At 40.8% G+C, this 48,188-nt stretch carries 40 protein-coding genes, 1 tRNA gene, 1 CRISPR repeat array and 2 riboswitches; of the genes, 13 read left to right on the forward strand and 28 right to left on the reverse strand.

Features of this window, described 5'->3' with window-relative positions:
- The first annotated feature begins 382 nt into the window (after positions 1 to 382).
- Positions 383 to 937: a DUF4126 domain-containing protein gene (locus RM049_RS31755; protein WP_322707010.1), complete on the forward strand. Its 555-nt coding sequence runs from the start codon at positions 383 to 385 to the stop codon at positions 935 to 937.
- Positions 938 to 1,056: 119 nt separating this feature from the next.
- On the opposite strand, the gene hemH is transcribed toward RM049_RS31755, so the two are convergent.
- On the reverse strand, positions 1,057 to 2,223 hold the full coding sequence (hemH, locus tag RM049_RS31760; RefSeq protein ID WP_322672716.1) for a ferrochelatase: 1,167 nt from the start codon (positions 2,221 to 2,223) through the stop codon (positions 1,057 to 1,059).
- Positions 2,224 to 2,316: 93 nt separating this feature from the next.
- On the opposite strand from hemH, the gene RM049_RS31765 reads away from it, so the two are divergent.
- The 3 genes from RM049_RS31765 (at position 2,317) to RM049_RS31775 (ending at position 5,182) form a co-directional block, all read left to right on the forward strand.
- Entirely contained in the window at positions 2,317 to 2,940 is a 624-nt protein-coding gene (locus tag RM049_RS31765; RefSeq protein WP_322707011.1) for a class I SAM-dependent methyltransferase, read from the forward strand.
- A gap of 95 nt (positions 2,941 to 3,035) precedes the next feature.
- Positions 3,036 to 3,557 carry a DUF29 family protein gene (locus RM049_RS31770; protein ID WP_322707012.1) on the forward strand — a complete coding sequence of 174 codons (522 nt, stop codon included), beginning with the start codon at positions 3,036 to 3,038 and terminating at the stop codon, positions 3,555 to 3,557.
- A 14-nt stretch (positions 3,558 to 3,571) separates the two neighbouring features.
- Positions 3,572 to 4,045: a CRISPR direct-repeat array (repeat unit 37 nt; unit sequence GTTTCAATCCCTAATAGGGATTTTGAGAAATTGCAAT).
- A 306-nt stretch (positions 4,046 to 4,351) separates the two neighbouring features.
- On the forward strand, positions 4,352 to 5,182 hold the full coding sequence (locus tag RM049_RS31775) for a dienelactone hydrolase family protein (RefSeq protein ID WP_322707032.1): 831 nt from the start codon (positions 4,352 to 4,354) through the stop codon (positions 5,180 to 5,182).
- 12 nt (positions 5,183 to 5,194) lie between these two features.
- On the opposite strand, the gene RM049_RS31780 is transcribed toward RM049_RS31775, so the two are convergent.
- From RM049_RS31780 to RM049_RS31795, 4 genes are all read right to left on the reverse strand, one after another.
- A complete protein-coding gene (locus RM049_RS31780; RefSeq protein ID WP_322707013.1) occupies positions 5,195 to 6,136 on the reverse strand; it encodes an alpha/beta hydrolase family esterase in 942 nt (313 codons plus the stop codon).
- 113 nt (positions 6,137 to 6,249) lie between these two features.
- A complete protein-coding gene (locus tag RM049_RS31785) occupies positions 6,250 to 6,492 on the reverse strand; it encodes a hypothetical protein (RefSeq protein ID WP_322672720.1) in 243 nt (80 codons plus the stop codon).
- Between the two features lie 278 nt (positions 6,493 to 6,770).
- A complete protein-coding gene (locus RM049_RS31790; RefSeq protein ID WP_322672721.1) occupies positions 6,771 to 7,043 on the reverse strand; it encodes a hypothetical protein in 273 nt (90 codons plus the stop codon).
- A 290-nt stretch (positions 7,044 to 7,333) separates the two neighbouring features.
- Complete coding sequence (locus tag RM049_RS31795; protein WP_322707014.1) at positions 7,334 to 10,453, reverse strand: MFS transporter; 3,120 nt, start codon at positions 10,451 to 10,453, stop codon at positions 7,334 to 7,336.
- A 724-nt stretch (positions 10,454 to 11,177) separates the two neighbouring features.
- Between RM049_RS31795 and RM049_RS31805 the strand changes: the two genes are divergently transcribed.
- A complete protein-coding gene (locus RM049_RS31805; protein ID WP_322672723.1) occupies positions 11,178 to 11,381 on the forward strand; it encodes a high light inducible protein in 204 nt (67 codons plus the stop codon).
- A 41-nt stretch (positions 11,382 to 11,422) separates the two neighbouring features.
- Positions 11,423 to 11,635: a high light inducible protein gene (locus RM049_RS31810; RefSeq protein ID WP_322672725.1), complete on the forward strand. Its 213-nt coding sequence runs from the start codon at positions 11,423 to 11,425 to the stop codon at positions 11,633 to 11,635.
- A 335-nt stretch (positions 11,636 to 11,970) separates the two neighbouring features.
- On the opposite strand, the gene RM049_RS31815 is transcribed toward RM049_RS31810, so the two are convergent.
- The 4 genes from RM049_RS31815 to ntrB form a co-directional block, all read right to left on the reverse strand.
- On the reverse strand, positions 11,971 to 12,591 hold the full coding sequence (locus RM049_RS31815; RefSeq protein WP_322672769.1) for a universal stress protein: 621 nt from the start codon (positions 12,589 to 12,591) through the stop codon (positions 11,971 to 11,973).
- A gap of 203 nt (positions 12,592 to 12,794) precedes the next feature.
- A riboswitch (cyclic di-AMP (ydaO/yuaA leader) is annotated at positions 12,795 to 12,983 on the reverse strand.
- A 37-nt stretch (positions 12,984 to 13,020) separates the two neighbouring features.
- A complete protein-coding gene (locus RM049_RS31820; RefSeq protein WP_322672770.1) occupies positions 13,021 to 13,857 on the reverse strand; it encodes an ABC transporter ATP-binding protein in 837 nt (278 codons plus the stop codon).
- A 50-nt stretch (positions 13,858 to 13,907) separates the two neighbouring features.
- Positions 13,908 to 15,350, reverse strand: coding sequence for an ABC transporter substrate-binding protein (locus tag RM049_RS31825; protein ID WP_322707015.1), 1,443 nt, complete (start codon positions 15,348 to 15,350; stop codon positions 13,908 to 13,910).
- Positions 15,351 to 15,437: 87 nt separating this feature from the next.
- Positions 15,438 to 16,289: a nitrate ABC transporter permease gene (gene ntrB, locus RM049_RS31830; RefSeq protein ID WP_322707016.1), complete on the reverse strand. Its 852-nt coding sequence runs from the start codon at positions 16,287 to 16,289 to the stop codon at positions 15,438 to 15,440.
- Between the two features lie 97 nt (positions 16,290 to 16,386).
- A riboswitch (cyclic di-AMP (ydaO/yuaA leader) is annotated at positions 16,387 to 16,616 on the reverse strand.
- 416 nt (positions 16,617 to 17,032) lie between these two features.
- On the opposite strand from ntrB, the gene RM049_RS31835 reads away from it, so the two are divergent.
- The gene (locus RM049_RS31835) at positions 17,033 to 18,223 is read left to right on the forward strand and encodes a HAMP domain-containing sensor histidine kinase (RefSeq protein ID WP_322707017.1); all 1,191 of its coding nucleotides are present in this window, start codon (positions 17,033 to 17,035) and stop codon (positions 18,221 to 18,223) included.
- A 123-nt stretch (positions 18,224 to 18,346) separates the two neighbouring features.
- Here RM049_RS31835 and RM049_RS31840 read toward each other — a convergent pair whose 3' ends face one another.
- Positions 18,347 to 19,657: an aminopeptidase P N-terminal domain-containing protein gene (locus tag RM049_RS31840; RefSeq protein ID WP_322707033.1), complete on the reverse strand. Its 1,311-nt coding sequence runs from the start codon at positions 19,655 to 19,657 to the stop codon at positions 18,347 to 18,349.
- A 734-nt stretch (positions 19,658 to 20,391) separates the two neighbouring features.
- Here RM049_RS31840 and RM049_RS31845 point away from each other — a divergent pair.
- Positions 20,392 to 21,633, forward strand: coding sequence for a VCBS repeat-containing protein (locus tag RM049_RS31845; RefSeq protein ID WP_322707018.1), 1,242 nt, complete (start codon positions 20,392 to 20,394; stop codon positions 21,631 to 21,633).
- A 125-nt stretch (positions 21,634 to 21,758) separates the two neighbouring features.
- On the opposite strand, the gene RM049_RS31850 is transcribed toward RM049_RS31845, so the two are convergent.
- From RM049_RS31850 to RM049_RS31885, 8 genes are all read right to left on the reverse strand, one after another.
- Positions 21,759 to 22,526 (reverse strand): MBL fold metallo-hydrolase, encoded by a 768-nt coding sequence (locus tag RM049_RS31850; protein ID WP_322707020.1) that lies wholly within the window; start codon positions 22,524 to 22,526, stop codon positions 21,759 to 21,761.
- A gap of 3 nt (positions 22,527 to 22,529) precedes the next feature.
- On the reverse strand, positions 22,530 to 23,129 hold the full coding sequence (locus tag RM049_RS31855; RefSeq protein WP_322686002.1) for an aminodeoxychorismate/anthranilate synthase component II: 600 nt from the start codon (positions 23,127 to 23,129) through the stop codon (positions 22,530 to 22,532).
- Between the two features lie 294 nt (positions 23,130 to 23,423).
- Positions 23,424 to 23,879: a diacylglycerol kinase family protein gene (locus RM049_RS31860; protein ID WP_322686003.1), complete on the reverse strand. Its 456-nt coding sequence runs from the start codon at positions 23,877 to 23,879 to the stop codon at positions 23,424 to 23,426.
- A gap of 153 nt (positions 23,880 to 24,032) precedes the next feature.
- Positions 24,033 to 24,560 (reverse strand): rRNA maturation RNase YbeY, encoded by a 528-nt coding sequence (gene ybeY, locus RM049_RS31865; protein ID WP_322707034.1) that lies wholly within the window; start codon positions 24,558 to 24,560, stop codon positions 24,033 to 24,035.
- A gap of 124 nt (positions 24,561 to 24,684) precedes the next feature.
- A complete protein-coding gene (locus RM049_RS31870) occupies positions 24,685 to 24,840 on the reverse strand; it encodes a DUF3285 domain-containing protein (protein ID WP_094350437.1) in 156 nt (51 codons plus the stop codon).
- 130 nt (positions 24,841 to 24,970) lie between these two features.
- A protein-coding gene (gene prfB / locus RM049_RS31875) for a peptide chain release factor 2 (RefSeq protein WP_322707021.1) occupies positions 24,971 to 26,093 on the reverse strand; the annotation gives its coding sequence in 2 pieces (ribosomal slippage) (positions 24,971 to 26,020 and positions 26,022 to 26,093; 1,122 coding nt in all).
- 116 nt (positions 26,094 to 26,209) lie between these two features.
- Positions 26,210 to 27,350, reverse strand: a protein-coding gene (locus tag RM049_RS31880) for a PCRF domain-containing protein (RefSeq protein ID WP_322707022.1) whose coding sequence is annotated in 2 segments (ribosomal slippage) — positions 26,210 to 27,274 and positions 27,276 to 27,350 — 1,140 coding nt in all. Because the reading frame shifts where the segments join, the coding sequence is not laid out codon by codon here.
- A 131-nt stretch (positions 27,351 to 27,481) separates the two neighbouring features.
- On the reverse strand, positions 27,482 to 28,210 hold the full coding sequence (locus RM049_RS31885) for a Bax inhibitor-1 family protein (protein ID WP_322688006.1): 729 nt from the start codon (positions 28,208 to 28,210) through the stop codon (positions 27,482 to 27,484).
- A gap of 656 nt (positions 28,211 to 28,866) precedes the next feature.
- Here RM049_RS31885 and RM049_RS31890 point away from each other — a divergent pair.
- A complete protein-coding gene (locus RM049_RS31890) occupies positions 28,867 to 29,652 on the forward strand; it encodes an RNA polymerase sigma factor SigF (RefSeq protein ID WP_229498888.1) in 786 nt (261 codons plus the stop codon).
- A 51-nt stretch (positions 29,653 to 29,703) separates the two neighbouring features.
- Here RM049_RS31890 and bchD read toward each other — a convergent pair whose 3' ends face one another.
- On the reverse strand, positions 29,704 to 31,734 hold the full coding sequence (gene bchD, locus RM049_RS31895) for a magnesium chelatase ATPase subunit D (RefSeq protein ID WP_322707023.1): 2,031 nt from the start codon (positions 31,732 to 31,734) through the stop codon (positions 29,704 to 29,706).
- 121 nt (positions 31,735 to 31,855) lie between these two features.
- Between bchD and RM049_RS31900 the strand changes: the two genes are divergently transcribed.
- The 4 genes from RM049_RS31900 to rnc all read left to right on the forward strand — a co-directional run bounded on the left by RM049_RS31900 (position 31,856) and on the right by rnc (position 35,384).
- A complete protein-coding gene (locus tag RM049_RS31900) occupies positions 31,856 to 32,443 on the forward strand; it encodes a Uma2 family endonuclease (protein ID WP_322707024.1) in 588 nt (195 codons plus the stop codon).
- A 219-nt stretch (positions 32,444 to 32,662) separates the two neighbouring features.
- Entirely contained in the window at positions 32,663 to 33,271 is a 609-nt protein-coding gene (locus RM049_RS31905) for a hypothetical protein (protein ID WP_322707025.1), read from the forward strand.
- A 546-nt stretch (positions 33,272 to 33,817) separates the two neighbouring features.
- Positions 33,818 to 34,561, forward strand: coding sequence for an NYN domain-containing protein (locus RM049_RS31910; protein WP_322707026.1), 744 nt, complete (start codon positions 33,818 to 33,820; stop codon positions 34,559 to 34,561).
- 136 nt (positions 34,562 to 34,697) lie between these two features.
- Positions 34,698 to 35,384 (forward strand): ribonuclease III, encoded by a 687-nt coding sequence (rnc, locus tag RM049_RS31915; RefSeq protein WP_322707027.1) that lies wholly within the window; start codon positions 34,698 to 34,700, stop codon positions 35,382 to 35,384.
- Positions 35,385 to 35,536: 152 nt separating this feature from the next.
- On the opposite strand, the gene ftsH2 is transcribed toward rnc, so the two are convergent.
- The 9 genes from ftsH2 to RM049_RS31960 form a co-directional block, all read right to left on the reverse strand.
- Positions 35,537 to 37,423, reverse strand: coding sequence for an ATP-dependent zinc metalloprotease FtsH2 (gene ftsH2 / locus RM049_RS31920; RefSeq protein ID WP_322707028.1), 1,887 nt, complete (start codon positions 37,421 to 37,423; stop codon positions 35,537 to 35,539).
- Positions 37,424 to 37,884: 461 nt separating this feature from the next.
- Entirely contained in the window at positions 37,885 to 38,379 is a 495-nt protein-coding gene (locus tag RM049_RS31925; RefSeq protein ID WP_322672743.1) for a hypothetical protein, read from the reverse strand.
- A gap of 223 nt (positions 38,380 to 38,602) precedes the next feature.
- Positions 38,603 to 40,048 carry a glutamate--tRNA ligase gene (gltX, locus tag RM049_RS31930; protein WP_322672744.1) on the reverse strand — a complete coding sequence of 482 codons (1,446 nt, stop codon included), beginning with the start codon at positions 40,046 to 40,048 and terminating at the stop codon, positions 38,603 to 38,605.
- Between the two features lie 133 nt (positions 40,049 to 40,181).
- Positions 40,182 to 40,255: transfer RNA gene (locus tag RM049_RS31935), tRNA-Asp, on the reverse strand.
- A gap of 110 nt (positions 40,256 to 40,365) precedes the next feature.
- The gene (locus RM049_RS31940) at positions 40,366 to 41,880 is read right to left on the reverse strand and encodes a serine/threonine-protein kinase (protein ID WP_322707029.1); all 1,515 of its coding nucleotides are present in this window, start codon (positions 41,878 to 41,880) and stop codon (positions 40,366 to 40,368) included.
- Positions 41,881 to 41,981: 101 nt separating this feature from the next.
- Positions 41,982 to 43,604 (reverse strand): serine/threonine-protein kinase, encoded by a 1,623-nt coding sequence (locus RM049_RS31945; protein WP_322707030.1) that lies wholly within the window; start codon positions 43,602 to 43,604, stop codon positions 41,982 to 41,984.
- A 325-nt stretch (positions 43,605 to 43,929) separates the two neighbouring features.
- On the reverse strand, positions 43,930 to 45,114 hold the full coding sequence (locus RM049_RS31950; RefSeq protein WP_322707035.1) for an esterase-like activity of phytase family protein: 1,185 nt from the start codon (positions 45,112 to 45,114) through the stop codon (positions 43,930 to 43,932).
- Between the two features lie 299 nt (positions 45,115 to 45,413).
- Entirely contained in the window at positions 45,414 to 46,874 is a 1,461-nt protein-coding gene (locus RM049_RS31955) for a TM0106 family RecB-like putative nuclease (RefSeq protein ID WP_322707031.1), read from the reverse strand.
- 801 nt (positions 46,875 to 47,675) lie between these two features.
- On the reverse strand, positions 47,676 to 48,029 hold the full coding sequence (locus RM049_RS31960) for a hypothetical protein (RefSeq protein WP_322688016.1): 354 nt from the start codon (positions 48,027 to 48,029) through the stop codon (positions 47,676 to 47,678).
- Between the last annotated feature and the right edge of the window lie 159 nt (positions 48,030 to 48,188).

A 48,188-nucleotide genomic window follows, 5' to 3' on the forward strand; every position in this document is an offset into this window, starting at 1 on the left:
GAGTTTTTTCTTTTAATCCTTTTATTCAGAATACTCGGAAAGTGACAGAAGAGGGTTAACATGAGTCCTTTTTCCCGCAAGAGTGCAAAAGTTACTTTTGCAAGAGACTCTATGAGTGGAACTCACAAGGAACTATAAAAATATCTCTTCCCCAGTTCCCAGTTCCCAGTTCCCAGTCCCCAGTCCCCAGTCCCCAGTCCCTATTTTTAAGGCAGGTCTAATGTTTAGGATGAGCCTGTTAAAAAAACTGCGCTTAAATTTTGCTGTATAAAGGTACCAACAATATTTAATATTGCAATCTGTTGGATGCTCGAATTACTGCTATTACTGGGTAGTATACATTACAAATACTTACTTATTTATTAATATTACGAGTGCTTTGATGATTGAAATCCTAGCCACACTTTCTGCCTCTGCGGCAGCAGGAATCAGAATAGGCATACCTTTGCTAATTATTGGCTTATTGCAGGGTAGCAACTTGTGGTCACAAGTTCCAATCTTATCTCACATTTCTCCACCAATATTATTATGTTGCCTCACCAGTTGGTCATTAATTGAATTATTAGCTTCAAAAAAGCTCTGGGGGCAAAGATTGCTCCAAGTGGTTCAGTTATTCATGTCTCCCCTTGTAGGGGCGATTATGGGGTTAGGAGTAGCTACAGCAACAGCAACCCCAAACTGGCTGATTGCCATAATTGGAGGTTTATTAGCTTTGGTACTCCAGCTCGTCCAAATTGGTTGGTTCTATCGGTTACGTGGCTTACCGTTGTGGGCAGTCTTTCTTCAAGATACCTTGTGCATTGCTCTAGTACTATTTGCCTTTGATGCTCCTTGGCAAGGAGGAGTAATTGCTTTAATACTGCTCTGGTTCGCAGTTCGTAGTGCTAAACAGTGGTATGACTGGTATAACAAAGGCAGAAAAGGGCATGGGGCATAGGAAATGGGGCATGGCAGACAAGTGAGATGAGGAAGTATGGGAAGTAGGAAGACTAAGGGGAGATTTGCACTAAGCTTTTCGCCTCTGCCCAATGCCCAATGCCCAATGCCCCATTCCCTTTATCGCAAAAGCCCAATCATGTGCAAGAAGCCATGACCAGTAATCAGTTCTACGATTAAGGCAATAAAACCCAGCATCGCAATCCGACCATTCCATACTTCAGCACTAGTCGTCAGACCCCATTCCCAACGCTCTTGAGGGTACATCTTGACCATTTTTTTCATTTGAGCAGCTTGCGAAAGCTTGAAACTGGGGTTTCTCAGTGCATCAATCACTAATTCGGCTAGTGCATTAATAAATACTGGATGAGTATTAGGAGCAGGTACGCGGCGGAAGTTGTGAATTCCTGATTCTTCGGCTACTTCTCGATACTCAATATCAATTTCTTGTAGTGTCTCGATATGCTCTGAGACAAAACTGATTGGCACCACAACCAAATCTTTCACGCCTTCTGCGCCTAGTTCTTTGAGGGCATCTTCAGTATAGGGTTGGAGCCATTCTACTGGGCCGACACGACTTTGGTAAGCTAAGGTGTGAGCATTGGGTCGATTGAGAGTCTGCATAATCAACGCAGTACATTCTTCAATTTCCACTTGGTAAGGGTCGCCTGCTTCTTCAACGTAGCTTTTCGGAACGCCATGAGCGCTGAAGAATATATGAACGTCATTCGGGTTGGGGAATTGCTCAAGTTCTTGGGCTATGAGTTGCGCCATTGCTTGAAGATAGCCTGGTTGTTTATACCAAGAAGGAATGACGGTGTAATCAATAGGTTGGAGTTTTGGATCTTCTTGCCAAAGCTTGTCTAAAAGCCGGAAGCTGGAACCACTGGTACTGATAGAAAACTGGGGATATAGTGGTAATATTACCAGGTGTTCTACCTTGTCTTGGGTAATTTGTGCGATCGCCTCTTCTGTATAAGGATGCCAATAACGCATTCCCACGTAAATATTAACTTCTTGCCCTAAAAAACCTAACTGTTCTTTTAAAGCTTCCCCTTGAGCTTCTGTGATCTGCCGCAACGGGGAACCACCACCGATTTGCTTATAATTTTCTTGAGATGTTCTGGTTCGCCGTGTGGCAATAAACCAGGCTAGGGGCTTTTGCAACCAGCGAAATGGTAGGCGAATAATTTCCGGATCGGAAAATAGATTGTACAAAAACGGCCCAACATCTTCTAGCTTATCAGGGCCACCGAGATTGAGTAATAAGACGCCTACACGACCCATAGCAGTTACTTTCCCCCAATCTTTTCAGGTTTTTTACTAATGTTAACAATATATCTTTATTAAATATAAAGCTTAATAGCAAGGAAATATGCAATGGCAACAATTTTAAGAGATTGGAGTTACCGTTATCAGTGGTTATATGATGGTATCTCTCGTTTAGCAGCCTTAAGTGTAGGTGGTGAAGCCCGTTTTCGGCAACTTGCTTTGCAAGGCTTAACAATTCGCTCAGATTCTCAGGTTTTAGATTTATGTTGTGGAAGTGGCCAAACGACTGAGTTTTTAGTAAAAACTTCACAAAACGTAACAGGTTTGGATGCTTCACCTAAGTCTTTGCAACGGGCGCGGCTAAATGTACCGGAAGCTTCATACATAGAAGCTTTTGCTGAAGAGATGCCATTTGCAGATAATCTGTTTGATGTGGTGCATACCAGCGTTGCATTACACGAGATGCAGCCTCAGCAATTACGAAAAATTATTAATGAAGTTTATCGGGTGTTGAAGCCAGGAGGAGTATTTACGCTGGTGGATTTTCACGCTCCGACAAATCCGATATTTTGGCCTGGGATATCGGTGTTTTTGTTGTTGTTTGAGACGGAAACAGCTTGGAAATTACTGAAAACTGATTTAGCTGAGTTGTTAGCTAAGACTGGCTTTAAAGTGAGTAAGTCTACTTTATATGCAGGTGGGAGTTTGCAAGTGATACAGGCGAATAAATGAACAATACTACTTTATTAATAGCAGCTAAGAGACTCTGCTATTAATAAAGTATGGGTGATTTTTATATAGTACTTAAGCAGGTAAGCGGTGAAAAAATGACGCAGGAACTAATAGACCTCAAAAAGAGTATTTTGGAAGGACGTTATGCAGATGCCTTAGCAATTGTAGACGAATTAGAAGGCATGAGTAAACAAGCTATTCTGCGGAATATCCAAGCTTATTTAAGGATTTTGCTGATTCATTTGATTAAGAACCAAGTAGAACAACGATTAACTGGTTCATGGGCAAATTCTATTCGTAATTCAATCCGAGAAATTAAAAGTCTTAATATCAAAGATAATAAAAAATCTCACTATATTAATTTATGTGAATGGGAGAGTTTAATAGAAGAGGAAGTGATTGAAGATGCGATCGCTGATGCCAGCGATGAAGTAATGAATGGAGTATATAATCAATTCCAACTGTCTGAAATAGTGGATAGAAACCAAATTATTCAGACTGCGTTGAAGTTTTTGGCGCTAACTTATTCTTATTCAGCTAAGGAATTAACCGCAGTTGTGGCTGAAAATTTAATTCAGTTATCCGGTGGAGAAGATTGGAAAGCGGGTAGGCGGTAAAATGTTTGAATCCCGTTTCAATCCCTAATAGGGATTTTGAGAAATTGCAATCTTTTTGGGGCTTTTATGATTGCCGTCGCCCTGTTGTTTCAATCCCTAATAGGGATTTTGAGAAATTGCAATGCAATTCTCATGATGTACCGCCACGGTTTGCGCGTGTTTCAATCCCTAATAGGGATTTTGAGAAATTGCAATTTTTTAGGACGACCATGTTTGTTTTGAACAGTCATATATAGTTTCAATCCCTAATAGGGATTTTGAGAAATTGCAATAATAGCATAAGAATCAATTGCTGCACGAATTGAAGTTTCAATCCCTAATAGGGATTTTGAGAAATTGCAATCTGTGTGGTGAATTAGTGGAACAGTACTCCCATGATGTTTCAATCCCTAATAGGGATTTTGAGAAATTGCAATGCGCGGATCTTCGTTTTGTCTTTTTCCTGCCATTGGTTTCAATCCCTAATAGGGATTTTGAGAAATTGCAATAGCGGGAGCCTGAAAGCCAAGCTATATTTAGTTTTCAAGGTGCGGTTGCGCGGTTCTAGAGCAATCATAGCATTAGAGAATTTCTTTGGAAAGAGTGTCGGGAAAGGTTGAAAGCTGAAACTCAATTTTTGTAAGCATTTCAGAGATTGTGCGGATGAATTTAGACAATTAGTGGGGTGAAATGCTTGCTGGTGTTGAGATAGAAGCACTTTTTTTCGGGTGTGAAATTTGTACACCTACCCTTGCGCGCATTTGACCATACAGTAACCTAAATATAAGGGAACTTAGTAATTCAACGTAGAGATGATGAAAGAAATAACGCGCCGCAAATTTATTGCAACAGCGACAGTGGCGACAGGTTTTGCCCTTGCAGTACAACCCATTTCTGCCGGAGTCATCACTACTGATGCCAAGGGGTTAGTAGCTGGTGCAGTGAAAATTCCTGTCAAGGATGGCGAAATTCCTGCCTATAGAGCAGCACCAGCTACTGGTGATAATTTCCCAATTGTTCTAGTAATCCAGGAAATTTTTGGCGTACACGAGCATATCCAGGATATCACTCGTCGCTTTGCTCGGTTGGGATATTTAGCGATCGCACCCGAATTATTTGTGCGTCAAGGCGATGTCTCGAAGTTAAGCAATATAGACGAAATTCGTCCAATTGTCGCCAAAGTACCAGATGCCCAGGTGTTATCCGATCTTGATGCTACTGTAAACTGGGCAAAGAAATCAGCTAAGGGTAATGGTGAGAAGTTGGGAATTACAGGCTTCTGTTGGGGCGGTCGTATTACCTGGTTATATGCAGCACATAATCCCCAGGTAAAGGCTGGTGTAGCTTGGTATGGGCGACTTGTGGGCGATGCTACCGAACTTCAGCCCAAGTATCCGGTCGATATTGCATCAAAACTGACAGTCCCGATTCTCGGACTCTATGGTGGCAAGGATACAGGTATTACTCTTGATACAGTAGAGCAGATGCGCGATCGCTTAAAGTCCAGCAGTAGCAAATCTGAAATTATCGTCTATCCCAATGCACCCCACGCATTTTTTGCCGATTATCGCCCCTCCTACCGCCAGCAAGAAGCTCAAGATGGTTGGAAACGCCTCTTGGCATGGTTTAAGGAAAATGGTGTTTAAAAAATTAGCTACTTATGAACTGTGACGCTGAAAAAAGTCCCAAATTGTTTCACTGGCGTTCAGCCCCAGCTTGGCATTGAATTTGTTTAGGTTCTCGTCAGTTGAAGAACCACCAGGCCAGAAATGTCCACCGTTGACTACCGCTAGCTGCCAGACTTCGGAGTTGCCATTACAACCTGTGTAGATAGCGGTTTTCACTTTATCTTCAGAAAAATTCAAAGATGCATTTGATAAGGTGCATCGATCGTGCGATCGCCAAAACTGTACCATGTCTGAGATCGAAACCAGCGCTCCTCGTTGAGTGCGATCGTCACCTTCATAAAGTACATCGCGATCGTTTGTACCGTTGATCGTTAACATCGATATGGGAGTTTGAGGCTGGCAACTAGGTTTGAGTCTAACTGGGAGCGAACCAGCTACTGATGCAAAACCAGCAATTTTATCAGGTAACTTACAAGCTAGTGCTTGAGTAAGTATGCCACCTCTAGAAAAACCAGTGGCATAAACTTTATGACTATCAATATTAAGTTGCTGCTGAAGATGATTAATCAAAGCACTGACAAATAAGACATCATCTACCTTTCCTTGAGCGTTACCTCTAAGACTCCATTTTTGGTCAATTCCATCTGGATAAACAACAATAAATCCTTTTTGGTCTGCTAATTCATTAAAGCGAGTCACATTACTGATAGACCGACCATTACCATCATCTCCATGAAACACTAAAACTAATGGTATCGGGCGGTGTAGGTTATAAGATTTTGGAGTGTAAAAATAGTAAGTCCGTAACTTTCCTTGATCGTATATTTCTCCATAATTATCACCAATCAAGATTTTTTCTTTAGTTATATTTTTTTCGTCAGCCTGAATGGAATCGCAGGCTGTTATGAAACTAATTCCTAGTATAAATATTAAAATTTTTTTTAAAATATGAGAATTTTTAGATATATTCATGTTGATTAAATTGATTTATCTTAACTACTTGTCTTTAATTATAAGTCTTCTTCAGCAACAAAGTTTTAACTAATAGAGGCTAACAACTTTAGTTGTTAGCCTCTATTTAGATATTAAACTCTGACATTTACATAACGAGCAGGAACTCTAACTTTAACCCACCTGTGACCGCGTCGTACTGTTTCCCAATGTGCAGGAATTAACTTCCGTTGATATCGGGCAACAACAGGTCTACGCACAATAGCAGCTCTATGAACATTGGGTCTGACAATGATTTCTGCTGCTGATGCTTGTGACGGTAAGGAGGAAATTGCAAATGGGAGAGCAAGTAATGTACCTAATAAAATACGTTTCATATCCAAATCTCCATCAATTAATTTGCTTGAGTTTTATACAGCATTTATCAATAATTCGCGAACAAATATTCTTACTCATTAGCTTTACAGTAAGCTTTGTTTGTTACACGAATTAATTGATTTGCTGTATTGCTCTCAGTTTAAAATGCTGAATAAGAAAACACAGTGTAGTAAAGTCATAATGTCAGTATGACTTTATTCACATTTTAAACTTTGGACAAAAAAAAAGGAGTTTAGAATTCTCCCTTGAGTCTTATTTATTACTTAATAAAGTATAATTACTGAATTCTGTATGCAATCATTCCAATCAATACGGCAAGACCTAGCGCTCTGCGAAAATAATTAACGCCTTGAAATAGCTCCATCCACGCCCAAGTAAACAATGCGCCATTTGCCACAAAGTCTAACACTGTATTGATTTTACCACTTGTAAAAACTAGAGTGAGTAAACTAGCTACTATCCAAAGAATAAGTGGTGGGTTTGGCATTTGAGCCACAACAATTTTGCCACTGCTGTCACGGAAGGTTTTATCAACTAACGTGTTTTCCATTGTTTGAAATTACTACTTAGGTAAAATTATTAACTTGCAAAAATTACGCAGTAATTTATTGATAATAGGCTGAGATTTAATTGCAAGTTATTTAAAAAAATTAAAACATTAAACCAATTCTATTTTCACCCATCTAATTGCTGAGATTAGAGCAGTAAAGGATATTCATATATGACTATATTGAAAGACATAATTACACAAATGCCAATGCGTATTTCTTTATTCTCGACGTACTTAAAATAGAAAAGCCTCCCATAATGGGAGGCTGAAAAGTTAGCGGAGACAACTTGTTAAACTACAGCGATCGCTCCTCCTAATGCAGAGAAAATGGCGGAGACGAATGCTGTGGCAAACAGCCACCACGCTGCTGTAGCTGCGGCTTTGCGGGTTTCTTCTGCTTGCCGCTGTGCTTGATGCTTTACCTGTTCTAGACGGCGTTGGGCTTCCTGCTGTATGCGTTCTGCACGCTGTAATACTGTGTTGCGTGCCCGTTCAATTTGGTCGATGATTCGGTTGGCATCTTCTTCGGAGATGTCCTCACGAGAACTCATGATTGCCACTAGGGTATCACGGTCAAAAGAGGACAAGCGATCGCGCAGGGCATCAAAACCTGCTTGGGGATCGTCAAAAACTGTGCGAAGATCGCGCTTAATACTATCATAGTTAAGTTCTGGGCGATCCAGGGAGTTGAGATAGTTACGAATGCGGGCGAAAACCCCGTCAATTGCATCTTGAATGCCCCGTTGAATGCTGCGTACTTGTTCGACAAATTGATCCCTTACGGACACCATATTATCGGCAATCCGCGCCGCTTCTTCATCAGAAATATCTTCCCGAATTTTCAGCAAGGCGATGATGGTATCACGGTCAAACTGGGAAAGGCGATCGCCAAAACTTTCTACTCCAACTCGCGGATCGTGCAACAATAATTGCAAGTCGCGTTTGATACCTTCTGGGTTGAGTTCTTCTTTACCCGTTTGACGCAGATACTCTTCCAAATAACCTTTGAATGATTCTACTCTTTGTTGTGTACGGCTAGCTAGACGACGAGGCGCACGCACAAAGTTACGAATCGAAGTTTGGGTGGAATCAATGATTTCATTGACTTGTTCTTCACTCAAGTCTTGGCGTTGACTGAGCAATTTCACCAATGTATCTCTGTCTACCCGCGACAACCGACGGCGCAATGCGACGGCTCCTTCTTTGGGATTTTCAAACAATTTGGTCAAATCTCGCTGAATACCTTCAGGACTGAGTTCTTGTTTGCCAGTATTTCGGAGATAATCTGCGATCGTTGTTGTCACAGAGTCGTATTGCTCTTTAGCTTTATCGACTACAATTTGAGGTGTGTGGCGAATATTGTACCATGACTCTTCAGTAGTATTGATGATTTGATTAACTTGATCTTGACTCAAATCTTCCCGTTGACTCAACAATTGGACTAAGGTATCGCGGTCAAAGCGAGACAAGCGTGCCCGAATTGAGCTAATTCCAGCTTGGGGATCTTCCAGTAGCTTTTTGAAGTCGGCGCGGATGGCATCAGGATTCAATTCTGATTTTCCGGTGTTACGCAGATATGATTCTACATTCAGCCACAGGGTTTCTGCTTGATATTGTGCCTGTTCTGCTAGTCCTTTGGATTCTACCAAAACGCGATCGCGTTGTTTTTCCAACTCATCGACAATGCTATCTACTTCATATAACTGGACATCGTTACGTTGTAGCAATATCTGCCGAATTTCTTGGCGGTCAAGGTGCGCTAGCCGCAATGTCAGGGTTTCATAATCTGCCTCTGAGTCTTCCAACAGTGGTTTAAAATTCTGCTCGATGCCTTCGGGTGTCAAATCTGCCTTGGGAGTAACGAGCAGATAACTTTCTACTGCGCGTTGCAAGTCTTGAACTATATCTCTTTCTTCAATAGCTCTGACTGTTACTAGCACTTCTTGGCGGACTGTTTCTAGCTGATTGGCAATGCGCTGAATTTGGGCTTGGGTAAGCAATCCCCGTTGTTGCAGAATATTGGCAAAATCATTACGGGATAGTCGTTCTAGTTCCCGGCGGACGATTCCAGGGTCGGCTGCTGGATCGTAGATGACATCATGAAATTCCTGGGCAATTCTTTCTGGACTTAGTTGCCAAGCATAAGTATTGTGCAGGTAGTTTTCGACATCAGCCCGAATTGGGCTATAGGGTTGTGATGGTGTTGGCAAACCTAGCTTATCTGCTTGTTGAGAGACTTTATCTTTGGCGGTGGTGAGACTACGCAAGATTTTTTCCACATCCAAATCAGGCAAATCTGCCCGTCCCAGCACAGTGGCGGTTAAGGCGGATAGTGCTTGCTGGATTGTACTTTGCATTGGGCCAGAGCCTGCCTTTTGGTTTTGGTCAGTTTCTTTGGAACCACCCTGTTCTGCTAATAACCGATCCAGTTTGGCGTTGAGTTCATCTGTTTTGGTTTGTCCTGGTGGGAGTGATTTCAAATAATCCATTAACTCACCCAGCCGATCTGCGGTGGGTGCTTGCTGACTTACCACTTGCTGCCAAACCTTATATAAGGTATCAGAAATCCGGCTAACGTCTTTTTTGGAAAGATCGGTGCGGCTGCTGACTAACTCGATAAACTTTTGGCGGTCGATGTTGCGGATATCTGGAGTCCCGGCGATCGCTTTTAATTGCGGATCGTTGAGTAAATTTTCAAAATCACTCCGAATCTTTGATACATCGAGTTCTGGAGGACGAATCTTTTCTAAGTAATCTTCAATGTTTTCTCGGATACTTACGGGGTCGATGGCGCTTCCTAGTTCTCGACGGACAGCAGCAGCGGCGGCTTCAGCTGTGGCTACCACTTGGTTATTTACAGCTTTCGCACCTAGTGCGGCGGTAGCAGTTCCCATAATCGCCTGAAAGCCAGATGTTGCCGTATTGACAACTGAGCCAATTAAGGAGCCTACGGTGGTGGAACTTACCCAAACTAAGAGCAAAAAGTAAGCACCCCAAATCACTAAACCGAGAATCGCTCCCAATCCTCGGTCTGAGATCACAAGGCTCAATTTTACTGCTAGGTAAGAAGCGATTAATAAGGCGATCGTCACAGTGGCTAATGTCCAAATTCCCACTGCTGTACCGATTTTGCGAATATTACCGCCCAAACTTTCCACCTCCCTACTATCTGAATCCGAGTCAGATGAGTGCCCCAGGTAGGAAATACCGAATGCAAGGGAGAGATTAGTTAAAACTAATTGGAAAGCAAAGGCAAGAATCACGCCGGAGATTAAAGCCACAAAAAAGCGTGGCCCGGAAATGAGAACCGATGCTTGTTCTGGTGTGACGTTTGAGCGTTCTAATGGAACCTGTGCTAACCACAATAGTGGTTTATAGAGTCCCACCATGATTTCCGTACTTTGGAACATTGGATTTCCTTCTACCTACTAAGTTTCAATTTGGGGAATTAAGAATTTCTTGAGAAGCAACTCTTAGTATTTATTATGTTTGTACCTATGGCAATACCTAACTCTTTAGATCACAATCGTAGAATTTACGTCTTTAAAGCATCTCTCCAAAGGCTGAAACCCTCATACAGCGGAAGATATAACTTTTGTTAACTCTTGGTAAAGAACATAATTCAATGGCAAGCAATCTTACTTAATTTACTGCTAATTTTAATTTTAATTGTTTAATTTATAGTGAGTAACTCTATTTTAAAAATAGTTTGCTTTCAAATAGTTTAGATTTATTTCAATATCTGTTTTTATCACCCTCTCTAGGTGGATTTATTTATAATAATACGTTTAAGCATCGGTCAGAAGAAGTGCTTGTCTTTTGTGTCTATAGACAGAAAGCATTCTAGTTATTAATAGCTACATTAAAGTTAACAAACGAATTGTTGAGGGCAAGGAAATGGCAACTCCTTTTTCTAGAGATTTGCTAATAATGTCAACAGAATATAATAGTTGCGATCGCAATGATTTTCTGTTTGATTAGACTCCTCAAGCCTCAATTTTAAACGGTCGTTTTGCAATGATTGGCTTTCTTGCCTATTTAATTTGGGATTTAGTTGGCTATAAAGTTTTGTACTTGATTGGTTACGAGAGCATTTAAAGAATAAAAACCAACTTGATTAGGAAGGAAAAAACAATGAAAACTCGTCCCTCTACTGATTTACCAGCTGTTGCACCGGAATACAACGGTATAGACCGGAATGCATTTTTGTTTGGTTGGACTCCTCAAGCCGAAATTTGGAATGGTCGCTTGGCGGCTATTGGTTTCCTTGCTTATTTGCTTTGGGATTTAGCTGGTTATAGCGTCTTGCGTGACGTTTTACATTTGATTAGCTACTAGAAACTAAACACCTAAAAAACTATTAAATTTTGGAGAAAAAAATGGCAACTCAAGAAACTCGTCCCTCTACTGATTTACCAGCTGTTGCACCGGAATACAACGGTATAGACCGGAATGCATTTTTGTTTGGTTGGACTCCTCAAGCCGAAATTTGGAATGGTCGCTTGGCAGCTATTGGTTTCCTTGCTTATTTGCTTTGGGATTTAGCTGGTTATAGTGTCCTGCGCGACGTTTTACATCTGATTGGCTACTAGTCGTCTGCTACAAGCATTATGATAGGTTAAGATATGTTTGTAGTAAGCACTTAAGTGCTTATAGCGCTTCCCATTCAGAGACGGTACAATATTGCACCAATTTGGCAAATTTACCAAGATTGTTAATTCGTAGGTTGGGTTGAGTAACAAAACCCAACCTATACATTTTTATTTTTTAGCCTTAGCAGTATTGCATTGGCTTCTACAAATGCTTGCCAGTTTTCCACATACGACCTTTGAAAGTTTATTTATTGTGTAGCAAAAAAGTCACTTACAAGTAGGTGACTTTTCTCCGATCAAAATTTGACAAAAATTACTGAAATTTTAAAGAGTGATTATTCATCAATACTACTGGGAATACCCAAAACAGCACAGGGAAATTTAGAACCTAGTGCTTCAATCATTGGATGATTGACAGAGTTGCAACCTAGAAACAGAATATCAGCCGCTTCTGATTCAACAACTTTGCGAAGTTCTGTAGAAATGCAGCCAAATCGCAAATGAGATTTGAAAGAACCCTGCCATTCTTCAGCCAAACTTCGGGCTTGCCAGAGAATTATATCTGCTTGTTGTAGAGGAGCGATCGCTGTCTGTAATTTAGGTTGAGTTAATACCTGTGTGACAGACTTTGATACTTCACTAACTTCACATTCTAATGAAGATTGTTGTTGGGGAAAACTCAAGATATTTGAATACTGATTGCTTTGATTATCTTCTACTACATAAACGGCTTGAACTGTAACTTCTGTATTGGTGGCCAAACGCGTTTGATGGGCAACCCAAAAGGCAATATCTAATGCCGTATGACTGTTGGGAGATGCATCATAAGCAACAATTAAATTAACTGCTTTCGCCTTTTGAAGTTTTTTAGAAAAAGGTTTTTTTGGTTCTGGCAGTAGTACCATTTGTTCGATTAAATCATCTCGGCCTGTGGCACTTTGCAGACGTGCTAACATTGGCTTTATTTGCACAGCTTTACTTCTCCTAATGAAATGAATTAGCAATGAGAAGCAGGGCGACCAATTTTAGATTTTGGACTTCGGCTAGGTTCAGTCGAAGGATTTTGGATCTTAGATTGAGTGATGATAACCAAAATTTCAAATCTTAAAATTAGTCAAGGAAACCCCAATAATAACTGTATTACAGCCAAGGTCTTGGGGGTTCCTTCCATTGCCTACGGAGTTAGCTGACGGGCTAAGACTGGAAGGTGTCTCTCTCTTAGAAGTGCTGAGTGCTAAGTGCTGAGTTAATATTAATAATTCTTAACTTCTGACTCTTAACTCCTCATTTTCTATGAGATACGCCCCACAATATGGTTCCTCCGTTCCAAATTCAGCTTTCATGGATTTGAATTAGGCTACCCACTAAAAAAATGATAATCTAATTTACTCGTCTTGGGCAAAATATCGATCGAGGAAATTTAGGGCGTGGTTGCGGAGTTCAAAATACTCTTTTGAGTTTCGCATGGCGGCGCGATCGCGCGGATGCTCAAAAGGAACTTCTAAAATCTCCCCGATATTAGCAGCTGGGCCATTGGTCATCAAAACGATGCGATCGGACATATAAATTGCTTCGTCTACATCGTGGGTAATCATCATCACTGCTTGACGATTATTTTCCCAAATATCCAATACCTGCCGTTGCAATTTGCCACGAGTTAGTGCATCTAATGCCCCAAAAGGTTCATCCATCAGCAACATTTTGGGACGAATTGCTAAGGCTCTGGCAATACCTACTCGTTGTTTCATACCTCCAGAAATTTCATCAGGATATTTGTCAGCCGCCGCCGTCAAGTTTACCATTGCCAAGTGTTCATTTACAATGCTAATTTTTTCAGAGCGATTAGCATTTTTTAGCACTTCATCTACGGCTAAACGGATATTTTCTCGCACTGTTAACCAAGGTAACAGAGAATAGTTCTGAAATACCATCATCCTTTCGGCTCCTGGCTGACGAATTTCTTTCCCATCTAGCCTGACTGAACCGGAAGTGGCTTTTTCTAAACCAGCTACTATTTTGATTAGAGTTGATTTCCCACAACCTGAGTGACCAATTACAGAAATATATTCATCTTCATCAATCGTTAAATTAACTTTATCTAAAACGACAAAGTTATCTTTATCAGGTGTCGGATAAGACTTGACTAAATTTTCAATTTCTAAAAATCCAGCGCGGGGCAGAACTTCGGTCTGGGTATTAATAGGTAATGAGGTATATTCCATCATCAAAGGCTCCGGAAACAATTTAGTCAATCAATATTTGAACTTGGGATTTAAGACATGAAAAAACGAGTGGGAGCGTTAGCCCTGATGGCAAAACTATTCAAATAACCCACCGGATCGCTGGGGTCGAAGCCTTTCTTATCTATAAATACCTCTGGTGGTTCGACCTTGTAATCATCCTTGGGACATTGGATGCCCATTTCTGATGCTATCTCGCGGTATAAATCCGTTCTCCAGCCTTGTCCAGCTAGTTTCTCGGCATTTTTGGGGAATTCCTTGATTTGTCCCCACCGTGCTGCTTGTGTCATCAACCAGAGACTTCTCGATCGCCATAAGAATGTGGAGTGTTCTCCTGGCTGTTTGGGAAGGTTGTCAGGAATATCGAAGAAAATCGTGGTGTCAGCAGCTTTAATGGTGCGGTCTTTGCCATCAAAGCCGCCATAGTTGTAATTGCCGAGAATTGCCGGACTTGTAAACTTCGCAATTGGCGCACCTTTCTTTTTGGGTCTAGCACCCGTAAAGGAACGGTCTGTAAGCAGTTCGGCTACTTCTTGGCGGTTTTCTGCTTTGCTGCAATACTGGCAGGCTTCAATCATCGCCTTGACTAGGGAACGATAGGTTTTGGGATATTTCTCGATGAAAGATTCCATCACGCCCAAAAGTCGATCTGGGTGTCCCAACCAGACTTCTTTACCTTGTGCAAAGGTAAAGCCAATGTTTTCATTACCAGTTATTGCTCGTGTATTCCAAGGTTCTGCAACCATGTAAGCTTGCATTGCCCCAATCCGTACGTTTGTTACCATTTGGGGAGGCGGAACGATAATGATGCGAAACTCTTTAAGCGGATCGACACCTGCGGCGGCGGATAAGTAACGGATAAAGTATTCGTAAATGGAGGAACTTAATACTACTGCCCAAACTCTGTTTTCTGGCGGTTGGTTGTCAAAGTAACCTCGAAAATCACGCCCAAAGGCTTCTAAAGCACCATCGCCATATTTTTCTTGATACTCGTACCACGGACGCAGCCCAAAATCCCACATGGCTTTATTCATGGTCATGGCGTTACCGTGGCGATGTATGGTCATCGCTGCACACAATGGGGCGTGGCGTGCGCCTTCAGCGCCAATTCTGGCGTTGGTGACAGCACCAGATACTACGGGTGAAGCATCCAGGCGACCAAAAATGACACCGTCGCGGGAGGTGGCCCAACTGGCTTCGCGGTTGAGTGTAACGTTCAAACCATACTTGCGGAAGAAACCTTTTTTCCAGGCGATCGCAAATGGCGCACAATCATTAACGGGAACATAACCAACTGTAAGATCGGCTTTTTCTAGGTCGCCGCTTTTAACTACTGGTTGCACAGCTAAGGCTTCTTCTGTCAATCCTTTGGCCGATCTATCTCCTGAAATCCCACAAGAGGACAGCGCTATTCCCGCCGTTGTTGCTCCTATTCCCTTGATAATATCTCGTCGAGTCCAGTTAATATCACCCATTCTTGTAGCTCCATTGGTGATTGATTGCTCACGCTTCAGGCGCAGAGTCTCGCTAAATCTTGCTGTTTTAATAGCAGGCTAATTTTGTTAGTTGGAAGTTTTAGGGCGATGGGTTACTAATTCTTCGATTTTGCCCACGGCATAATCCAGAATTAACCCAGTTACACCAATTACCAACACAGCTAAAAAGACTGAACTCAGGTTTAAGCGACTCCATTCATCCCAGACAAAGAAGCCGATACCAATACCACCTGTGAGCATTTCCACGGCGACGATTACCAGCCAAGCTATGCCTAAACTAATTCGTAAACCTGTAAAAATATACGGCAAACTTGCAGGCCAAATGATTTTTGTAATTCGTCGCCAACGGGGCATTTCTAGCACTCGTGCCACATCTAAATAATCTTTGGGAACGCTAGAAACTCCTAAAGCGGTATTAATAATTGTCGGCCATAAGGAAGTAATAAAGATGACAAAAATGGCTGAAGGATCTGCTAAGTTGAAAATTGCTAAGGCGATGGGTAGCCAAGCTAGGGGCGATACAGGTTTAAAAATTTGAATAATCGGATTAAGCGCTAGCATTGCCGATTTGGACATGCCAATTAGAAACCCCAAAGGAATCGCTACTACCGCACCCAACAAAAAGCCTATTAATACCCGGCGCAGACTTGCGATCAATAGCCAACCAATTCCTAAATTCCCTGGGCCTCGCTGATAGAAAGGATTTAAAATGTAGTCTAAATTAGCGATTAGCGCTTCTGGTGGAGTGGGCATCAATTCATGGTTGGCAAGTGCAACAATCCACCACAACACAATTATTCCCAAGAAGCCTAATACAGGTAGAAAGAAGACATCCCTGACAATAACAGGTTTTGTTTTTTTCCAAGCAGCTTGTCCAGCGATCGCAGCGATCGCAGCCAAATTTAGTTGAAATATCATTTACGACCTCAACAGATTTAAGTGCAGGTACAAAAAATCCGAGCAGTACCAGCCTTGGACACCGATGAGATCGGAACATTATAAAAATGCCGTCTCTTCAGTCTCCTCTCAATGCCTACGAAGTTAGCTGACGGGCTAGGGCTGAGAGATGCCCTTCACAAGAAAGTTATGAGTTATGAGTTATGAGTTATGAATTAAATATTAGTAATTAGTAAGTTCCAACTCCTCACTCTCAACTCCTCACTTTCTATGAGATACGCCCCACAATTTGGTTCCTCCGCTCCAGCGTTATGCACTGTGACACGCTGAATTAGGCTGACTTACTCTAATGGATACTAAATTATGCACAATATAACATCGATCCTCAGTAAAAGCCATCTATCTTATGATAACTATTGTTTATTTTAATACTTAAATTAAATGTTAATAACTAGTTAATTGCAACAAATAAGACTTGTGTATCTAGTTATGTTGTGAGTTAACTCCTTGCACAGACAGCTAAACAATATAGTTAAGCAAAGTATCAAAAATATTACGTGCTTGATTAATATTTTTTAATATAAAACGGAATATACTGATAAAATTTTATATACGACTACTTAATTAGTAAACAAAATAACATATATAATCTATTCCTTTTGGTAGGTGAACTAAATTGTTAAATTTGGTAAAAACCCACTGCACTCGCTAAACTAATTGGATATGGAAGTTTACTCATCTATCTCCTAGCTGAATTTAACATAATGGATTTTAGTCAAGTACTGGCTGAAAAAACGGATACCATCGTTGATAAATGGATTTTAGCGGTTCGCAAGGATAGACGGATTGAAAGTGCTGATGACCTATCTTATACAGCCGTAAAGGATCACGTCCCTGATGTTTTGAAAGCTATGGTGACAGTGCTTTCAAAATCTCAAGATAATGATATTCAGTCAATAGTTACTGCCAGTTTTCAGCATGGAGCTATTCGTGCCGAACAAGGCTTTGATGCAGCAGAAATCGCTAGAGAATATCATCTGCTGCGAACAATAATACTTGATGCTCTACAAGCAGATTTATTGGAAGGAACACCTGTAGAGATAATTCGTTCTATGCGTTTGATTGACGCTATCCTAGACGAAGCGATCGCTCGATGTTTCAAGAGTTATGTTGAGGAACGCTTGCGGGAATTACAGCAGTTGCAAGTATCACTAAGGCTCCATAACGAGGAACTTACGCGGTTAATTAGCGCCAATCAAGAGTATCTTTCTCAACTAGCCCACGAATTAAAACATCCTCTAACTTCTATTATTGGTTATTCGGATCTGTTTTTACGCCAACAACGACGAAAGGCTGATATAAAAGACAACTATACGAATTTAGAACATATTGAGCGGGTACTACGCAATGGTAGACAGTTACTCCATTTAATCAATGATGTACTAGAACTTTCTCGCTATGAGGCAGGACAGACAAAAATCCAATTAGCGCTTACCGATGTGCGGGAATTAATCGATAATATCTGTCAAATGTTGGAACCTTTAGCTGCGGGAAAAAATTTACAAATTGTAGTCGATTGCGATCGCATCCCTGAAAAATTAATCACAGATTCGTTTCAGTTGCAACAAATTATTACAAATCTTATTAGTAATGCGATTCGTTATACAGAGTCGGGGACTATTATTATCATGTGTCAGGTGTTGGAGAAGCAGAGATGGGCGATCGCAGTTTCTGACACTGGGATTGGCATTGCACCCGAAAACCAAGCCCAGATATTTGAACCCTACTTTCGCGTCAGTTCTAGCGATCGCCCATATCTTCCTGATAGTACAGGATTGGGATTAGCGATCGTCTCGCGTTTAGTAAAACTATTGCAAGGTCAAATTAACCTAGCCTCACAGGTAGGCGTTGGTTCTACTTTCACCGCAATTTTTCCTTTAGAAGTGGAGTTTTAAAAGTCACGGTTACACAAGCAAAGTCAACCTCCGTGGACTATACAAAATTAAGGGTTTTGTCTGTATAGCTACGATTTCAACGCCAGGGCTTTTCTTAGCGATGATGTCTACCATCCCCATTTTTTATCTTTCGATTTCATCTATTTCTTTGGGAACCCCCGCAGTTAACACCTCATGTCCCCCAGGCGTAACTAATACATCATCCTCAATCCGAATGCCAATGCCAACCCATCGAGGATCGGTCTGTGGCTGGTCTTCTGCTAGTTTAGTATCTGGCACAATATATAGTCCCGGTTCCACTGTCAAAATTTGACCTGGTTGTAAAATTTGTGGTTTGTCTTCACCATGCTGATAAACACCGACATCATGGACATCTAAACCTAACCAATGGCTGGTACGATGCATATAATATGGTTTGTATTTTTCCTCTTCAATTAACTTATCAATTTCACCTTTGAGGATGCCAAGTTCGACTAAACCTTCTGTGAGGACGCGCACTGCTGTATCGTGAACTAACTTGAAGGGATTACCTGGTTGGACTTGAGCGATCGCTTGTTTTTGCGCCTCCAAAACAATCTCATACAGCGTCTTTTGTTCTGGCGTAAATTTACCCCCAACAGGAAATGTCCGGGTAATATCCGAGTTGTAATAACCATAGGCACAACCGGCATCAATTAGCAGTAATTCTCCATCCTGCATTTGACGATTATTTTCAATGTAATGGAGTACGCAAGCATTGACACCAGATGCCACAATCGAAGGATAAGCAGGCCCCATTCCACCCCGGACTCGAAAGACGCGTTCCATCTCCGCCTGAATTTCGTACTCATAACGTCCTGGCGCAGCGATTTCTTGGGCATAATTGTGGGCTTCAGTTGCGATCGCAGCTGCTTCACGCATCAATTCCAACTCAGCTTCGCTTTTGATCAATCTCATGCTGTTGAGGACAGGGCCAGTATCTTCAATAGCGATCGGCCCAGTACCACGCTTCGGATAAGTCCGCAGTAAACTTTGGTAATGTTTGAGGATTTGGTCGTTAAAATTGCGATCGCGTCCTAAGTGATAGTAAATCCGGCTGGCTTTTTCTAAATACTGCGGTAACTTTTCATCTAACTCGCTAATGGGGTATGCTTCATCAGCACCATAAATTTCCTTGGCTGCATCTACCCCACAAAGATAACCAGTCCATACTTCCTTTTCGCGATCCTTCGGTTGGACAAACAGCACAAACCGATGTTCTGCGTGATGCGGCGCTAACACTGCTACTGCTTGTGGTTCATTAAAACCAGTCAAGTAAAAAAAATCACTTTCTTGGCGATAAACATACTCGACATCGTTGTGCATCACTGCCATTGGCGCACTGCGAAAAATGGCTGTCCCATCACCTATTTTTGCCATTAACTGTTCGCGACGCTGCCGATATTCTGCTTGCATAGTTGATGTACTTTTAATAGGTATTGTATTCTTTGACACTTTTAGCAACTAACAAATGCACAGATGATGCCTCTTAATAGCTGCTAATCTAAGTTATTCTAACCAATATTTGTTTCTACTCAAGTTATACAGCAGAATAAAGAATTCAGGAGTAAAACACACTTTATACCTGGGTAACAGACTTAGCTTGTGTACCTAACCAAAAAAATATATTAGGAATAATGTAGCGATCGCTTCTATCTTAATTAAGTCGGTTTAATTAAACATAAAATAAATTTCTAGTTTGTAGATATATTTTTGATACAACCTTCAAATGTCCAGGACTTACGCAACTGGCATATTATTTTCAGTTCGTAGTGTTCGTGTAGCGTCTCGCAGAGAGGATTTTAGTCCTCAAAATAAGGGTTAAAGCCGCTTACTACAAACTACAAATCCGATTTTTTGGTGACACTTGCGTAAGTCCTAATGTCAAAGAAAATAGATAAAATAATCATTTTTATCTATAAATAATCATATAAGCAATTACAAAACATATTTTGCAAATGCTTATATAGAACTTGAAAATTTTAGAATAATAGTTTAAAACAAACAAATATTTATCTTCCAAGAATGACATTAATAAATAAAAAATAGTTATAAAGAAAAATTGAAACCCTAGCAAATGTTATTTCATTACAGAAAGAGATTACAAAAAAAAGTTAAAAGAATATAACAACCAATAATAAAAATACACCATGCCGGCAAATTCAAATTCCTCACCCTTAGCTTTGAATACATCTCGATTGTTATCAGATTCTTTTGCAAAATCAGAAATCTTGACAACTTCTCTTAAGAGTTTAAATTATGATTTAGGGTTTGGAAATAAGAGTTCTTCACTAGCACTAGAAAGTCAACCGATAACTGCGCCTGTTAAAACGTCAGCAAATCCCAATCCTAATCCTTACTTAACTAGTGCGGCGATTACTCCTGACTTTAACGGGGATGGTAAAACAGACAAAGTTTGGGTCAATTCTGCAACAGGTGAGATTATCATTCGGTTGATGGATGGCACAAAAGTTATCGAACAGGGTTCTTTGGGTCAATTTGACCTATCCGCCTATGATTACAAAATTGCTGACTTCAATGCTGATGGCAAAACCGACTTCTTATTACGCAATAAGACAACCGGTGAGAATAGTGTTGTCTTAATGGATGGCACCAAAGTTGGTAGTGCGGCTGCTCTAAGTAGCGTCGATCCAGCCTGGAGTCCTCAGATTGGAGATTTCAACGGCGATCGCAAAACCGATATCTTCTGGCATAATGGCACAACTGGCGAGAATGCTATCTGGGAAATGGATGGCACTACTGTTCTGAATGCAACTGTTCTAGACACTACAAACACAGCATTAACTCCTACAATTGTTGATTTCGACGGCAATGGTAAGAGTGACATCTTCTGGCGCGATCAGACCACCGGCGATAACACAGCTTGGTTTATGGATGGTACGCAAAAGACTGAATTGGCGCTGCAATCACAAGATCCCGCCTGGACTCCTACCCTTGGTGATTTCAACGGCGACTATAAGACTGATATTCTCTGGAGAAACGCTCAAACCGGTGAGAACAAGGTTTGGACGATAAATGGTATTTTAGTCACAGAGGGTGCTTTGGGCACACTTGACTCATCCTGGACTTCCAAAATTGGTGACTTCAACGGTGATGGCAAGACCGATATCTTCTGGCACAATGGCACAACTGGTGAGAACACTGCTTGGTTGATGGATGGCACAACAGTTGCAACTGAAGCTTTCTTACCAGCTAATAACGCGGCCTTGACACCATCTCTTGGCGATTTCAACGGCGATGGCAAGACTGATATCTACTGGCGCGATCAGACAGCAGGTACAGACAACATTTGGACTATAAATGAAACGACAGCAGTTGAGACTCCCATCAGCGACGCAGATAAGCTGACCGGAGAGTGGTATACGTTCTAAAAGTTAGGGGCATGGGGCATTGGGAATTGGGCATTGGGCAGAGGAGAAAGAGGTAATTTTTATTCTTCCCCCTGCCCCCTGCTCCCCTGCTCCTCTGCTCCCTGATTCCTTCATTTCCTTACTGCTCAAAACTTGTAACTCAAAACTTGAATCTCGCCATTCTCCGGCAAATCTTTAGGGCTAATAGAAATACTATCTGCACTGCTACGCCGCACTTTCATACCTTGCATTAAGGTTAGAAAATTATCTAGTGGTGAAAGATCGCATTTAGCAGCATCAGCAGCCTGTGTCCGGTAATGAGTCGGAATCACTAACTTGGGATTTAATACTTGAACAGCCTGCTTTGCTTCCTCAGCATTGTAGGCTTTTGCACTGCCTCCCACTGGAATAAATGCTACATCGGGACGCCCCATCAGGATTTTTTGCTCAATAGAAATAGGTGCAGCAGCCCCGCCTAAGTGTAGGATATTAATTCCGCCTTGCTTCCAACTCCAAGCAGTATTTGAGCCAAACTGCTTACCACCTTTGCGATCGTGGTCTATGGCAACTCCTTGGAATTTAATGCCTTTAAACTCATAAACTCCTGGTTCGTAGATCAGTTTTGCATTTCCCGGTAGTACATCCACAGCACCTTCATCTAGCAGTTGGCTGCTAATCAGTACCAAATCTGCTGCAACTTTTGGGGGACGATACTTAGCAGTACAACCGATTGACCGAAATGGATTGACGAGAACTTTCGCACCGCTACCAGTAAAAAGAAAGCAAGTATGACCCAACCACTGAACTGATAAACCGCTAGATTGTGCGTCAGCTTGAGATTCAGAACCCAAGGTAGTAACTAAAGCTGTGGCCAACCCCGCCCCAGCATAGCCCATCAACTGTCGTCGTTTCATTAATTATGCTCTTGACTGTAACTGTTGGAGAAAATTTCGCAATAACTGTTTTCCTGAAGATGTCAGGACACTCTCTGGGTGAAACTGGACGCCCTGAATGTGAGGATAGTTCCGGTGTCGCACTCCCATAATGGTGTTATCTTCAACCCAAGCGGTGATTTCTAACACATCTGGGCAAGTCTCACGTTCGATTACCAAACTATGATACCTGGTGGCGGTCAGAGGATTTTCTAATCCCCGGAAAACCCCCACTCCAGTGTGAGACACCTGAGAAGTTTTGCCATGCATCAACTCTGGAGCAGAAATTATTTTACCACCGAACACTTGACCAATGCTTTGATGTCCCAAACAGACACCCAAAATTGGTAACTCTTGTCCTAGCTGTTCAATCAATTCTAAAGAAATGCCGGCATCTTCCGGGCGACCAGGCCCAGGAGAAATAACTACAGCTTCCGGCTTTAATGCCTGAATTTCATCTATGGATATCTTGTCGTTACGAAAAACTTTAATATCATCTGCCGCTGGGAACTCTGATGCTAATTCTCCCAGATACTGCACTAAGTTATATGTAAAACTATCGTAATTATCGATAACTATAATCAAAGCTTATCACTCCTGGTTTTACGACTGATCAGTTGCAAAAAGCATAGATAAGTATCTCATGCTATTTGTTCATTAGGTGTAAAAATAATGTTGACGTAGACGTGTAAGTATGAAGTGGCTACTCTACGGCCATTTTCTAAAGATTACCAAGTAATCCTTTAGCCAGGATGCTTGGCACGTTGGCGTAGCCCGTCGTAGACATCGCACGATTTAAATTTTAAATATATTCTGCAAAGGGGATTCGGACAGAGTGTGATTCTCTTAATGAGTCACTTAGCGATGCCTAAATCACGTCTACAAAGCCGATATAATTAACTTTACCAGAGGAGGAAGCAATAGCGTACCTGCTACTAGCATCGCTACGAAAGCAGAGACAAGCACTGCACCAGCCGCACAATCTTTAGCAATTTTTGCCAAATCATGGTATGTCTGCTTAACGGTTAAGTCCACAACAGACTCGATCGCTGTATTTAGTAACTCTAATGCTAAAACTAAACCACTAGTTATACCAATTACCGCTATTTCTACCGCTTGTAGATGCAAAAAAACGCTTAAAGCAATAGCTAAAGCACAAACACTTACGTGGATGCGAAAATTACGTTGAGTTTGAAAACTATAGCTGATTCCAGCCCAAGCATATTTAAAACTAATAAATAAATTAGAGGCTACTTTCCAGGAGAATTCCCGTTCGTCAGACACCAGTGTTTGTAACGAGGTAGGCGTTGGTGATGGAGAAATTTTTTGCGACATAGACTTAAAAACACAAGAACAGAGTTGCTACAGTGGGAATATTCGCCGATCTTAATGGCAGAATTAACTTTGAGGCAATCTTTAAGCAATTTTCCACAGAAGTATTATAAAAGTATTACCCAAAATTAACATTAAGAGATACTTCAATTACTGCTATTCCATGTCAATAGCAATACCTATTGCATTCAGCAATCCCACTTGCTGTTTTAACATTCGCTCCAAACTTTTTTCATCAGGATGATCCCAGCCCAACAGATGCAATAAACCGTGAGCAGCTAACCAAGCTAGCTCAGTTGGTAAGCTATGTTCCTGTTGTTGAGCTTGGCGCTGTGCTGTATCTACAGACACAATAATATCACCTAAGTATAATGGGACAGAGGCAAGCATTTCTTTGCTTTGAGGAAAATCCACTTCCAAAGCAGCAAAGGCTAAAACATCTGTCGGCTTATTTTGCTGACGATATTGAGCATTCAGTTCTTGAATTTGCAAGTCATCTGTCAAACGCAGCCCGATTTCATAACTTGGCGCTGGTGGAATCTGAGGGTGAAGTATTTCCAACCAGTGATTAAACCAGTTTTCCCAAGTTTCAGGGGTAATTCGGGCATTAGTCTCGTCAATTTTTACAGATGTTGTCGGGGACAACTCATAAAAATACTCCTCCACATATAGTTCAACTCTCAGGGGCACACAGTCTCCTTGTCTGAGGTTTACGATTTGTCGTTAAGACTGTCTTTTGTCCGTTGTCATCGGTCATCTGTCCTTTTAAATATAATTAATGACTAATGACTAATGACTAATGACTAGTTTAGTGAGTGAGGTAAGCAAGACCAACAAGCAGAGCTAAAAGCCCTACAGCAGTCAATCCAAAATGCTTTAGGGAAGTTCCACCCTTCCGCACCATGTTTCGCATGGCGAGTTTAACGTAGCTAGGTTGAGGTTCTGTTGAAGGTGAGTTGCTCATAGTTATTTGTCTACAGACTCTTTTATAACTGTAACAGTTGGTCTGGGATAGAATGGCGATCGCCCATATATTACTAAGGCGTTTCACACAGAAACGCCTTAGTAATCGGGATGTTATGTAATGAATGCCTCTATGCCTGACTGTTTTCTACTAGTTTATTTTCTTGGCGCAGATAAGCTTGAATGAATGTATCAAGTTCGCCATTCATTATATCACCAATCGCTGTTGTTTCCGTGTTTGTACGTAAATCCTTCACCATTTGGTAAGGATGAAATACATAGTTACGGATTTGGTTTCCCCAGGAGGCTTCCACCATATCGCCACGAATTTCGGCAATTTCTTGGGCGCGTTGCTCTTTAGCGATGACTAACAGCTTTGCTTTGAGGCGATTTAGGGCTTTTTCTTTATTTTGCAGCTGCGATCGCTCTTCTGTACAGCGCACGGCAAGACCCGTGGGCAGGTGAACAATCCGCACTGCTGTTTCTACTTTGTTGACATTTTGCCCACCTTTACCACCAGAGCGGGTTGTGGTGATTTCCAAATCTTTATCTGGAATATCCAATTGCACAGAGTTATCAATCTGCGGCATCACTTCCACCCCGGCAAAACTGGTTTGCCGCTTGCCGTTAGCATTAAAAGGGGAAATCCGCACTAAGCGATGTGTACCCATTTCCGAGCGCAAGTAACCATAGGCATAGCGACCGGTAATTTCTAGGGTTGCCGATTTAATTCCGGCTTCATCACCCTCCGACTCTTCAGCTAAAGTTACCTTATAGCCGTGAGCTTCGCCCCAACGGGTGTACATCCGCATCAGCATAAATGCCCAGTCTTGAGCATCTGTGCCACCAGCACCAGCAGTAATCGTCAGTACAGCACCTTCGGCATCATAGGGGCCGGAAAGTAACTGTTGTAACTCCCACTGATCTAGGTCACGATTCAGTTTAGTGATGGTAGATTCGGCTTCTTGGAGTAGTGCCTCATCGGTTTCTAACTCCAATAATTCCACAACTGCCTTAGTATCTTCGAGATTGGCGTGCCAGCGATCGTATTGCTGGAGGTGGGCTTTCAGGTCGTTGAGTTCTTGCAGAGTTTGTTGGGCTTGGGTTTGCTCATTCCAAAATTCTGGCTGTGCTGATATTTTTTCGAGGTCTTGAATTTTGGCTGTCAGTGCAGGTACGTCAAAGATAGTCCTGGGTTTTACCCAGGCGGCTAGACAACGTTTCGATTTCGCGTTTGAGTTCTAGGACATCCATAATGCTTGCTGAATGATAGATAGAGCGCTTTGGATTAAAAAATTGCTCTTTATTCTACGTATGTTTCTTGATTTTAGCTGTAGTTGGGCAAATTTTTTCTGCACTACTTATATAAGTTATAAAAGTGACTTGAAATTATCAAGCGCTTCTTTACTTACTGAAGTAGTGTGATTTAGCTGTTGCAGATAGGCTTTGATAAACAAATCGATTTTACCATCTAAAACCTCTGCCGCAGCAGTTGTTTCTACATTGGTACGTAAATCTTTCACCTTGGTGTAAGGATGCAAGATATATTCCCGGATGAGCTTGTTGGATAGAAGTTTTATCTGTCGGGGTTGAATTTTGTCAATCTGGACACCTTGGGCTAGTGCGATCGCAAACAGTTTACTCTTGAGAATAGCCAGGGCTTTCTCTTTGTTTTGCATCTGGCTGCGCTCCTCCTTGCAAAATACACTAATCCCCGTAGGAATGTGAAACACCTGCGCCCATGTTTCTGGGCGGTTGACATTCCGCCGATCGCGCGGCAAAGTAATTTCTAAATGCTTCTCTGGAATCTCAAAATCAACAGACTCATCTAAAATCGGGCTGACTTCTACACTGGCTAGGCAAGTATGCCGTCTGCCATTACCATCAACAGGAGAAATTCGTTCTATTCTTGCATGAGTTCCTTGTTCCGCTTTTAGCCAGCCATAAGCATAACGCCCTGTAATTTCTAGGGTGGCATGTTTGAACCCTCCTAAATCACCTGCTGACTCTTGCACTAGATGTACTTTATGGTTATGATTTACTGCCCAACGATGGTATAGGTGTAATAACATAGCTGCCCAGTCTTGAGCATCTATACTTCCAACCTCAGCCGTAATTGCCAAGAATGCCCCCTTTTGGTCGCAGGGAGCGGACAGGAATTGTTCTATTTCTAGTGTTTCGAGTTCTTTTTGGAGTTGAGTTAGGTTGGTTTGCGCCTCTTGCAATAATTCTTCATCAGCAGATAATTCTAGTAGTTCTAGTGCAGCTTTGATATCTTCTAGAATGAAGTGCGATCGCTGATATTGTTTCTTCTTAGCGTTGAGGAATTCAATTTCTTGAAGTTTCTGATAGTAAGTGACAGAATTATGCCAGAAAGTAGGTTGAGAAATTAATTGATTCAACTCTTGAGTTTTTGCACTCAGTTCTGTCAGGTCAAAGACAGCCTTCAGCCTTGGTCAAGATATTAGACAACCTTTTTACTTCAATTTTGATATTTAAGAGTTCAAGCATAGTTTTGCTCACTTGAGGCTTAACTTATCTATATATCCTACTATTAAAACGATGAAAAACCCGTGGTTGCTAAAAATTCAACCACGGGTTTTATTTTATAAAACTTTACTTGTCTTAGTGCCTACAGACAATTAATCGCGGCCATTGATGGCAATTAGCAACCGCAAGATAAAGACAAACAAGTTTATGTAAGTTAAGTACATCGACAAAGCAGCAGGCAAATATTGGTCATCGCTGTAAGTGCGGGGCAAGATGTAGAAATCGACAACAGAAACCCCAACAAACAGGAATACTCCCAAACCGGAGATGGCAATTTCTAACCAATTTGGCGCGTAAACACCAAACATGGCAAATCCGAATTGGGCAAGACACACAACCACCAAGGCAATGACACCAAGATTGATGGTTTTCGTCAAAGCCATGCCATCTTGTTCAGAAAGATTTGAACCAATTTGACGGGCAGCAATAAAGGTGACACCACAACCAAGGGCAGCTAACCCAATGCCTTGAATGCCAACGCCTTGGGATCTCAAAGCGACAAATACCAAGCCACTGAGAGTATATCCAGACAAGAGGCTGTAGGTTGCCAACAGAGGTAGTGCAAGACCCTTATTACCTTTTTGGGCAACATTTTGGGCAACAAAGAACAAAATTAACTCCAAAATCACCGCACCAATGAAGGTGGGAAAGAATATTTCGGGGTTAGTACGGATAATTCCTAAACCGCCGTAGGTTCCTAATGCGGTTAGCACCAATCCACCACCGACGTAGGGGAGGGCGTTGGCAATCACGTTTGGGCCAACAAGGGCGTGAGATTTAGCCTCACGGATAGCTTCACGAAAATTACTGGTATTGCTCATATTGAAAAACTGTTTTTTAGGAAAACGTTCTGCTTATTCCTATTCTTACCAATCTTTGCCGTTAACGGACAAGGATTTAATATCGTTGCCAAATCTGAAGGGCGGCTTTGTTGTTGAAAATTAGAGTCGTCAGTTTTTGAGGATTTCACAGCATCTTTAGTACTGATAGCATACTCTTTACCCTTGATTGCAACCTATTTTGCGATTAATTTAATACCGATCCAATACTTGTCGGGTTTTGGGGAAAAGGGGAAAGAAAAAACCTTTAACCTAAACCCAGTAACCTTTTCCCAAATCCAATTCCGAGTTAAAAATCCACAAAGCGTGCAGTATTGACTACCGATCCACTTGCACTCAGTATGACAGATGACTATTAGGTAAGTGATGCATTTTTCAGCATAAATAGCTAGTTTTTGTTGCAAAAGCTAAAGATTATTTACCATTCAACAGTTATATAAAAAGCAAAAATCACCTGTAACAGAGGGGTTCGCAAAATCATGCGTACAAATACTGAATTGTGGAGTTAGACCCCTAACAAGTTCAGTGAAACGACGATGGCTTATTCTTCCCTGACTCAGCAAAATAATAACAGCTTAGAAGAAAATATACGCAGCTCCATTTTCTCAGGAATAGGAGTTACAACAAAGGTAATTTATATGGCAACAAGTGAGTCCTCTTTACGAACTGATGGTATAGAATTATTGCACTTGTACCACCAGAATCCATCTATTAAACTTCGTAATAAACTTGTACAGTTACATACTGGCTTAGTACGGAAGATGGCTCATAAATTCAGCCATCAATGCAATGAACCTTATGAAGATTTAGAACAAATTGGGTATTTTGGTTTGATTAGGGCTATTGAGCGTTTCGATCCCAGCCAAGGATATGCTTTTAGTTCCTTTGCAGTGCCATATATTCGCGGTGAGATGCTGCACTTTTTGCGCGATCGCAGTACTCTATTAAAAATTCCTCGTCGTTGGCAAGAATTATATAATGAAGGACAAAAGATTCGCAAGGACTTATCAATCTCTTTAGGTCGCCCGCCCAAGGATGCTGAAATTGCCAGCCAACTTCGGGTATCTGTACAAGAATGGCAAGAAACCAAGTTAGCTGCTCAAAACCGTATGCCCTTGAGTTTAGATGCAACCGCAGTTAACTATGTTGATTGCCAAATAACCTTAGGTGAGGCACTTCCTTGTCCTCGTTCTCATGTGCTTCTGCAACAAGAAGAAGAACGCCAACAACTCCAAGGAGCAATCAATATGTTGGAAGAAAAGCCCCGTATGGCAGTTGAAATGGTATTTTTGAAGGAACTTTCTCGCAAGGATGCAGCTAAGAACATTGGTACTAGTCCAATGACAGTAACCCGCTATCTGCAAAAGGGAATTCAAGATTTGATTTGCTATTTACAACCACAGGTAATGCCTACTGGCTCGTAGTCATAGCTAAGTCAAAAATCCAATGACAAATGACAAATGACAAATGACAAATTATCTAGATTTTAAATCAGCGATCGCACCTTTGGTCATAGCAGCAATAGCTTGATCTGTCGCTTTCGGCAAATGATAATATTTACCGCCTGCTGTTTGCGATAATTCTTTAGCAAACCCAGTAGACACAAATTTACTTTCTGTATCAATTACTAATAGTTGCATTCCCAAAGCACGGATTCTCGCAGCAATTTCTAATAATTCTCCTTTGATATCTGGCTTTTCTCCTGGTTCTAGCTGTTCGCCCAAAGAACGCGCTAAAGGAATATTACCTCGCCCATCGGTGATTGCTACAAGGACAACTTGCCCAATATCTCCACTCATCTGAGCATTTAAGCCGACGCGCACAGCTTGAGTTAAACCATGTGCTAAGGGCGAACCGCCACCACAGGGCAACCTTTCTAAACGGTTACGCGCCAAAGCAATAGAACGTGTTGGAGGCAATAATACCTCAGCCTGTTCTCCTCGGAAGGGAATTAATGCTATTTGGTCGCGGTTTTGATAAGCTTCAGTCAATAGTTGCATTACTGCACCTTTAGCCGATTGCATTCGATTCAGTGCCATTGAGCCAGAAGCATCTACCACAAATACTACCAACGCCCCGGCTTTACGTACCAGGCGTTTCGAGCGAATATCAGGCTGTTCGACAATAACTTTTCTATCTGGTTGTCTTTCTCTTCGTGCTTTTTGATAAGGAGCCGCAGCTCTCAACGTGGCATCTACTGCAATGCGTCGCGCTTTCCCTTTGGGCAACATTGGCTTAATGTAGCGTCCCCTGTCATCCGAAAAGATGACACTGCGACTACCAGATTTACCTTGCCGCTTCGCTGTTTGAGTAAAGTAAAGCACGCTGTCATCAAGAATTACCCCTTCTGGATCGAAGATAAACTCTTCCGGGATACTGGGCGGTTCTTGCTCTTGATTTTCTTCCTGTTCTTCCTGTTCTTCTTGTTCCTCTTCTGATTCGTCTTGGGGTTCTTCTTGATTTTGTGGCGGCGGCGGAGGCGGAGGTGGTGCTTGATCTGGTGGTGGTGTCTGCACAACTGTGGCGCGTGGTACAATTACCAGTTCCACCGCACGGCGCAAATCTTCAGCATTAACTGTTGTTCGTCCCTCTAAAGCTGCGGCGGCTTTGGCAACCCGCGTGGCGAATAACTCGGCCCGATGTCCCTGAACTCCGCCGCGAATTGCCTCATCTACTAAGTAGGCAATTTGTTCGTGGGTGATGATTACTTCTTTCAACCATTCCCGCGCCAAGATGATTTGGGTTTTGAGAGAGTCTAAATCTTCGTTATACTGTTCGAGAAAGTCTTGGGGAGATTTAGAATAAGCGATCGCTTGATCGACTGCTTCTACTCTTTGATCTAAGCCGAGTACACCATCAGCAGATAGTGCGATCGCAATTCTATCTAGCAAATGCTCTCGTAATCCGCCTTCTTCTGGATTGTAAGTGGCAATAAATAGGGATTTGCACGGATGCTGAAAACTAATCCCTTCCCGTTCGATCTGGTTGCGTCCCTCAGATAATACTGTTAAAAGTTGATTGGATATTTGGTCATCTAATAAATTAATTTCGTCTACGTACAGTACACCCCGGTTTGCTGTAGCGAGTAATCCAGGCTGAAAAATGGTATCACCTTGCTTTACCGATTTTTCAACATCTACTGAACCGAGGAGTCGGTCTTCTGTAATGCCTAGAGGAATTTGCAAAAAAGGCGCGGGAATGATTTCGACGGGAACATCTTGAGTGTTTTTGTCTGCGTACTCCGCCAACAGTTGATCGTCCCATTCTTCTGGGCGGTTGGGGTCACAATTACTGATTGAACCTTTGACAACTTCAATCGGTGGTAGTAGAGCGTGGATAGCACGAGCCATTACAGATTTTGCCGTACCGCGACGACCTGCGATCGCTACTCCTCCCAAACCAGGATCAACTGCGGCTAACAGCAAGGCTAATTTAATTGCTTCTTGACCGACTACGGCTGTCAAGGGAAAGGCAGTGATGGTGGGATTGATAGTAGGCGCAGGCATTGTTTGCTTTTATAGCGAGTCTCGGCCTTTAGCATACCAATTTCTGACACATTTAGAATATAAGTGCGATCGCCTCTGGTGAGCGGTTATCGCGATCGCATTTCCCTTGGGAGGAAGATTTATGAGTATTGCTCAGGCTAAACGCTTCACACTGGATGAATACCACAGGCTTACTGAATTGGGCTTTTTCCATGAAGATGACCACATTGAATTAATTAACGGGGAAATTATTGAAATGGCATCCAAAGGTACAGTTCATGAAACTTGTTTGCGAAACTTATTGCGAGAACTTCCGAAAATTGTAGGTGATAAAGCAACTTTGCAATCTCAAGCTCCGATTGCTTTGCCACCTAATAGCGAACCTGAACCAGATTTTGCTATTCTTCAAAACCGAGATGATAATTATCTCTTCGGTCATCCTCAACCTGCTGATGTGTTATTGGTAATGGAGGTTTCAGATTCTTCTTTGGATTATGACCAAGATGTAAAAATTCCTCTCTATGCTAAAGCAGGTATTACAGATTATTGGATATTCAATTTATTTGATAATTATTTGGAAGCTTACAGTGAAGCATATCAAAATATTCAAGGTAAATATGGTTATTTAAATAAACGGATTTTCTTATCAAATCAGATAATAATTTTTCTTTGCTTACCTGATTTATCTCTTGATTTAGTAAGAGTGTTTCCGCCAAAGCTCAATTTTTAAACCTTGCTATAGAATGAGATAAGATTCAGTCATAAGAGGATGTTTGAAAAGTTTTCTTCTCGGTAACAAAACGTTCTAGATCCCCCTAAATCCCCCTTAAAAAGGGGGACTTTGATTCCGGTTCCCCCCTTTTTAAGGGGGGCTAGGGGGGATCGGTTAGTGCCTAAAATCACAGCCAACCACTTTTCAAACAACCTCTAAGACCAAGGAGTAAGTTTTATGGCTTATAGTGATTTTAAACTTATTGAGATTATTGATTCTTTTGGGTTAGTTATCCACGAGTCATCTGGACTATTTGCAAATGTACAGGAGCAAGACTGTAGTGACTTGTTATCTATCATTCTTAACGAAAATGTTGATTTAGCAGTAGCAATAAGTTCGGGAAAAGCTCGGAGCAAAATGATAATTAGTCCAATTTTATTAGAAATTAGACGCAAATTTAATTATGAAATAAGTTTGGTTTCTGGAGTTGATTTTACTGTTGATAGCCAACGAGGACTAAATGGATTTTGTGATTTTATTTTGAGTCTTTCTTCGGAACAGTTGCTTGTACGTAGTCCGGTGGTTGTCTTAGTAGAAAGTAAAAATGAGAATTTAAGGTCTGGTTTAGCACAATGTATTGCCAGAATGATAGCTGCTCAGTTATTTAACGAAAGAGGTGCAAATCAAATTAAAATTATATATGGTGCTGTTACTATCGGCACTATCTGGCAATTTCTCAAGCTTGAAAGTAATGTAGTTTCGATTGATTTGAGTGAATATTATATTAAGGATATTAAGAAAATTTTAGGTATTTTGTATGGTGCGATCGCGCAAAGTAAACCGTAAATTATTTTTAGCTAAAAAATGGTGATTTTGAGAGAATACTATAGATAATTATTCAACTTGATAGATAACAGGCGATGTCTTATGACAAGCCACTACGCATCTACGTTTTTACTAAATCTTCATAAATAATCATATTGACATCCAGAATCAGCTATGCAATTCTGTATGTAGGACAGAATAAACAACCACACTCTAAAGCGCAGGTTTTTGGTAATGTCTCAGCAGCAGAATTCCTAGTTTCCTGCCAAGCTTCGCGTCATCCCTTCGGCTGAGTATTCAGTCCAATGTCAGGTCAACTGATTGACTAGACTTTCAACGGGAAGACAAGATGTTTGGATGAATGTTCAGGGGAAAGGATGACGCGAAACTTGGTAGGAAGCCAGGAATTCTACGGCTGAGACTTAAACCAAACGAAAGCGACAGTAGAGAGCTTTATTACAGGGTAGTACTTTTTGAGTATAAGTTTCTCGTATAAAGCTCTACTGCTAATTGATGTGTGATTTTTTAACACTGTCGAGCAAAAATCACAATTTTTCAGGTAAAAATATGGCTCGACAAATAAGCTTGCAACAAGATTTAGTTTCCATGTATTGGGACTATCAAAATATCTCAGACCCAAAAATAGCTAAGGATTTGTTACTATTTGCTAGTTCACTAGGCTTTATTGCCAAGCAAAAAGTTTATAGTAACTGGTGTAAACAAAGTAAAGCTAAATTAGTTCTATCAAACCTGGATTTTGACTGTATCCATGTATATCAGAAATTCAGAAATGCTGTAGATTTTAAACTTGTTATGGACTGTGGTGGCGACAGTTCAGATATAGTTATCCTTATTTCTGGAGATAGCTTTTGTGAAATTGTAATTGATAATTTACGTAGAAATGGTAAAAAAGTGATAATTTTTGCTCGTCCAGAAAGTGCAAAACTTAGCTTAATAAATCTCGCTGATATGTTCTATTTTGTAGATGATTTACCTAAGTTAGTTGAGAACAATAATCAGTTTAAAAGTACTTCATTGTATGAAAAAATTAATTACAATGAGGCTATAGAGTACTTGCTGAAAGCTATCAATACTGCGTTAGATCAAAAAAAGCGTACAGGATTAGGTTACATTAATAACTTGATGATGCAGTTATTCACTAAGTATCAGGGAGTCTGCTCAATATATGTACCTGATGGCAAGAAATTTAAGAGTTTTAGCCAGTTTATTGATGCTGCTATCAGAGATGGTAAAGTTCAAAAGCAAGGTCAGGAATTGCTTTTAGTTGAGTTAGACAAACTAGCTGCTTAAAAAAGCTTTTAAAAACCCAGTTGAATAAAAGCTGGGTTTTACTAACACCGCTATTTGCGGTTTTTTCATGTTTGAAGACAATAGCCCTCGTAAACTTTCCCAACAATCAATTTTCGCAACAAAATACAAGATAAAAATGCACAAACTTCTAATATTCCATAATGAAAAACTTTTACGTCGTGCGCTTACGCATCGTTCTTATGTCCATGAAAACCCAGGAGAAGGCGAACATAATGAACGCCTAGAATTTCTCGGTGACGCTTTACTAAATTTCTTAAGTGGCGAATATCTCTATGGTCGTCATACAGAAATGGGAGAAGATGAATTAACCCGGCGGCGTTCGGCGCTGGTAGATGAGAAGCAGTTGGCAAAGTTTGCTGAAGAGGTAGGTTTAGACTTTAGAATGCGGTTAGGAAAAGGTGCAATTCGAGACGGAGGCTACCAAAATCCTAATTTGCTCAGTAGTACGTTTGAAGCAGTTCTTGGTGCTTACTATTTGGATAATGATTCTAATATTGAAATAGTTCGCGCAATTATAGAACCACTATTTGATTCTGTAGATCCTAAGCATATAATAGTACCTCGTTCTAATGTAGACTCAAAAAACCGCTTTCAAGAATGGGTGCAACGCAACGTTACCCCAAATCCCCCCAAATATTTCACAGACCAAATAGGAGGCCCTTCTCATGCGCCAGAATTCATAGCCAAAGTATTGGTAGATGAAAAGATTTATGGAGAAGGTAAGGGACGCAATAAAAAAGATGCAGAAAAAGCTGCTGCTGAAGATGCGCTAGCTAAGTTGAAAAAACAAGGTTTGTTATAGAGTTTATGGGTTCATAAATTTTGATAATTTTAAAATTAGAAACTTCCTAACACTGAAAAAACGCAAAAAAAATGAGGATGGAGTATACCATCCTCATTTTATTTTTTGTCACTTTACTCATTTCCAGATAGTAGCCAGAAAAGAGTCAAATATTACAGTTGCGGTACATACTGTTGTTTATCTGGGACTTCAGCATACTCAGCCACAATCTGGCGGAATTCTTCGCCATCAATGGTTTCTTTCTCGATGAGCAAATCTACTAAGCGATCGGTGACAGTGCGATGGTCACGGATGATCTTCTTAGCATTGTCGTAGCACTGCTCAACAATTTCTCTGACTTGTCCATCAATGCGGGAAGCGATGGATTCGGAATACTCAGATCGGGTTGTCCAGTCACGACCCAAGAATACTTCTCCCTGCTGGCTTTCTAACGACAGTGGCCCTAAGTCGGACATCCCGAACCGAGTCACCATTTGCCGTGCCATTCCCGATAACTGTTGCAAGTCTCCACCAGCGCCAGTTGTGACTTCCGCAGCCCCAAAAATCACCTCTTCAGCGGCGCGACCACCCAAAGCACCAGTAATTCTAGCTTTCAACTGAGAACGAGAAATTAATCCCTGTTCTTCGTTGGGTGTAAACCAAGTTAAACCCTGTGCTTGTCCCCGTGGAATCAGAGTAACTTTCTGTACTGGGTCATGGTCTTTTAACAAAGTTCCAACTAAGGCGTGTCCGATTTCGTGGTAAGCAATTAAGCGCTTGCTCTTGCTGTCTACCAAAGGAGTACCTTCCATCCCAGCGACTACCCGATCCACCGCATCATCAATTTCGCGGAGGGTGATAGCTTCTTTGCGTCTTCTCGCAGTCAGAATTGCTGCTTCGTTGAGCAAGTTGGCTAAGTCAGCACCAGTAAATCCAGGAGTGCGGCGAGCGATCGCATCCAAGGATACACTTGCATCTAATTTCTTGTTCCGTGCATGGACTTGCAAGATTTCCAAACGCCCTTTGATATCGGGTGCATCAACTGTTACTTGGCGGTCAAAACGACCGGGACGTAACAAGGCTGAGTCTAGTACATCAGGACGGTTGGTAGCAGCAATAATAATGATGCCTGTGTTACCTTCAAACCCATCCATTTCGGTGAGCAATTGGTTGAGGGTTTGCTCTCTCTCGTCGTTACCGCCGCCGATACCAGCGCCCCGTTGCCGTCCTACGGCGTCGATTTCATCGATGAAGATAATACAAGGGGCATTGTCTTTAGCTTTCTTGAACAAATCGCGGACGCGGGATGCACCCACACCTACGAACATTTCCACAAATTCCGAACCGGAAATACTGAAGAAAGGTACGCCTGCTTCGCCAGCGATCGCTTTTGCGAGTAAAGTTTTACCAGTTCCAGGAGGCCCAACTAACAGCACTCCCTTGGGAATCCGTGCGCCTACAGCCGTAAATCTTTCTGGCTGCTTCAGGAAGGTGACGACTTCTTGCAATTCTTCTTTAGCTTCTTCGATTCCAGCTACGTCGTCAAATTTGACGCCGGTTTTTGCCTCCATTTGGAAACGCGCTTTAGATTTGCCAAAGTTCATTGCTTGACCTGGGCCGCCGGGGAGGTTGCTAGAACGCCGGAACAAAAAGAACAACCCAGTAATCAATAAAACTGGAAAAATGAGATTGCCCAACAATCCCCAAATTGCACCATCATTGCGCATGGGGTGAGCATCAAAACTAATGGCTTTTTCTTTGAGCTTGCTAATTAACTCAGGAGCGTTAACAGGCAAATCCACACGCCACCTTTGGACATGATTTTCCAGGTCTGGATCGCGGGCTTCTATAATTGCTGTCCTACCGCCTTCGTAAAGATCCACACTGTTGACGCGATCGCTGTCCAAGTATTCTAGAAAGCGACCGTAAGTCATGCGGGTATTAGCTGTATTCTTACTCATGTCAGCAGGTGCGCCTGCAAACGCCCCTTGCCAGAAGAAAAAGCCAATTACCAAAGCCGGCAACGTCCAGAGTGCTACGACTTTCCAAGAGAATTTCATTTTAATTTGCCTCTAGATGCCTATACAACTCGTTAGCTCTAGTAACCGAATGTTCATCACTCTGTCACTTTAAGCTGTTAAACGGATGTTTATAAATCCATTTTGTTTAATTCGATCTCTTAGATGCACTGCCATAAGCCGATTAGAGCATTATGGCGATGCCAACAAGAATCTTAATCAAAGTTAACTTAATTTTAATACAATATCGCACGAGAAAAGGGAGCGCAACGGGATGCAAAGACAGAGAAAATTTCTCCAGAATGCTCCTCGTATCGTTCCAGCCGCTCTGAATCATGATTCTATTTAGGGAGAGGCGATGAATCGCGTCTGTACAAGAGTGGGCGAAATGAGGGAGCAGGGGAGAAATCAATTCAAAATTCACTCATTCAAACATTTTAGAACTTCTGCCTCCTGCCTCCTGCCTCCTGCCTCCTCTTTCCCAATGCCCAATGCCCAATGCCCTACTTTACTTCTGTAATTTTTAGAGTGTAAGGAAGATACTTGCCCTTTTCATAGGAACCAACCCAAATTTGGTAACTTCCAGGTAGCCATTCACCAACAATGCCAGCATTTTTGCCATCAAAATCGTCATTGCACCAAGTACCACCGGGCCCTTTGATAATCATGGTGGTGTCTTCAGGACTTTGCACTTGCAGCTTTAGGTAGTCAAATTTACTTGTTAACGCTAATGTGTGGTCTGGTGTTTCATCCACAAATCCGGTACAAGGGCCAGTGGCTGTTTCGCTTCTGCCACCTACTTGACTCCCAGATATTGAGCCACCACTCATCCCGCGAACTGTCAGGGGGTCTGGCGAAAACTGAGGGCTAAGGGTGACATCTCCAAATATCGTTGGCGCTTCCTGAGCATCAACCGCAGCATTAACTGTCGATGTGATGAAGAGCGTAACTATCATAAACGATAATCTCATCCCTCTATTGAGCGCTTTTGTAGGCATTTTAATTACGTTTGCTTCTAAGTGTTTTTGAAGACATTAATTTTACACACCAAGTTCCCAACATGAGGAGAATTGACTACCTATTTTAGATTTGAAACTGGGGATAATTCATTAGTAATTAGTCAATGATTTCTTGTTCTTATAGTTGCTCTACCTAATGGATAGGGGCACACATTTGTACGCCCCTAAAATCTGAAATATTTCTAAAATCTGGAAGTAATCGCTACTTAGCTTCCGTTATAGCCCGACTCAAGCGCGGTTTATCCAAACCAATCTGATTTAGTAGTAACCAAGATTGGATCAAGTCGGGGCCATGAACATCTCCAGTTAAAGCTGCTCGGAGCGATCGCATCACTAAGCCTTTTTTGACTTTCTGCTCTTTCACAACTTGTTTTATAATGTCCTGAGCAGCGGCTTCTGACAGTTGCGGCTGATTTTCTAAAGCTGTGACAATCGCTTCAAGAACAGCAGTAGAACCTTCTTGCTTCAATTGTGTACTGCCTTCTTCGCTAAATTCAACTGTGTCGTTAAAAAACAGTTGACCTTGAGGTACTCCATCTACCAGGCGAGTCAAACTCTGGCTAATCAAAGTTACTAGCTGTTCTAACCAGGGGCGATCTCTTCCACCATCAAATTTATAGCCAGCCGCTTCCCAAAAGGGAATGAGTAAATCTGTGAGTTTATCTACTGGCGTATTGTGGATATACTGACTGTTCAACCAATCCAGCTTGTCCCAGTCAAACTTTGCACCTGCTTTATTGACGCGCTCAAAGCCAAATTCTTTAGCTGCTGTTTCTAAGGTAAATATTTCTTGTGTCGAGTCTGGTGGCGACCAACCCAGCAATGTCATGTAATTTACCAAGCCTTCAGCAGTAAAGCCCATTTTCTGAAATTCAGAAATGGAAGTGACGCCATCCCGCTTAGAAAGCTTGCGCCCTTCCATATTCAAAATTAATGGCGTATGGGAAAACTCTGGAATTTTTGCACCCATCGCTTCATACAGCAGAATTTGTTTGGCAGTGTTGGCGATGTGGTCTTCTCCCCGGATGACGTGGGTAATTTGCATATCGATGTCATCCACTACAACAACAAAGTTGTATAAAGGTTGACCGCTACCCTCTTCTGAGGCGCGGGCGATGACCATATCACCACCTAAATCACTACCTCGCCAAGACATCTTTCCTCTTACTAGGTCGTTCCAGACAATTTCCCGCCCATCTTCGATTTTGAAGCGAATTACAAAAGAACGACCTTCTGCTTCAAAGGCGGCGCGTTGTTCTGGGGTGAGGTTGCGGTGACGGTTGTCATAGCGAGGTGCTTCGCCTCTAGCTTTTTGAGCTTCTCGGAGCGCCTCTAGTTCTTCGGAAGTAGTGTAGCAGCGATAGGCTAATCCTTGGTCTAGCAGTTTTTCTACTGCTTCTTTATAAAGATCCAGGCGTTGGGATTGGAAAAATGGCCCTTCATCCCAGTTCAGTCCTAGCCAACGCAGTCCTTCAAGAATATTGTCGGTGTATTCGGGACGCGATCGCTCTAAATCTGTATCCTCTATTCGCAGTATAAATTTCCCACCGTGGTGGCGGGCAAATAACCAGTTGAATACAGCCGTTCTTGCTGTACCAATATGTAAATTTCCGGTTGGACTCGGCGCAATACGGACTCTAACAGTCACAGTTAATTCTCTCTTTCGCAAAGCATGATAAATGTAGCTTATATTTAAATCTTGAATCCTGAGTCAACCTCTTTGGGTAATTCAGAATCTAATATCACCTAAGTTAAGTGATTCGCTACTCATAAATTTAGAACGGGACTGACGGGGCTCGAACCCGCAACTTCCGCCGTGACAGGGCGGTGCTCTAACCAATTGAACTACAGTCCCTTGTTTGGCAACTTTGCTATTATCACTATTTTTTTTCTACTTGTCAAGTGTTTCGGAGTCTGGAATTAGGAATGATTTTTATTACGTATTTTTTAGGTGCGAATTATACGTTAAACAGACCGTGATAATACAACCTGTGGCTCTGATTCCAGATGCTGCAATATTCGGGATTGCATTTGTTTATACTGCTGTTTCAATAGCTGTTTGCTCAATTGGGGTTGAGAAGTGGGTGGTAGACGATGACTCTGTTGCACCCAAGTTTTTAACATTTGCCGTTGAGTTGGCTCAATGCGGCTGCTGAGAACCTTGATGCAGGAATGTGGTGCTTCCAGAGTAAAGAAAATCAAAGGATACTGTTCATTTTCAGCCAGGAAACTTACCATCCTCAGATTTTGGGGATTTTGCATATCTAAGTAGCACGGTAGCCACTTAGGAGCGAATTGCTGATTATAGAGTACACTTACCCACAACAACATTGGGTGAGGGGATGTCACAAAGACAAACTGGTTATAACGGGTAGAAACCGCATAGTTTTTAATTTCTTGTTTAGATAACATCAACCATAGCGCTGTTATAGATCCTTGGGGAGTGTCTAGAAGCTGGGGAAAAACAATTTCTTGAATTGGTTTATTTTGAGGCCACAAAAGTTGCCGATAGCTTTGTTCTACAGTAATTGGTAATGCAGAATTTAAGGGAGACTTAAAGGTGAAGTTTGTAGGTAAAGTAGGACAATTAGACTGTTCTATACTGTTTAAAACTTGTAAAATTTCAGCGATATTTTGAGGGCGATCGCTTGCTTTTTTAGCCAAACAAGCCATAATTAAATTATTTAACTTCTGAGGTATTTTAATAGTAGGTTTAACATCTGCGAGCGTTTTCGGTGCTTCAAAATGATGTGCTTTATACCAAGCGCCAAAGTAATCAGTTTCTGTTTGCCAAGGTTTTTTGCCTGTGAGCATCTCAAACATCATCACACCCAGACTATAAATATCAGAGCGACTATCTAATTTTTCCCCATCTAGCTGTTCTGGAGAACAGTAGGGTAAAGTACCATTAAATCCGCTACTTGTACTAGCTGTTGATGCATAATTCAAAAATCTAGCAATACCAAAATCAAGAATTTTAACTAACTGGCCCAATATCGGATCGGGAATAACTAATATATTGGCAGGCTTGATATCTCGATGAACCAACGGACAAATTTTGCCATCAATGTTAATTCCTTGATGGGCACACTGTAAGCCCAAACAAATTTGGCGAGAGAGAGTCAAAAACATGGACAGAGATAGCGGAATTAAATCCTTTAAACTCTTACCACATAAATATTCCATGACATAATATGGTTTTCCTTTCTCATTCACACCATAATCATACGCCCGCACTATATGTACGCTCTTTTGACTCAAGGCTGCACTCATTAAAGCTTCACGAGCAAAGTCTTGTTGCATCTTGGTATTAACAACAGTTTGAGTCAAAAACTTGATAGCAACTGGTATACCTCCTAACAAAACATCATTTGCTAAAAAAACTTCACCCATGCCACCACTGCCAATTAATTGCTTGAGTTGATAGCGATTGGCAAGCAAGCCCGTACTACTAGGAGATGTAGATAAGCTCTGATTCACTTTGTTCACCTCTGATGCTAAGTCCATTGAAAGTTAGCAATAAACACATAAAAATACTCTTAGTTAATGGTGGCAAGCATTTTGATTTTACTAGCAGAATTTCAACGACGTAATAGCATTTTCAAAAACATTTCCAAAAATTTATTTATCCAAGTTTTTAAAACTTCTGTCTCAGATTTTTGATGTGTGGCTAAGTTTCGTAATATGTCTAACTTCAGCTTTTCGTACTCTGCTTTTAGAATATTTTTGGCTTGACCAGGCAAAATCAATTCATTTGACTGTTGACTCATATCTAACCAATCTAAAAGTTGCTGACGCTGTTTAGCTGTGAGATTTAAAGTCGTTACATGAGAGCAATGAGTTGGCTCTTCTAAGGGGAAAAATAGTAAATGATAGTAACCTACTTCTGCTAAACTACGTGCTATCTTTTGACTTTTGTTATCTTTTAAATCCAGAAAATAAGGCAGCCACTTAGTCGTAGAAGGTTGGGCGTCATACAGCACTGTTAACCACATTAGCATCGGATATACATTCATTTTACTAATAAATTCAGTACTATGTATTTTATCTAAAAATTTTGCAATCTCTTGTTTGGGCAACATTGCCCAAAAAGTTGGTATAGGTCTTTGAGAAGTCTGTAGTAAATGGGGAAAACCAATTGGTGCAATTGGTTTATTTTTAGGCCAATTTTTCTGCAAGCACTCTTTTTCTGATAGTAAAGTTGCGGGTACTAATTGAACTGGAAGCGAAACTTTAATAATGTCTGTGCTATCGTTAGAAATAACATTATTAATTTGAACACTTACTTTTTCTAAATCTTCTAATATTTGGTTGATATTCTGAGGGCGATCGCTTACTTCTTTAGCTAAACAAGTCATTAAGATTTTTTCTAATATTTCTGGTATTTTAACTTGCGGATTTACTTCTTCAACTGTAGGTGGCATTTGAAAGCGATGGGCTTGATACCAAGTACCAAAGGAGTTACTTTTTGTTTGAAATGGGTGTTTACCTGTCAGCATTTCAAACATTAATACTCCCAAACTATAAATATCAGAGCGGACATCTAGCAGTTTCCGCCCTTCCATGTGTTCCGGGGAACAGTAAGGCAAACTGCCAATAAAAGAATCTGTTAGAGTCATTCCACTTCGCTCTGTTAAAAACTTAGCAATACCAAAATCTAATATTTTAACAATTTCACCTTTTTTACTATCTTCAGCAATAAATATATTTTCTGGTTTAATATCTCTGTGAACAATAGGGTAAATTTCTCCTTTAAGGCTGATACCTTGGTGGGCACATTGTAAGCCTAAACAAATTTGATTACAAATTTCTAAAAACTTCGATATTGTTAAAGGCTGAATTTTCAGAATTTGTTTGAGATTTTTCCCTTGGAGGTATTCCATTACATAAAATGGAGTTTTATCCTCAGTAACTCCATAACTTAAAATGCGAACAATATGTTTACTTTTGCGGCCCAATTGAGCGCCAATAAAAATCTCTCTGGCAAAACGTTGGGACATTTGTTGGTTTGACAAACTAAGTGATAATATTTTGATTGCGATCGGCATACCGCCTTTAGCAGTATCTTCTGCTAGATAAACTCTACCCATCCCCCCTTTGCCAATCAGATCTCTGATTAAATAGCGATTGTTTAAAAAATGTCCGATGTAATCGTCTATTTCTGCCTTTTGCCCTACCATACTCTCAATTTTATTTTCTGGCATAAAAATCATTTATAAAAAATGTTATTGGCAAAATACTTGAATAAGTCTAGCTAATTATTAAATTTAAATCTAAGAGATGTCCGAGTTTTGAGAAAATTAATTATATGCTGTAAATATGCTTAAGCCCTCTGCAAAAGCTACTAAACATTGTGTAACATATTTATTAAGGAGTACGGTTGAGAAATTACACGTAAACTATAAATAACCTAGATAAAGTTACCTAGTATATTCAGTGAATATACAGGAATAATCAGAAATAACTAAATAGCAGTCAAGTTGCAATGTTTATGACGGGCTGCGCCTAAGCACCTTTATTTCTATACAATTAAAGCTTAAAATTTGGGAGTACCCGGCGTAATAATCTAATGAGGGGATTTTCAACTTTAAGTTGAAAGGCTAGTATCTGGGTGCGTTGTAGGGAGTTAAAATTATTATCACTGATGAGAATTAATAATTGTTGACCATTCGGTAGTTTTGGACCAAGAGTTAAGCCTTCGATGTTGTCTAGCAGTACATCTAGTTTTCTCAAATCTAACAACAGTTTTTTCTTAACTGGTTTAATATTTTTGAAATCAATTGCTAAAAGGCTATCAATATTATGAATATCATCGGCTTTTTCTAACGAAACCTGAAACAGAGAAATAGCAAATCCTAAACCAGTAAAAGACCTTTCTAAACTTAAAAAGTGTCCTTGATTATCAAGAGCGAGTAAATCGGGTAATCCACTAGCGAATTTGCCAATCAGATTTAAAAATGGTGTAACTGATTCAGTTTGGTAAAGAAATTCCTTTTCGGGTTGCTTGTTGAGCAAGTTGTATTGCAAAATCCTGCAAGAACTACCAATATTAGGTTTCGCTGCGACACCATCTTGAATTAGAGCATTTTCGGTGGCTGTGAATAGATGCTTATTATCGGGTGTGATGGCGAGGCTTTCAAAAGCCAAATTGTTGCGGATACCTTTTTGATTACTTTTATCTGGTAAAAATTTATTTGGTATAGAAAGTGTTGCAATTTCTCTCCCAGAAGATAGTGAGAACTCTTTAATAAAAGGATTAATTAATTTTGCAGCATCACCTTCAGAAGATACAAACACAGTTGCTTTATTAGTTAATGCAATACCTTCTGTATCAGTTTCACCAGGGCGAAATGTTTGACTATTTTCATTTAATAATGTAGTAACACTGACTGGAATAATTCCATCTTTTTCTAGCAAACCTTTGCTCAAATCAATTTTTAATGTGTAGAAACGAGCGGCAGCTTTTTGTCCCCGGTCATCTGAAATAGCGTAATAAAGGTTGTTTTTGGCATTATATGTAATTCCAGATAAACCTCCTACTTCAGTTTCTTTAAATATTAAACCTTTCTGTAAGGTTGCTTCTCCAATAAAATCTATACTACTAATTTCAACACTATTTGAAGAAAAGTTTGTGAATACAAGGCTAATAATTATAATTGGAATCAACAAGTAAATAATTTGTGGAAATACGAATATTTTTTTAAATATCTGCATAATTTTTATCAAATAAATATTTTTAGGAACAAACACTTATACATCCCTACAAATAATATCAATTAAATAAATATAGCAAGGGACTGGGGACTGGGTGAAAAGCCTTTTTGTGTCTAAGTTTTATCGTCTGTTGATGTCCTAACTAACAAAGCTTGTGCTATAATTTAACAGATACAAGCCTGAAAATTCCGACAAATCATGTTTTTTTAACTTGGTGACAAGTCTGAGTAGGTGTTTCTTTTACTTAGACTTCTCAAAAAGTATTTTAATTTGAAAACCTTTAAAAAATAATAAATTACTTAAGCTAATCGTAAATCATACTCACTTTGGAAAAAGTTGACAAGCCAATCTTTCACTTTATGGGTGGCGCGGCAGTCATCTTCGTTGTAACGTTGGATAATTTCTAGTAAGGTGCGATCGCCTGTTTCTAACCATCGATCGTACCAGTAAATACACTTGGCACCACTGGCTTCTTTATCACGCCACTCAAATCCTATCCAACGAGCGATCGCTTTCAAGGCATAGCTTTCTACGGGCAATGCTACACTTTGGGTTAATTGTTCATACACATCCACAAATCGATTCAGTACAGGACGCACTAAGGAGTGTGGAGTGCCGTAAAGTTTTGCCAACCGTTTGACTGTATCAAACTCGTAGACACAAAAATGATAAATTGGCGCTTCGGGATATTGCCAAACCAAATCCAAAAATTGCTGCCAAACTAATTCTTCGTCTTCTGGTTTGTCTGCTAAAAATGAATAAAATTGTTCTGTATTAGCTTGTCTATTAACAACCAAAACCCCTAAAAGATAATCTAAATCTAAGTCTGGCTGGGCTTCAATATCAAAATAAAGCTCTATGGGCGCTGTAAATGTAATATCTTCTGTTGGTAGCGGATATGGTAGAATCAACGGTCGTTTTTCTAGTGCAGATTGAGCTTGTACTACCAATTTGGGCGCTACTTCGGTGTCAAAACCAAGTAACTTTTCTAAGCTGCTGGGACTGGTGTTAGCAAGAGATTCCAGTGTGGTAATGTCTAAGGCTTGGAGTTGAGTGTAGCGCAGTGGTGTTACACCTGGTAGCAGTGAGAGATGTTTTTCAGATTGAGCGATCGCATAACATTCAGTATACCAATGGCAAAAATTGCACTTTTGGCGAGAAATAAATACCTCTGGCGGATTCGGTAACTCTAATACTTGAATAAACTCTTCCAAAATCTGCTGCATCCGTGGTGTCCATTTGCATAGATCGACTGCATAATTTGTATTTTTGGTTCGCAATATGAGCAAAGCTGTTTCAGGTGCAACTCCCTGCACTGTTGCCAACACTTGGGCATGAAATGCAGCAACAACTTGATATTCTTGCTTAGGGCGCTTACCCAGTTCAATACTAGCTGGGACGTAGATCCAATCTCCAAAATTTGATTGTCCCGGCTGTTTCACAAGTAAATCTGGACGACTTAGCAGGGTGTCTGCTTCTGAATAATTTGCTAACAGTACTCCTTTATAGATGTACTCAACCCCACGCTGCATCAATTCTAAAGTTGCTTTCTCTCCCTTTTCCCAGTTTCTATAAGAATAATCTGGTTGGTAATAAGTCATCTGTGCCAAAGCACTCAACTGATGAGCGATTTTGTCCTGTTGCAGTTTCCGTAGCAACTCATTGGGAGCATCGCGCTGACTTTTGTCACCGTGGATATCTAGAAAAGGTCGGCGTTTACAGCGTTGGTATTGCAGTAGGAGTTCAGCATTGATTAGCATCCTTTTAAGTTAACAAGAATTAGCAGAATCTGGGAGTAACTGTGACAATTAAAATCTGGAAGTGGTGATAGCTTCTCTCGAAGACGCTACGCGTAGCTTGCTTCCCCGTGTAGGTACGGTGCGCTACACCAACGCGTCCACGCTGAATTTGCCGTTTATTTTATACTGTCAACAGCTAAAGCGTTTGCTTTTCTGCCAAATTACAACTCAAAGAGAGTAAAAATCACAGTTTGTCCATTATTACAAGGTTACATGACAAAACAACATGAGCTGTATCTCATCTGTAAACGTGTCACACAATGATGACACGAGCGATCGCAAAACTCTCCTCTTATCTTGACGATTAATTTGAGTGCAAAACGATTGCATAATTATCGACTCAAGAAGGCGGATTCAGTCAGGTGTAAAACTTTATTCTGCTAGAGGAGGCTGTACGAGTGGTTAAAAGATTGTCTGAACGATATTTTTTAATAAAACTGTTTTGATTTAAGTAAAAATAGTAACAGTGAAAATGATGTGGAAATAATTTCTAAGTTGTGCTTAGTACAATGTCTAACCTAGTAATGAAAAGTTCGTAGTAAACACTAAAGTGCTTACTACGAACTTGTTGACCTTACTAATTTAAACTTAACAGACTATAGCAATCCTATTTGATTTGTGAGAATTTTGGTGTTGACTGTCCTTTGTCATTGGTCATTTGTCCTTGGTTTTGTCTTATGAATGATTTAGGATTGCTATATTAACAAGGATTTTGGCCAACGCATAATTAATTAAAACTACACTGTCAGCTTTTATCCCTGCTTATTTTCTCCCTATATCTAACTGTACTTGCAATCCATCATTGTCACTGCCTGACTGAGCCGGTGTTAAGAAAACTGAAGTGTCTGGCTGTGATAATGATTCGTTAAAGCGAATTTGGGCTGGAGTTTTATTTTCTCTTCTATTATTGTTGGAAAGGCTTGCTGGATTAGTTTGCTCAAAAAAACTTTTAAAGTCATCTTGGGCTGTTTTCCGATCGATTCCAAGTAGAGAATCACCACTTAATCGATATTGTCCGGGATTTGAGTTTGATGCTGGTGATTGAGCGTAGGCTTGGCTTCCTAAGCTTACAAAGGCTGCCGTAATCCCCAAGAAAGCAATAATTTTGGCGTTCATTTGCTCGCTCCAAATTATTTTTAATATTGCTCGTCTATTATTCTCTGGGAAAAATATTTTGATTAACTCTATTGTTAGGTTCAACTATAATAATTTTATTGCGTATATAGGAATCCTATTTGATTTTTGAAAAAGATTACGAGATAATACGGATGAGTT

It is taken from the genome of Nostoc sp. DedQUE04, assembly GCF_034530995.1.
Classification (GTDB): Bacteria; Cyanobacteriota; Cyanobacteriia; order Cyanobacteriales; family Nostocaceae; genus Nostoc.

Excerpts from the sequence above, each read along its gene's own strand:
- RM049_RS31945 (WP_322707030.1), bottom strand. The coding sequence starts at position 43,604 with ATGCCAGAAAATAAAATTGAGAGTATGGTAGGGCAAAAGGCAGAAATA.
- bchD (WP_322707023.1), bottom strand. The coding sequence starts at position 31,734 with ATGCCTGCGCCTACTATCAATCCCACCATCACTGCCTTTCCCTTGACA.
- rnc (WP_322707027.1), top strand. The coding sequence starts at position 34,698 with ATGCACAAACTTCTAATATTCCATAATGAAAAACTTTTACGTCGTGCG.
- RM049_RS31825 (WP_322707015.1), bottom strand. The coding sequence starts at position 15,350 with ATGGGTGATATTAACTGGACTCGACGAGATATTATCAAGGGAATAGGA.
- RM049_RS31790 (WP_322672721.1), bottom strand. The coding sequence starts at position 7,043 with ATGGAAAACACGTTAGTTGATAAAACCTTCCGTGACAGCAGTGGCAAA.
- RM049_RS31925 (WP_322672743.1), bottom strand. The coding sequence starts at position 38,379 with ATGCCTACAAAAGCGCTCAATAGAGGGATGAGATTATCGTTTATGATA.
- RM049_RS31770 (WP_322707012.1), top strand. The coding sequence starts at position 3,036 with ATGACGCAGGAACTAATAGACCTCAAAAAGAGTATTTTGGAAGGACGT.
- RM049_RS31755 (WP_322707010.1), top strand. The coding sequence starts at position 383 with ATGATTGAAATCCTAGCCACACTTTCTGCCTCTGCGGCAGCAGGAATC.
- RM049_RS31785 (WP_322672720.1), bottom strand. The coding sequence starts at position 6,492 with ATGAAACGTATTTTATTAGGTACATTACTTGCTCTCCCATTTGCAATT.
- RM049_RS31960 (WP_322688016.1), bottom strand. The coding sequence starts at position 48,029 with ATGAACGCCAAAATTATTGCTTTCTTGGGGATTACGGCAGCCTTTGTA.
- RM049_RS31810 (WP_322672725.1), top strand. The coding sequence starts at position 11,423 with ATGGCAACTCAAGAAACTCGTCCCTCTACTGATTTACCAGCTGTTGCA.
- hemH (WP_322672716.1), bottom strand. The coding sequence starts at position 2,223 with ATGGGTCGTGTAGGCGTCTTATTACTCAATCTCGGTGGCCCTGATAAG.
- RM049_RS31910 (WP_322707026.1), top strand. The coding sequence starts at position 33,818 with ATGGCTCGACAAATAAGCTTGCAACAAGATTTAGTTTCCATGTATTGG.
- RM049_RS31820 (WP_322672770.1), bottom strand. The coding sequence starts at position 13,857 with ATGGAATATACCTCATTACCTATTAATACCCAGACCGAAGTTCTGCCC.
- RM049_RS31775 (WP_322707032.1), top strand. The coding sequence starts at position 4,352 with ATGAAAGAAATAACGCGCCGCAAATTTATTGCAACAGCGACAGTGGCG.
- RM049_RS31890 (WP_229498888.1), top strand. The coding sequence starts at position 28,867 with ATGGCAACAAGTGAGTCCTCTTTACGAACTGATGGTATAGAATTATTG.
- RM049_RS31860 (WP_322686003.1), bottom strand. The coding sequence starts at position 23,879 with ATGTCGCAAAAAATTTCTCCATCACCAACGCCTACCTCGTTACAAACA.
- RM049_RS31815 (WP_322672769.1), bottom strand. The coding sequence starts at position 12,591 with ATGTTAGCACGTCTGCAAAGTGCCACAGGCCGAGATGATTTAATCGAA.
- ntrB (WP_322707016.1), bottom strand. The coding sequence starts at position 16,289 with ATGATATTTCAACTAAATTTGGCTGCGATCGCTGCGATCGCTGGACAA.
- RM049_RS31795 (WP_322707014.1), bottom strand. The coding sequence starts at position 10,453 with ATGTTCCAAAGTACGGAAATCATGGTGGGACTCTATAAACCACTATTG.
- RM049_RS31835 (WP_322707017.1), top strand. The coding sequence starts at position 17,033 with ATGGATTTTAGTCAAGTACTGGCTGAAAAAACGGATACCATCGTTGAT.
- RM049_RS31765 (WP_322707011.1), top strand. The coding sequence starts at position 2,317 with ATGGCAACAATTTTAAGAGATTGGAGTTACCGTTATCAGTGGTTATAT.
- RM049_RS31900 (WP_322707024.1), top strand. The coding sequence starts at position 31,856 with ATGAGTATTGCTCAGGCTAAACGCTTCACACTGGATGAATACCACAGG.
- RM049_RS31845 (WP_322707018.1), top strand. The coding sequence starts at position 20,392 with ATGCCGGCAAATTCAAATTCCTCACCCTTAGCTTTGAATACATCTCGA.
- RM049_RS31885 (WP_322688006.1), bottom strand. The coding sequence starts at position 28,210 with ATGAGCAATACCAGTAATTTTCGTGAAGCTATCCGTGAGGCTAAATCT.
- RM049_RS31950 (WP_322707035.1), bottom strand. The coding sequence starts at position 45,114 with ATGCAGATATTTAAAAAAATATTCGTATTTCCACAAATTATTTACTTG.
- RM049_RS31870 (WP_094350437.1), bottom strand. The coding sequence starts at position 24,840 with ATGAGCAACTCACCTTCAACAGAACCTCAACCTAGCTACGTTAAACTC.
- ftsH2 (WP_322707028.1), bottom strand. The coding sequence starts at position 37,423 with ATGAAATTCTCTTGGAAAGTCGTAGCACTCTGGACGTTGCCGGCTTTG.
- RM049_RS31805 (WP_322672723.1), top strand. The coding sequence starts at position 11,178 with ATGAAAACTCGTCCCTCTACTGATTTACCAGCTGTTGCACCGGAATAC.
- RM049_RS31780 (WP_322707013.1), bottom strand. The coding sequence starts at position 6,136 with ATGAATATATCTAAAAATTCTCATATTTTAAAAAAAATTTTAATATTT.
- RM049_RS31905 (WP_322707025.1), top strand. The coding sequence starts at position 32,663 with ATGGCTTATAGTGATTTTAAACTTATTGAGATTATTGATTCTTTTGGG.
- RM049_RS31955 (WP_322707031.1), bottom strand. The coding sequence starts at position 46,874 with ATGCTAATCAATGCTGAACTCCTACTGCAATACCAACGCTGTAAACGC.
- RM049_RS31850 (WP_322707020.1), bottom strand. The coding sequence starts at position 22,526 with ATGAAACGACGACAGTTGATGGGCTATGCTGGGGCGGGGTTGGCCACA.
- RM049_RS31840 (WP_322707033.1), bottom strand. The coding sequence starts at position 19,657 with ATGCAAGCAGAATATCGGCAGCGTCGCGAACAGTTAATGGCAAAAATA.